This is a genomic window from Micromonospora sp. CPCC 205554, assembly GCF_036902745.1.
In the GTDB taxonomy this organism is placed as follows: Bacteria; Actinomycetota; Actinomycetes; order Mycobacteriales; family Micromonosporaceae; genus Micromonospora; species Micromonospora tulbaghiae.
In genome coordinates this window covers 57,672-114,528 of the sequence record NZ_JBAKHP010000005.1, presented here as the reverse complement: position 1 = coordinate 114,528, position 56,857 = coordinate 57,672, and the positions used below count along the sequence as shown (strand labels likewise).

49 protein-coding genes and 2 riboswitches (2 of these 51 only partly in view) are annotated in these 56,857 nt (G+C 73.3%); of the genes, 32 read left to right on the top strand and 17 right to left on the bottom strand.

The window, feature by feature from the left end; translation table 11 throughout:
• Positions 1-593: the 3' end of an MFS transporter gene (locus V6U82_RS09690; protein WP_121684151.1), read on the top strand. It extends 643 nt beyond the left edge of the window; 593 of the gene's 1,236 nt are visible here — the last part of the coding sequence; its start codon lies off the left edge, out of view; its stop codon occupies positions 591-593.
• 24 nt (positions 594-617) lie between these two features.
• On the opposite strand, the gene V6U82_RS09685 is transcribed toward V6U82_RS09690, so the two are convergent.
• Both V6U82_RS09685 and V6U82_RS09680 read right to left on the bottom strand, forming a co-directional pair.
• The gene (locus V6U82_RS09685; RefSeq protein WP_334460579.1) at positions 618-1,646 is read right to left on the bottom strand and encodes a ribonucleotide-diphosphate reductase subunit beta; all 1,029 of its coding nucleotides are present in this window, start codon (positions 1,644-1,646) and stop codon (positions 618-620) included.
• The gene (locus V6U82_RS09680; protein WP_442933432.1) at positions 1,637-4,033 is read right to left on the bottom strand and encodes a ribonucleoside-diphosphate reductase subunit alpha; all 2,397 of its coding nucleotides are present in this window, start codon (positions 4,031-4,033) and stop codon (positions 1,637-1,639) included. Before V6U82_RS09680 ends, V6U82_RS09685 begins: the two co-directional genes overlap by 10 nt.
• Positions 4,034-4,147: 114 nt before the next feature.
• Positions 4,148-4,363: riboswitch (cobalamin riboswitch) on the bottom strand.
• Between the two features lie 121 nt (positions 4,364-4,484).
• Between V6U82_RS09680 and V6U82_RS09675 the strand changes: the two genes are divergently transcribed.
• A complete protein-coding gene (locus V6U82_RS09675) occupies positions 4,485-5,300 on the top strand; it encodes a PrsW family intramembrane metalloprotease (protein WP_334460578.1) in 816 nt (271 codons plus the stop codon).
• Between the two features lie 85 nt (positions 5,301-5,385).
• Here the strand turns inward: V6U82_RS09675 and V6U82_RS09670 are convergent, their stop codons facing one another.
• The 3 genes from V6U82_RS09670 to V6U82_RS09660 all read right to left on the bottom strand — a co-directional run bounded on the left by V6U82_RS09670 (position 5,386) and on the right by V6U82_RS09660 (position 7,462).
• Entirely contained in the window at positions 5,386-6,009 is a 624-nt protein-coding gene (locus V6U82_RS09670; RefSeq protein WP_334460577.1) for a LysE family translocator, read from the bottom strand.
• A gap of 3 nt (positions 6,010-6,012) precedes the next feature.
• Complete coding sequence (locus V6U82_RS09665) at positions 6,013-6,525, bottom strand: acyl-CoA thioesterase (protein WP_216933319.1); 513 nt, start codon at positions 6,523-6,525, stop codon at positions 6,013-6,015.
• A gap of 130 nt (positions 6,526-6,655) precedes the next feature.
• Positions 6,656-6,862, bottom strand: a riboswitch (cobalamin riboswitch).
• Positions 6,863-6,892: 30 nt separating this feature from the next.
• Positions 6,893-7,462 (bottom strand): DM13 domain-containing protein, encoded by a 570-nt coding sequence (locus V6U82_RS09660; protein WP_334460576.1) that lies wholly within the window; start codon positions 7,460-7,462, stop codon positions 6,893-6,895.
• A 101-nt stretch (positions 7,463-7,563) separates the two neighbouring features.
• On the opposite strand from V6U82_RS09660, the gene V6U82_RS09655 reads away from it, so the two are divergent.
• Entirely contained in the window at positions 7,564-8,262 is a 699-nt protein-coding gene (locus V6U82_RS09655; RefSeq protein ID WP_334460574.1) for a response regulator transcription factor, read from the top strand.
• 8 nt (positions 8,263-8,270) lie between these two features.
• Entirely contained in the window at positions 8,271-9,287 is a 1,017-nt protein-coding gene (locus V6U82_RS09650; protein ID WP_334460718.1) for a sensor histidine kinase, read from the top strand.
• 60 nt (positions 9,288-9,347) lie between these two features.
• On the opposite strand, the gene abc-f is transcribed toward V6U82_RS09650, so the two are convergent.
• Positions 9,348-10,985, bottom strand: coding sequence for a ribosomal protection-like ABC-F family protein (abc-f, locus tag V6U82_RS09645; protein WP_334460573.1), 1,638 nt, complete (start codon positions 10,983-10,985; stop codon positions 9,348-9,350).
• A gap of 412 nt (positions 10,986-11,397) precedes the next feature.
• On the opposite strand from abc-f, the gene V6U82_RS09640 reads away from it, so the two are divergent.
• The 3 genes from V6U82_RS09640 to V6U82_RS09630 all read left to right on the top strand — a co-directional run bounded on the left by V6U82_RS09640 (position 11,398) and on the right by V6U82_RS09630 (position 13,679).
• Positions 11,398-12,441, top strand: a complete 1,044-nt coding sequence (locus V6U82_RS09640; protein ID WP_334460572.1) for a class I SAM-dependent methyltransferase — start codon at positions 11,398-11,400, stop codon at positions 12,439-12,441.
• A 99-nt stretch (positions 12,442-12,540) separates the two neighbouring features.
• Positions 12,541-13,110 carry a hypothetical protein gene (locus tag V6U82_RS09635; protein WP_128139331.1) on the top strand — a complete coding sequence of 190 codons (570 nt, stop codon included), beginning with the start codon at positions 12,541-12,543 and terminating at the stop codon, positions 13,108-13,110.
• Entirely contained in the window at positions 13,107-13,679 is a 573-nt protein-coding gene (locus V6U82_RS09630; RefSeq protein WP_334460570.1) for a copper resistance CopC family protein, read from the top strand. The genes V6U82_RS09635 and V6U82_RS09630 overlap by 4 nt, the downstream gene beginning before the upstream one ends.
• Here the strand turns inward: V6U82_RS09630 and V6U82_RS09625 are convergent.
• Together V6U82_RS09625 and V6U82_RS09620 are read right to left on the bottom strand one after the other, a co-directional pair.
• Positions 13,652-14,851, bottom strand: coding sequence for a KR domain-containing protein (locus V6U82_RS09625; RefSeq protein ID WP_334460569.1), 1,200 nt, complete (start codon positions 14,849-14,851; stop codon positions 13,652-13,654). The genes V6U82_RS09630 and V6U82_RS09625 overlap by 28 nt on opposite strands.
• The gene (locus V6U82_RS09620; protein WP_334460567.1) at positions 14,848-16,065 is read right to left on the bottom strand and encodes an ABC1 kinase family protein; all 1,218 of its coding nucleotides are present in this window, start codon (positions 16,063-16,065) and stop codon (positions 14,848-14,850) included. The genes V6U82_RS09625 and V6U82_RS09620 overlap by 4 nt, the downstream gene beginning before the upstream one ends.
• A 177-nt stretch (positions 16,066-16,242) precedes the next feature.
• Between V6U82_RS09620 and V6U82_RS09615 the strand changes: the two genes are divergently transcribed.
• The 11 genes from V6U82_RS09615 to V6U82_RS09565 all read left to right on the top strand — a co-directional run bounded on the left by V6U82_RS09615 (position 16,243) and on the right by V6U82_RS09565 (position 27,218).
• Positions 16,243-17,547, top strand: coding sequence for a HEAT repeat domain-containing protein (locus V6U82_RS09615; RefSeq protein WP_128137188.1), 1,305 nt, complete (start codon positions 16,243-16,245; stop codon positions 17,545-17,547).
• A gap of 88 nt (positions 17,548-17,635) precedes the next feature.
• Positions 17,636-18,280, top strand: a complete 645-nt coding sequence (locus V6U82_RS09610) for a DUF6073 family protein (RefSeq protein WP_128137189.1) — start codon at positions 17,636-17,638, stop codon at positions 18,278-18,280.
• 67 nt (positions 18,281-18,347) lie between these two features.
• Positions 18,348-19,208 carry an SRPBCC family protein gene (locus V6U82_RS09605; RefSeq protein ID WP_181726576.1) on the top strand — a complete coding sequence of 287 codons (861 nt, stop codon included), beginning with the start codon at positions 18,348-18,350 and terminating at the stop codon, positions 19,206-19,208.
• Positions 19,209-19,276: 68 nt separating this feature from the next.
• A complete protein-coding gene (locus V6U82_RS09600) occupies positions 19,277-19,990 on the top strand; it encodes a winged helix-turn-helix transcriptional regulator (RefSeq protein ID WP_334460565.1) in 714 nt (237 codons plus the stop codon).
• Between the two features lie 37 nt (positions 19,991-20,027).
• On the top strand, positions 20,028-20,495 hold the full coding sequence (locus tag V6U82_RS09595; RefSeq protein ID WP_128137191.1) for a YdeI/OmpD-associated family protein: 468 nt from the start codon (positions 20,028-20,030) through the stop codon (positions 20,493-20,495).
• 242 nt (positions 20,496-20,737) lie between these two features.
• Complete coding sequence (locus V6U82_RS09590; RefSeq protein WP_334460562.1) at positions 20,738-21,781, top strand: SRPBCC family protein; 1,044 nt, start codon at positions 20,738-20,740, stop codon at positions 21,779-21,781.
• A gap of 34 nt (positions 21,782-21,815) precedes the next feature.
• Positions 21,816-23,069, top strand: a complete 1,254-nt coding sequence (locus V6U82_RS09585) for a cytochrome P450 (protein WP_128137193.1) — start codon at positions 21,816-21,818, stop codon at positions 23,067-23,069.
• Between the two features lie 61 nt (positions 23,070-23,130).
• Positions 23,131-24,117, top strand: coding sequence for an ATP-binding cassette domain-containing protein (locus V6U82_RS09580; protein ID WP_128137194.1), 987 nt, complete (start codon positions 23,131-23,133; stop codon positions 24,115-24,117).
• Positions 24,114-24,962 carry an ABC transporter permease gene (locus V6U82_RS09575; RefSeq protein ID WP_128137195.1) on the top strand — a complete coding sequence of 283 codons (849 nt, stop codon included), beginning with the start codon at positions 24,114-24,116 and terminating at the stop codon, positions 24,960-24,962. The genes V6U82_RS09580 and V6U82_RS09575 overlap by 4 nt, the downstream gene beginning before the upstream one ends.
• 42 nt (positions 24,963-25,004) lie before the next feature.
• Positions 25,005-25,766 (top strand): sulfotransferase family protein, encoded by a 762-nt coding sequence (locus tag V6U82_RS09570; protein WP_128137196.1) that lies wholly within the window; start codon positions 25,005-25,007, stop codon positions 25,764-25,766.
• Positions 25,767-25,901: 135 nt separating this feature from the next.
• Complete coding sequence (locus tag V6U82_RS09565; protein ID WP_334460559.1) at positions 25,902-27,218, top strand: alkyl sulfatase dimerization domain-containing protein; 1,317 nt, start codon at positions 25,902-25,904, stop codon at positions 27,216-27,218.
• A 73-nt stretch (positions 27,219-27,291) separates the two neighbouring features.
• On the opposite strand, the gene V6U82_RS09560 is transcribed toward V6U82_RS09565, so the two are convergent.
• Positions 27,292-27,681, bottom strand: a complete 390-nt coding sequence (locus V6U82_RS09560) for a VOC family protein (RefSeq protein ID WP_167796872.1) — start codon at positions 27,679-27,681, stop codon at positions 27,292-27,294.
• 133 nt (positions 27,682-27,814) lie between these two features.
• On the bottom strand, positions 27,815-28,525 hold the full coding sequence (locus V6U82_RS09555) for a hypothetical protein (protein WP_147252751.1): 711 nt from the start codon (positions 28,523-28,525) through the stop codon (positions 27,815-27,817).
• 186 nt (positions 28,526-28,711) lie between these two features.
• Between V6U82_RS09555 and V6U82_RS09550 the strand changes: the two genes are divergently transcribed.
• Positions 28,712-29,554: a class I SAM-dependent methyltransferase gene (locus V6U82_RS09550; RefSeq protein ID WP_128137254.1), complete on the top strand. Its 843-nt coding sequence runs from the start codon at positions 28,712-28,714 to the stop codon at positions 29,552-29,554.
• 30 nt (positions 29,555-29,584) lie between these two features.
• Entirely contained in the window at positions 29,585-30,898 is a 1,314-nt protein-coding gene (locus tag V6U82_RS09545) for a cytochrome P450 (RefSeq protein ID WP_334460551.1), read from the top strand.
• 63 nt (positions 30,899-30,961) lie between these two features.
• On the opposite strand, the gene V6U82_RS09540 is transcribed toward V6U82_RS09545, so the two are convergent.
• Together V6U82_RS09540 and V6U82_RS09535 are read right to left on the bottom strand one after the other, a co-directional pair.
• On the bottom strand, positions 30,962-31,798 hold the full coding sequence (locus V6U82_RS09540) for a helix-turn-helix transcriptional regulator (RefSeq protein ID WP_128137252.1): 837 nt from the start codon (positions 31,796-31,798) through the stop codon (positions 30,962-30,964).
• Between the two features lie 213 nt (positions 31,799-32,011).
• Positions 32,012-33,880 (bottom strand): BTAD domain-containing putative transcriptional regulator, encoded by a 1,869-nt coding sequence (locus V6U82_RS09535; protein WP_334460549.1) that lies wholly within the window; start codon positions 33,878-33,880, stop codon positions 32,012-32,014.
• A 2-nt stretch (positions 33,881-33,882) separates the two neighbouring features.
• Between V6U82_RS09535 and V6U82_RS09530 the strand changes: the two genes are divergently transcribed.
• The 10 genes from V6U82_RS09530 (at position 33,883) to V6U82_RS09485 (ending at position 48,891) form a co-directional block, all read left to right on the top strand.
• The gene (locus V6U82_RS09530) at positions 33,883-35,076 is read left to right on the top strand and encodes an IS630 family transposase (protein WP_258544797.1); all 1,194 of its coding nucleotides are present in this window, start codon (positions 33,883-33,885) and stop codon (positions 35,074-35,076) included.
• A 115-nt stretch (positions 35,077-35,191) separates the two neighbouring features.
• Complete coding sequence (locus tag V6U82_RS09525; RefSeq protein ID WP_128137064.1) at positions 35,192-36,157, top strand: DUF1702 family protein; 966 nt, start codon at positions 35,192-35,194, stop codon at positions 36,155-36,157.
• A gap of 31 nt (positions 36,158-36,188) precedes the next feature.
• Complete coding sequence (locus V6U82_RS09520) at positions 36,189-38,069, top strand: FG-GAP repeat domain-containing protein (protein WP_334460546.1); 1,881 nt, start codon at positions 36,189-36,191, stop codon at positions 38,067-38,069.
• Positions 38,070-38,083: 14 nt separating this feature from the next.
• Complete coding sequence (locus tag V6U82_RS09515; protein WP_334460545.1) at positions 38,084-39,025, top strand: enediyne biosynthesis protein UnbU; 942 nt, start codon at positions 38,084-38,086, stop codon at positions 39,023-39,025.
• Positions 39,022-44,715: a type I polyketide synthase gene (locus V6U82_RS09510; protein WP_334460544.1), complete on the top strand. Its 5,694-nt coding sequence runs from the start codon at positions 39,022-39,024 to the stop codon at positions 44,713-44,715. The genes V6U82_RS09515 and V6U82_RS09510 overlap by 4 nt, the downstream gene beginning before the upstream one ends.
• Positions 44,712-45,170: an acyl-CoA thioesterase gene (locus V6U82_RS09505; RefSeq protein ID WP_334460543.1), complete on the top strand. Its 459-nt coding sequence runs from the start codon at positions 44,712-44,714 to the stop codon at positions 45,168-45,170. The genes V6U82_RS09510 and V6U82_RS09505 overlap by 4 nt, the downstream gene beginning before the upstream one ends.
• On the top strand, positions 45,167-45,841 hold the full coding sequence (locus tag V6U82_RS09500) for an NADPH-dependent F420 reductase (protein ID WP_334460542.1): 675 nt from the start codon (positions 45,167-45,169) through the stop codon (positions 45,839-45,841). The genes V6U82_RS09505 and V6U82_RS09500 overlap by 4 nt, the downstream gene beginning before the upstream one ends.
• Positions 45,842-45,865: 24 nt before the next feature.
• Positions 45,866-46,792, top strand: a complete 927-nt coding sequence (locus V6U82_RS09495) for a hypothetical protein (protein ID WP_334460541.1) — start codon at positions 45,866-45,868, stop codon at positions 46,790-46,792.
• Positions 46,793-47,042: 250 nt separating this feature from the next.
• Entirely contained in the window at positions 47,043-48,266 is a 1,224-nt protein-coding gene (locus V6U82_RS09490) for a multidrug effflux MFS transporter (protein WP_334460717.1), read from the top strand.
• Between the two features lie 49 nt (positions 48,267-48,315).
• A complete protein-coding gene (locus V6U82_RS09485; RefSeq protein WP_334460540.1) occupies positions 48,316-48,891 on the top strand; it encodes an adenylate kinase in 576 nt (191 codons plus the stop codon).
• Here the strand turns inward: V6U82_RS09485 and V6U82_RS09480 are convergent, their stop codons facing one another.
• Genes V6U82_RS09480 through V6U82_RS09470 form a run of 3 tightly spaced genes read right to left on the bottom strand, consistent with a single transcriptional unit; the run spans position 48,892 to position 51,042 of the window.
• Positions 48,892-49,839, bottom strand: coding sequence for an acyltransferase domain-containing protein (locus tag V6U82_RS09480; RefSeq protein ID WP_334460539.1), 948 nt, complete (start codon positions 49,837-49,839; stop codon positions 48,892-48,894).
• A 49-nt stretch (positions 49,840-49,888) separates the two neighbouring features.
• Positions 49,889-50,200, bottom strand: a complete 312-nt coding sequence (locus tag V6U82_RS09475; protein WP_334460538.1) for a TraR/DksA family transcriptional regulator — start codon at positions 50,198-50,200, stop codon at positions 49,889-49,891.
• Positions 50,201-50,202: 2 nt separating this feature from the next.
• Positions 50,203-51,042 (bottom strand): rod shape-determining protein, encoded by an 840-nt coding sequence (locus tag V6U82_RS09470; RefSeq protein ID WP_334460537.1) that lies wholly within the window; start codon positions 51,040-51,042, stop codon positions 50,203-50,205.
• A gap of 450 nt (positions 51,043-51,492) precedes the next feature.
• Between V6U82_RS09470 and V6U82_RS09465 the strand changes: the two genes are divergently transcribed.
• Positions 51,493-51,723, top strand: coding sequence for a hypothetical protein (locus V6U82_RS09465; protein WP_013285820.1), 231 nt, complete (start codon positions 51,493-51,495; stop codon positions 51,721-51,723).
• A 26-nt stretch (positions 51,724-51,749) separates the two neighbouring features.
• Here V6U82_RS09465 and V6U82_RS09460 read toward each other — a convergent pair whose 3' ends face one another.
• Positions 51,750-52,976 (bottom strand): PucR family transcriptional regulator, encoded by a 1,227-nt coding sequence (locus tag V6U82_RS09460; protein WP_334460534.1) that lies wholly within the window; start codon positions 52,974-52,976, stop codon positions 51,750-51,752.
• Positions 52,977-53,070: 94 nt separating this feature from the next.
• Positions 53,071-54,015 carry a hypothetical protein gene (locus V6U82_RS09455; protein WP_334460715.1) on the bottom strand — a complete coding sequence of 315 codons (945 nt, stop codon included), beginning with the start codon at positions 54,013-54,015 and terminating at the stop codon, positions 53,071-53,073.
• A gap of 191 nt (positions 54,016-54,206) precedes the next feature.
• On the opposite strand from V6U82_RS09455, the gene V6U82_RS09450 reads away from it, so the two are divergent.
• Positions 54,207-56,857: the 5' portion of a Na+/H+ antiporter subunit A gene (locus tag V6U82_RS09450; RefSeq protein WP_128136433.1), read on the top strand. It continues 184 nt past the right edge of the window; the window shows 2,651 of its 2,835 coding nt (coding positions 1-2,651); the start codon lies at positions 54,207-54,209; the stop codon falls past the right edge of the window.

Below are 56,857 nucleotides of genomic sequence, written 5' to 3'. Positions count from 1 at the left end.
GGCTGCGCGACCGGTTCACCCCGCAGCTGCTGCTGCTCGCGGTGATCGCCTTCCTCGCCTCGTTCATCGAGATGGCCGGCGCACAGTGGAGCGCGCTGTACGCGACCGAGGTGGCCGGTGCCGCCGCGGTGCTCGCCGCGGCCACGTACACCTGCCTGTCGCTGGCCGCGACCGTCGCCCGGCTGTTCGGCGACCGGCTGGCCGGCCGGTTCGGACGGATCCGCTTCGTCCGGCTGTCCGCGCTCGTCGCCACCGCCGGCGTGGCGCTGCCGGTGGCGTACCCCCATCCGGCCGCGGTGATGGCCGGCTTCGGACTGCTCGGCTTCGGCCTGGCGTGCGTGACCCCGACGGTGCTCGGCTTCGCCGGCGAGCAGCCCGGCCTCACCTCGGGTGAGGGCGTCTCGGTGGTGGCGATGGGCCAGTGGCCGGGCGCGTTGCTCGCGGCGCCGGTGATCGGCCTGCTCGCCGGCGCGCTGGACCTGCGCAGCGCGTTCGTGGTGGTGGCCGTGATGGCGGTCGCCGTGGTGGCGCTGATCGGGCGGGTCCGGGCGACGGCGCTGCCCGGCGAGAGCCCGGTCCCGCCCCGGCCGTGACGGCCGGGGCGGGGACGGCGGCGGTCAGAAGTCGTCGTCGAAGGTGACCGAGCCGGTCACCCCGACCTGGTACGCCGACACCCGGCGCTCGAAGAAGTTGGACAGCTCCTGCACGTCCTGCAACTCCATGAACGCGAACGGGTTGCCGCTGCCGTACATCGGGGCGATGCCGAGCACGGCGAGGCGCCGGTCGGCCACGTGCTGGAGGTACTCGCGCATGTCGGCCAGGGACATCCCGGGTACGCCCTGCCCGAGCAGGTCCTCGGCGAAGCTCACCTCGCACTCCACCGCCTCGGCCAGCATCTCCCGGACCTGCTGCTCCATCTCGTCGTCGAACAGGTCCGGCTCCTCGGCGCGTACGGTCTCCACCACGTCGAAGGCGAACGCCATGTGCATCGACTCGTCCCGGAACACCCAGTTGGTGCCGGAGGCCAGCCCGTTGAGCAGGCCCCGGGACCGCAGGAAGTAGACGTAGGCGAACGCGCCGTAGAAGAACAGCCCTTCGATGCACGCGGCGAAGCAGATCAGGTTGAGCAGGAACGCCCGCCGGTCCGCGCGGGTCCGCAGTTCCCGCAGCTCGAAGATCGAGTCGATCCACCGGAAGCAGAACTCGGCCTTGCGGGCGATCGACGGGATGTTCTCCACCGCGGCGAACGCGGCGAAGCGTTCCTTCTCGTCCGGCACGTACGTGTCCAGCAGGTTCAGGTAGAACTGGACGTGCACCGCCTCCTCGAACAGCTGCCGGGACAGGTAGAGCCGGCCCTCGGGGGAGTTGACGTGCTGGTAGAGGTTGAGCACCAGGTTGTTGGCGACGATGGTGTCGCCGGTGGCGAAGAACGCCACCAGCCGCGACACCAGGTGCCGTTCGGCCGGGGACAGCTTCGCCAGGTCGGCGAGGTCTCCGTGCAGGTCGACCTCCTCGACCGTCCAGGTGTTCTTGATGGCGTCCTTGAACCGGTCGAAGAAGCGCGGGTAGCGCATCGGCCGCAGGGTCAGGTCCATGCCGGGGTCGAGCAGCATGTGCCGGGTCGGTGCGGTGGTGGTCACTGGCATGCCTCGCAGCTCTCGGGGTTCTCCAGGGAACAGGCCAGCGCCTCGTCGTCGCTCACGGCGGAGACCACGCCGGAGACCGGGGCGAGCACCGGCGCGACGGTGGCCTGCTGGATGCGGGTGGCGGGACGGGAACGCAGGTAGTAGGTGGTCTTCAGCCCGGCCTTCCAGGCGTACAGGTACATCGAGGAGAGCTTGCCGATGGTCGGCGCGCTCAGGAACAGGTTCAGCGACTGGGACTGGTCGACGAAGGGCGCCCGCGCGGCGGCCAGGTCGATCAGCGCCCGCTGCGGCAGCTCCCAGGCGGTGCGGAACAGCTCCCGCACCGGCGCGGGCAGCTCGGTGATGTCCTGCACCGAGCCCTCGGCCCGCTTGATCCGGTCGCGGACCTGCGGCGTCCACAGCCCGCGCGCCTTCAGCTCCCGCACCAGGTACGTGTTGACCTGGAGGAACTCCCCGGACATGGTTTCGCGCTTGAACAGGTTGGACACCTGCGGCTCGACGCACTCGTAGCAGCCGGCGATGGACGCGATGGTGGCGGTCGGCGCGATCGCCACCAGCAGCGAGTTGCGCAGCCCGTGCGCGGCGATCCGCTCGCGCAGCGCCGCCCACCGCTGCGTCTGTGCCGGCTCCGCGCCCCACAGGTCCGGGTGCAGGTCACCCTTGGCGGCCCGGGTCTGCGGGTACGCCGGATGCGGGCCGAACTGCTCGGCCAGCCCGGCGGAGGTCTCCAGCGCGGTCAGCAGGATCTCCTCCTGCACGCGGGTGGACAGCTCCCGGGCCTGGGCCGAGTCGAACGGCAGGCGCAGCGTGAAGAACGCGTCCTGCAGGCCCATCAGCCCGAGCCCGACCGGCCGCCAGCGCGGGTTCGACGCCGCCGCCTGCTCGGCCGGGTAGTAGTTGATGTCGATCACCCGGTCGAGGAAGACCACCGCCGTACGCACGGTGGCGCGCAGCCGCTCCCAGTCCACCCCGTCGGCGGTGACGTGGGCGCCGAGGTTCACCGAGCCGAGGTTGCACACGGCGGTCTCGGTGTCGTCGTTCACCTCCAGGATCTCCGTGCACAGGTTGGACAGGTGGATCACGTTGCCCGGCTCACCGGTCTGGTTGGACAGCCGGTTCGCGGCGTCCTTGAACGTCATCCAGCCGTTTCCGGTCTGCGCGAGCGTGCGCATCATCCGCCCGTACAGGTCCCGGGCCTTCACCGTGCGGACCGCGTTCTTCTCGGCCGCCCGGTAGGCGGCGTCGAACGCCTCGCCGTACAGGTCGGGCAGCTCCGGGGCGTCCGACGGGTCGACCAGCGACCACTCGCCGTCGGCCTCGACCCGGCGCATGAACTCGTCCGGGATCCAGTTGGCCAGGTTGAGGTTGTGCGTACGCCGCGACTCCTCGCCGGTGTTGTCCCGCAGCTCCAGGAACTCCTCCACGTCCGGGTGCCACGGCTCCAGGTAGACGCAGGCCGCGCCCTTGCGCCGGCCGCCCTGGTTGACCGCGGCCACCCCGGCGTCGAGCGTCTTGAGGAACGGCACGATGCCGTTGGACCGGCCGTTGGTGCCCCGGATCAGCGCGCCCCGGCCGCGCACCCGCGACCAGGCGATGCCGATGCCGCCGGAGAACTTAGACAGCTTCGCCACCTGGTGGTACCGCTCGTAGATCGAGTCCAGCTCGTCGCGCGGCGAGTCGACCAGGAAGCACGACGACATCTGGGTGTGCCGGGTGCCGGAGTTGAACAGCGTGGGGGAGCTGGGCAGGTAGGCCAGACTGGACATCAGCCGGTAGAACCCGACCGCCTCGCCGGGGGTGCGGGACAGCCCGCACGCCACCCGCAGCAGCCAGTACTGCGGCGTCTCCACCACCAGCCGCGACTGCGGGTGCCGCAGCAGGTAGCGGTCGGCCACCGTGCGCAGTCCGAAGTACTCGAACCGCAGGTCGCCGTCCGGGTCCACGGCGTCGTCGAGCTTGCGGGCGTGCCGGGCCACGAACGCGGCCGTCTCGTCGCCGATCAGGCCCAGCCCGTGCGCGTACGCGATCGACTGGCTGAAGCTCGCCACGCCCTGGCCGCGGACCTCCTTGTCCACGTACGCGGCGAGCAGCCGCGCCGCCAGCTTCGAGTACTGCGGCTCCTCGCCGATCAGCTCCGCCGCGGTCTGGATCGACAACCGGTCCAGCTCGGCGGTGGTCGCCCCGTCGTAGAGCCCGCTTATCGTCTTGGTGGCCACCCGCAGCGGGTCCACCTCGTCCAGGTCGGCGACCCAGCGCTCGACCGCCCGGACGATCTTGTTGACGTCCACCGGCTCGGTGTCGCCGTCCCGCTTGCGTACCCGCATCGCCGGGCGGCGGGCCTCGGACCCGGCGGTCCCGGACGGGGGACTCTCCTGTACGACAGTCATGACCTCTCCTCGCTGTCACCGTCTGGAGACGGCGGGAGACGCCAACGGACGCGGCACGGCCGGCCCGGCTGCTGGCGTCGGTCGTCCCGCGCGACCTCCGACCGCCGTACGCCGGAGGCGCACGGCGCGCTGGCAGGTCTTCGGACTCGCGGGCCCGACCGGGGTCGCCGGTCGCCTACCGGCCGTCGCTTCCCAGGCCGGTGGCCCAGTGCTGTTGACGGCTGTCGTTCCCACTCACCGCTGCGGGGCAGTCCCGGACTTCCACCGGGTTCCCTCTTGCCTCGGACGGACCAGTGAAGGCCCGGCCGAACCAGCTGCGAGGAACACCATATATGGCGGTGAGGTCTTCATGGCAACACCAGATGTCGTGTCGGCGTGTCGGAATGATCTCACCGTCCACAGTGCCCACCCCCGATTCGGGCGCGGCCCGGCGGGCGCGATACTCGGCGGTATGGGGAATACCGGGCGCCGCTGGGCGTGGGTGGCGGTCCTGCTCGTCGGCGTCGGGCTCCACCTGCTGGTGCTGGAGACACTCGCCGGCACCGGGACCGTCACGTTCGTACCGGCGCTGATCGTGCTCGGCGCGTCCGTCGCACCCGCCACGTTCCTGGCCTTCGCCCAGGGGCGGCCGGCCCGCCGCCCGGTCCCCGGCTCCGTCGTCGGCGTCGCCGCGCTCCTCGGCGGTGTGATCGGCGTGGTCGCCGCCGGCTGGCTGGAGTACGGCACCCTGCACCGCCTCGGCGTCCTGCCGATGGCGCTCGTCGGCCTGGCCGAGGAGACCGCCAAGCTGATCGTGCCGGCCGGCATCCTGCTGCTGTGGCGGCGGCACCCGTCCCCGGCGCAGGGGCTGGTGATCGGCGTGGCCTCCGGCGCCGGGTTCGCCGCGTTGGAGACCATGGGCTACGCGTTCGCCGCGTTCGTCGGGTCGGAGGGCAACCTCGGCGCGGTCGAGCGGACGCTGCTGGTTCGCGGTCTCACTGCGCCCGCCGCGCACCTGGCGTGGACCGGGCTGACCGCCGCCGCGCTGTTCACGTTCGCCGCCGCGCCCGGCGGCCGCAGACTCGCGGCGTTCCTGCTCACCTTCGCCGCCGCCGTCACGCTGCACACCTGCTGGGACACGTTCGGCACCCAGCCCGCGTACGTGTTCATCGGCGGCGTCTCACTGGGCTGGGTGCTGCTGCGCCTGCACCTGGACCGCGAGCGGCCGGCCGCGTCCGGGACGCCGGCCGCGCCGGCGCCCCGGGAGACGGCGGCGCACCCCGGCTGACCCGCACCCCCGGCTACGGCGGCGGACCGTGCCGCCCGCCGCCGGAACCGGTGCGGCCCGCGCCGTGCCGCCGGTCAGCCGCTCGTCAACCGGCGGCCAGCCGGACACCGAGCGCGACGAAGGCGACCGCGCAGACCCGGTCGACGCGCCGCGACCAGCGGCTGTCGCCCCACCGGCCGGCGAACCGCCCGGCGCCCACGCCGAGCGCCAGGTCCACGGTGAGCTGCACCGCGACGAACAGCGCGCCGAGCAGCACCAGCTGCGCCGCCACCGGACCCGCCTCGGGCCGGACGAACTGCGGCAGGAACGCCACGCTGAACAGGATCATCTTCGGGTTGAGCAGGTTCGTCAGCAGCCCGCGCCGGAACGCCCGCCCGGCGCCGCCGTCCGGCCGGTCCGCCCGCGCGCCGGGCCGGCCCGTGCCGCGCAGCGCCCGCAGTCCCAGCACGATCAGGTACGCCGCACCGGCCCACCGGATCGCGGTGAACAGCACCGGCGACGCGGCGATGACGGTGGCGAGCCCGGCCACCACGGCGGCGACGTGCACCGCCTCCCCGGCGGCGACCCCGAGCGCGGCCACCGCGCCCGCCCGTGGGCCGTACCGGGTGGCGTTCGCGAGCACGAACATCATGTCCGGCCCCGGGGTGAGCATGAGCACCACGATCGCGGCCAGGTAACCGGCGAGCGTGGCCGCCGACAGTCCGAGCACCGCTCAGCCCTCCCCGGCGCCGTCGAGCAGCGCCCGGCGCAGCGCCAGCCGGTGCTCGCGCCGGATCTGCGCCTCCCGGTAGCGCCGCCGGTCGCCCTCGGTCTCGGTGTGCAGCGGCGGCACCGGCCGGGGCTGCCCCTCGTCGTCGACCGCCACCATCACCAGATGCGCGGTGGCCACGTCCACCGGCGGCACCGCGCGGTCCCACCGGTCCGCGCTGACCTTCACCGCCACCTCCATCGAGCTGCGGCCGGCCCAGGTGATCCGGGCGTCCACGTGGACCACGTCCCCGACGCGTACCGCGCGCAGGAACGCGGTCTCGTCGATCGCGGCGGTGACGGCCGGTCCGTCGGAGTGGCGGGCGGCGACGACCCCGGCGACCGAGTCGATCAGGTTGAGGATCCGCCCGCCGTGGACCGTGCCCATCAGGTTGGTGTGGTGCTGGTCCATGATCTGCGACAGGGTCAGGTGCGAGGCCGACGGTGGTCGGCCGGTGAGCGTGATGGTGTCGGGCACTGTGCGGTTCCGTCCTCGCAGAAGCGGACCGCCGACCGGCCGGGGGTGCACGTCGAGGGCACGCCGGCGGCGCACCGCACGGCGTGTCACCCGCCCGACCCACCCGCGAGGTCGACGGCGGCGCGCACCGGTGGTACGCGCGACGCGGGCAGGTCTTCGGACTCGCGGGCACGACACGAGGTCGCCTACTGGCCGTCGCTTCCCAGGCCGTGGCCCAGTGCTGTTGACGGCGGTCGTTCCCACTCACCGCTGCGGGGCAGTCCCGGACTCTCACCGGGTTCCCTCTTACGACACCCGGCCGTCGCCGACCGGGTGAACCAGCGCTTCCCGCAGCGTAGCCCAGCGCCCGGACCCGGCGGCACGGGCGTCAGGCCGGTGCCGATCCCGTCCCGGCCGCGGCCAGCGGGGCGGCGCCGAACGACACCGCGAACCGCTTGCACCAGATCGACACGCTGCGCAGACCGTCCAGGTCCACCGAGGCCGGGATGTCGTACGCCTGGTCGCCGATGTTGCCCTTGAGCCGGCCCAGCTCGACCCAGCGGCGGTCGTCGAACACCTGCCAGCCGGCACGGCCAGGCAGCACCTTCCGGTCGGTGAGCCACACCCGCAGGTCGGGCCCGTCCGAGGTGTCCAGTCCGCGCAGGAGCAGCTGCCGGCGGCCGTCGGCGAGGCGGACCAGCTGCGCCCGGCCGGACGTGTCGTGCTCGTGGGTGACGAAGTCACCGGCGGCGAGGACCACGTCGGCGGGCGCGGCGCCGGTCGCCGGCGGTCCAGTCGTGCCGGCCGGCTGCGGCAGCGGCTCCGCCACAGTGGGCAGCGCCTCGCGTACCTCGCGGTCGGTCACCAGCCGCCACGGCTGGAACAGGTACAGGCTCACCCCGAGACCGGTGACGGCCACGACGGCGACCACCGACAACACCACACGTCTTCTGCCCATGCTCCGACGGTAGGCGCGGAGCCGGCGGAAAGATCTTTCCGTCCGCTTACGGCTCGACCTCGGGCCGCCGCGCCGGGACGTCGATGGGTAGCGTCTGGCCCATGGGGCGCTACGTGCTCGTCGTCGACGACGACCGGACGGTGAGCGACGTCGTCCGGCGTTACCTGGAACAGGACGGCTGCCGGGTCCGGCTGTCCTTCGACGGGCCGGACGCGCTCGCCGCGGCCGAGGAGGAGCCGCCCGACCTGGTGGTCCTCGACCTGATGATGCCGGGTCTCGACGGCATCGAGGTGTGCCGGCGGCTGCGCCGCCGCCTGCCCGGTCTGCCGGTGGTCATGCTCACCGCGCTCGGGGACGAGGCCGACCGGGTCGCCGGGCTGGAGGTCGGCGCGGACGACTACGTGACCAAGCCGTTCTCGCCGCGCGAACTCGTGCTGCGCATCCGGTCGGTGCTCCGGCGCGCCGCCCCGCAGGACCGGGGACCGACCGGGGTGCTGCGCGACGGCGACCTCACCGCGGACACCGGCAGGCGCGTCGCCGAGCGCGGCGGGCAACCGCTGTCGCTGACCGTACGGGAGTTCGACCTGCTCGTGTTCCTGCTGACGAACCCCGGGCACGCCTGGTCACGGGCCGAGCTGCTGGACCGGGTGTGGGGCTGGCGGTTCGGCGACCAGTCCACTGTCACTGTCCACGTCCGGCGGCTGCGGGAGAAGATCGAGGACCACCCGGCGCAGCCCCGCCGCATCGTCACCGTGTGGGGCGTCGGTTACCGGTACGAGCCACAGGACGCGTCCCGGTGAACGAACTGATGGTCATCGGGCTCTACGCCCTCCTCGCCGGCGCAGCCGTCGGCGCGCTCGGCGTCGGCGCGCTGCGGCTGGTGCGCCACCGGTCGATCCTCGCGCACATCGCGGTGCTGCTCGCGGTCACGATCGCCTCGGTGACAGCGGGTGTCACGGCCGTCGCCCAGGCCATGTTCCTGTCCGCGCACGACCTCCAGGTCGTCCTCGTCACGGTCGCGGCGTCCGCGGCGCTCAGCCTGGCCGTCGGGGTGGCGTTCGCCCGCCGGCTGGCGCAGGCGGCGGTCTGGGCGGACCAGGCCCGGCAGCGGGAACGGCAACTGGAGGCCGGCCGCCGCGAACTCGTCGCGTGGGTCTCGCACGACCTGCGTACGCCGCTGGCCGGGCTGCGGGCGATGGCGGAGGCGCTGGAGGACCGGGTGGTCGCCGAGCCGGCGGCGGTCGCCGAGTACCACCGCCGGATCCGGGTCGAGACGGACCGGATGACGCGCCTGGTCGACGACCTGTTCGAGCTGTCCCGGATCACCGCCGGAGCGCTGCGGCCCGCGCTGTCCCCGGTCCCGCTCGGCGACGTGGTCTCCGACGCGATCGCCGCCACCGCGCCGCTGGCCGCCGACCGGCGGGTCCGGGTGCTCGCCCCGGAGACCGGCTGGCCGACCGTCCGTGCCGCCGAGGCCGAACTCGCCCGCGTCGTGACGAACCTGCTGGTCAACTCGGTGCGGTACACGCCACCGGACGGCACGGTGCGCATCGACGCCGGCCGGGACGACGACGACGCGTGGCTCGCCGTCTCCGACACCTGCGGCGGCATTCCCGACGCGGACCTGCCCCGGGTGTTCGACGTGGCGTTCCGGGGCACCCGGGCCCGTACCCCCGCACCGGCCGGCGGCGACGAGGCGGCGCCGGCCGGCGGCGGTCTGGGCCTGGCGATCGTGCGCGGTCTGGTCGAGGCGCACGGCGGGCGGGTGCACGCGCACAACGTGACCGGCGGGTGCCGATTCGTCGTCCGCCTGCCGGCGGTCTGACCGGCCCGCCCGGCTCACCGGGCGGGCCGGTCGCCGCCGCCGGCTGGTGCGGCGGGCCGGTCAGCCTGCTTCCGGGGGAGCGGTCTCCACCAGGCGTCCCTCGGCCAGGCGGAGCCAGCGGCCGACGTTGATCGCGGCGAGGAACCGCTCGTCGTGGCTGACCACCAGCAACGCGCCCCGGTAGGCGTTGAGCGCGCTCTCCAACTGGCCGACGCTGACCAGGTCGAGGTTGTTCGTCGGCTCGTCGAGCAGCAGGAGCTGCGGTGCCGGTTCGGCGCCCAGGACGCAGGCGAGCGTGGCGCGCAGCCGCTCACCGCCGGAGAGCACACCCACCGGCAGGTGCGCTCGCGGGCCGCGGAACAGGAACCGGGCGAGCAGGTTCATCCGCTGCGCGTCAGGGGCCTGCGGCGCGAACACGGCCAGGTTCTCCGCCACGGTACGGTCCAGGTCCAGCAGGTCCAGCCGCTGCGACAGGTACGCGATCCGGCCCTCGGCGCGGGTGATCCGGCCGCTCTCGGGCTCCAGGTCGCCGTCGATCAGGCGCAGCAGTGTGGACTTGCCCACGCCGTTGGCGCCGAGCAGGGCGATCCGCTCCGGGCCCCGGATCGTCAGGTCGACGCCGTCGGCGGCGAACAGGGACCGCTCGCCGTGCCGGACCCGGACCCGTTCGGCGGTCAGCAGCGTACGCCCGGCCGGCACGTTCGTGGCGGGCAGTTCCACCGTGATCCGCTGCTCGTCGCGCAGCGCCCGCTCGGCCTCGTCCAGCCGCGCCCGGGCGTCGTCGACGCGCCCCGAGTGCATCTCGTTCGCCCGGCCGGCGGACTCCTGGGCGTTGCGCTTCATGGTCCCGGCGAAGATCTTCGGCAGGCCGGCGCTCTTCAGGTTGCGGGAGGCGTTGCCGGCCCGCCGGGCGGCCCGCTCGCGGGCCTCCTGCAACTCCCGCTTCTCCCGCTTGAGCTCCTGTTCGGCGCTGCGGACGTTCTTCTCCGCCACCTCCTGCGCGGCCCGCACCGTCGCCTCGTACGAGGTGAAGTTGCCACCGTGGAAGCGCATCTCACCGCGGTCGAGCTCGGCGATGCGCTCCATCCGGTCCAGCAGCGCCCGGTCGTGACTGACCAGCAGCAGGCAGCCGTTCCACTGCTCCAGCACGTCGTAGAGCCGGTGCCGGGCGTCGAGGTCGAGGTTGTTCGTCGGCTCGTCCAGCAGCAGCACGTCGGGTTGCTTGAGCAGTTGCGCCGCCAGGCCGAGGGAGACCACCTGCCCGCCGCTGAGCGTGTCCAGGCGGCGATCGAAGGCGAGGTCGCCGAGTCCGAGCCGGTCGAGCTGGGCGCGGGTGCGTTCCTCGATGTCCCAGGAGTTGCCGATGGTGGTGAAGTGCTTCTCGTCGGCGTCGCCGGCCTCGATGGCGTGCAGAGCCGCGATCAGCGGGGCGATCTCCAGCACCTCGGCCACTGTCAGGTCGGCGGCCAGCGGCAGGCTCTGCGGGAGGTAGCCCAGCACGCCGTCGACGGTGATCGACCCGGCGGTGGGCCGGTGCTCACCGGCGATCAGCTTGAGCAGCGTGCTCTTGCCGGCGCCGTTCGGCGCGACCAGTCCGGTCCGGCCGCCGCCGAGGGTGAAGGAGAGGTCCTGGAAGACCGGGGTGTCGTCCGGCCAGGAGAAGGTCAGGTTCGAGCAGACGATGAAGGAGCGAGACATCGGGAAGACGACCTCGAAGATGAGGGCGGGCGGACCTCAGCCGCCCGGCGGGGGACACGGTCTCGGGGTACGACGGAACGACCACGGCGCCTGCCTGCGGTCGGTCACATGTCCGGTCTCACCCGGAGATGTCGTCGTCACCCGCCATGTCTGGTCTCCCTTGTGCGATCCTCGCGCCCGGGCCACGTCCGGCCCGGGGTCCACCGTAGCACCGGCCGGTGCCCGGCGCGGACGTGCCGGACCGGCGTCCGCGCGGAGGTCCGGCGCGCCGTGCGCCCGATGCTCCTGGCCGCCGCCCGGCCGCTGTGCGGCTGCGACGCGGTCCGGGCCTGCCGGGGACCTCAGGCCGGGAGAACCTTGCGACTGCGGTGCCCCTGGCCGAGGGCCGACCGAACCTGCATCATAGACATCCATGAGTGCGCAGCAGTCCGCGGCCGCGTGGCGCACGACGGCGTCCGGCCCGCCGCGCGACCGGTGGGCCACAGTGCTCAGCCACGTGACGGCCGCGATTCCGGCCGGCACCGCCTACGTCCTCGTCGACGGCCACGCGCACGAAGCGGCCCTGCTGGCCGACCGCCTGGCCGCCACCCTGCTCGACGCGGGCCGTCCTCGCATCCGGCTCACCGGAGCGATCTGCGCCGTCCCCGCCGACCTCCGTGGCGGCCTCACCCCGGGCACGGTCGTCATCGCCGCCGGCCACGCCTGGCGGGCCCATCTGCCCACCGGCCACTGGCACCTGACGATCCGGGTGCGGGGCGCCTCCCCGGTGCGCGGGCACCACCACCGGCGCGGTTCCGCCGACATCGTGGTCGACCTGCACGACCCCGCGTGGCCGGTCATCCGTCACATCGGCGCCTGGTTCGCCCACACCGACGCCTGGTACGGCACGGAGACGCAGGCGTTCTTCGCCGCCCGCGCCGCCACCTGGGACACCGGGTCCGGCGGGGACCTGGCCGCGTACGCGGCCGCCGTCACCGAGGCCGCCATTCCCACCGGAGCCAGCGCCATCGACGTCGGCTGCGGCACCGGCCGCGCACTACCGGCCCTGCGCGCGGCCGTCGGACCCGCCGGCACCGTCCTCGGCGTCGACCTGACCCCCGCCATGATCGACGTCGCGCGGTCCCGGGCCCGCGCCGCCGACGCCGCGCTCGCCCTGGCCGACGTCCGCCGCCTGCCCCTGCCCGGCCGCGCCGTCGACGCCGTCTTCGCCGCCGGCCTGCTCGCGCACCTGCCCGACGTCGACGCCGGACTGCGCGAGCTCGCCCGCGTCACCCGCCCCGGCGGCCGCCTCGTCCTCTTCCACCCCTCCGGCCGCGACGACCTCGCCGGTTTCGACGGCACCGGCGACCCCCTCGCCGAGACGCCCTTACGGCTCGCCGCCCACCGCACCGGATGGCACCTCACCGGCTACGACGACCCGCCGCACCGATTCCTCGCCGTCGCCACCCGGCGGTGACCCCCGGCCCGGATGAGCAATCTGGGAGAAGAGGGCTCACCGCATGACGTCTAGCGTCGATCCGTGTACCTACCGTGATCGCCGGCAGGGGGATACCGCATGTCGAACCGGTTCATCGGCGCGCTCAACGGTCGTCATCACCGCACGGCACTGTCGGCCTTCATGGTCGTCGTGCTCGCGCACTGGGCGGAACATCTGGTCCAGGCGTACCAGATCTGGGTGCTCGGCCGGCCCCGTCCGCAGGCGCGGGGCGTCCTCGGCGAGTTCTATCCGTGGCTGGTGACGTCCGAGGTCATGCACTACGGGTACGCGCTGCTCATGCTCGTCGGTCTCTTCCTCCTGCGCCCGGGGTTCGCCGGGCGGTCGCGCACCTGGTGGACGGTCGCCCTGGCCCTCCAGTTCTGGCATCACATCGAGCACCTGCTGCTGCTGATCCAGGCGCAGACCGGACACTTCCTGTTCGGCAACGCGGTGCCCACGAGCCTGCTCCAGGTGGTCTACCCGCGCGTCGAGCTGCACCTGTTCTACAACTCCGTCGTCTTCATCCCGATGGTCGTCGCCATGTACCGGCATCTGCGGCCCTCCGCCGCCGAGGAGCAGGCCATGGTGTGCACCTGCGCCGGCCGCCGGGTGGCGCCGGCGCTGGCTGTGACGCGGGGTGGTGTGTGACCCGCGCCCGGTGGGCGTCCGCCGTCGTCGTGGGCCTCGCGGTGCTGTTCGGATGGACCGGAGCCGCGTGGGCCGGCTCCGGCGCGGCGGGCAGCGTCCCCGCCGACGGCGCCGTCCTGACGTCGGCGCCGTCGGCGGTCGAACTGGTCTTCACCGGGCGGCCGGTGGCTGCCGCCTCGCACGTGGCGGTGCGGGACGCCGCCGGACGGTCGCTGGCCGTCGGCGAGCCGCGGCCGAGCGGGGACCGGTCCCTGGTGCAGACGGTACGCGGCGCCGAACGCGGCGATGTCGTCGTCGCCTACCACGTGGTGCTCGCCGACGGTGGTGAGAAGACCGGCACGCTGTGGTTCAGCGTCGGCACCGGGATGCCCCCGGCACATTCGTCGGATCAGGGCGGCGAGGCGGTCGCACCGCTGCACGAGCACGGGATCGACCCGCTGAGTGCCGTGCTGCTCCTGATCAACGCCGTCGTGGTGTTCGTGGCCGTCGCCATGCTCGTCCTGCGGCCACGTCGGAGCGTCGAGCCGCCGCCCGCCGCGGCTCAGCACCCGGAGATGAGCAGCCGCTGAGCCCGGCCGGGCGTGGCAGGCAGACGCCACAACGCGTCCACGGCGGCCATTCCCGGTCCGAGCGGCACCGGCGGAAGGTTGAGCCGCCGGGCCGCCGCCACCGCGCCGGGCGTTCCGTGCGCCATGCCGGCGCCGCTCCAGATCGACCACTCCGCCACCAGCGTCACCGCCGCCGGCAGGTCGGCCGCGAGGCGTACGGCGCAGCGCCGCAGCAGCTCGTTTGCGAGCGCGTACGCGCCGAGGCTGCGGTGGGGCCGCTCGGCCGTGACGGAGCCGAAGACGAGCACCCGGCGTAGGGCATGGCGGTCCACCGCGTCCAGCGCGTGCCGCAGGCCGTCCACCTTCGCCGCCTGGACGGCGGTCAGCCCGGCCGCCGTGCCGGCCGTGACCGGGCCGCCACGCAGCAGCCCGGCGCAGTGCACGACGCCGGCCAGCGGCCCGCGTCGGATGCCCGCGAGTGCCCGGCGCAGTGCGGCGCCGTCGGTGACGTCGGCCCGGAGCACCGTCACCCCCGTGGTCCCCGCCATACGGTCGAGATGCCGGCGGCCCGCGGTGCCGAGCCGCTCGGGTGTGGCCGTGTCGGCCAGGATCGGGTGCAGGCCGTGACGGCAGGCCAGGACGGCGGCGACCCGCAGGCCGAGCCCGCCCAGCCCGCCGGTGACCAGCACGGCTCCGCCGGAACCGGTCGTGCCGGCCGCCTGGGGCAGGTGAACCGGCCGCCAGTCGGTGGTGCGGAGCCGTCCGTCCCGGTCCACCCGCACCTCGCCGGCGACCGGGGCGGCGGCAGCGACCAGGCCGGTGGCGGCGCGCACCGCGGCCGGGGTGGGGCCCTCGGTCAGCTCCGCCACCACGCAGGACAGGCCGGGATGTTCGACGGCCGCGGCGCGAGCCAGGCTGCCGCCGCCCGCGCCCAGGTGCACGACCGCGAGCCGGCTGCCCCGTGCCACGGCCGTCCTGATCGCCCGCAGCAGTCGACGGTTGTCGACCCGGTGGAAGGCGCGGCCGAGCAGCACGGCGACCGCCTCCGGCGCGTCGTCGCGGCTCGCCGCCCGCAGCGCCGGGGCGAGCGGGTGCCGCTGCGGGCCGAGGATCGTCCACCGGTACGCCCGCGGTTCGCCGGGCGGCGCGGCCTCGCGTTCCCGGTCTGTGCGGATGTCGAGCGTGGTCCTCATCGCAGGACCGCGAGCAGGGTGGGGATGGCCTCGGCCTGGAAGTCCACATCCACGTCGAAGTCGTTGATCATCCCCTCCAGGACGAGCAGCGACATCAGCGGGAAGACGAACTCCGGCGCCGCCGTGATGCCGTACCGCCGCTGCAGGTTGAACAGCTCCGCGGCGAACGGCGCGAGCCGGAACTGCCCGGCGGTGCGGCGGTGGTTGCGCACCACGAGATCCCGGACGCCGGCCTGGAACGCCTGCACGTCGCACCCCGGCGGTACGTGTTCGGCGCTGCGCAGGATGACCTCGGCGGCCTGCTGCCCGCGACCCATGGACATGGACAGGAAGAACTCGGCGAACAGTCGCCGTACGTGCGGCTCGAGCCGGACCACGAACCCCGCGTCGAGCAGCACCACCTCCTCCACCCGCAGGTAGAGGTTGCCGGGGTGCATGTCGCAGTGCACCAGCCCGTCGACGAACAGCATCCGGTACACGCCGTGCAGCACACGCCGGACGATCTGGCGGCGCTGCTCGCGGTTGAGGTCACCGGGCTTGAACTGCCGGAGGTCCGGGATCCATTCCATGACCAGGACGCCGTCGCGGCAGAGCGCCGGCAGTGGCGCCGGGATCCGGAACGCCGCGACGTCGGCGAGGTTCTGCCGCAGTTGCAGCAGCGCCGTGGCCTCCTGCGCGAAGTCGAGCTGCCGCAGCACGGCGGTGGAGACGTGGCCCAGCATGCGGCGCATCGGCACCTTGCGCAGGCCGGGCAGGCGTTCGAGCAGCCCGGCGCCGGCACTGAGCAGGTCGAGGTCGCGGCGCATCTGCGGGCCGATGCCGCCGCGCCGCACCTTGACGGCCACCGGCGTGCCGTCGTGCAGCCAGGCCCGGTAGACCGAGGCGATGCTGCCGCTGGCCACCGGCTCGGTGCCGATGCGCGCGAACGGCGTTCCGTCCGGATAGGCCTCGGCCAGCACCGCACGGGCCTCCCGGGCGGACATCGCGGGAACCCGGTCGTTGAGCCGGGCGAGCTGGTCGCACCACCGCCCGGGTAGCAGATCGCGGCGTGTGCCCAGGATCTGGCCGCCCTTGACGAAGGTCGGGCCCAGCCGGGTGAGCAGTGTCGTCACCACGGCGGACGTGGGCGAGGCCCGCCGGGCGAGCCGCCGGCCGGCCGCGACGGTGAGGTGCCGGACCGTGATCGCCGCCCAGGCGGCGGCGCGGCCGGACATCTGCGGTAGGGACGAGCGCGGTACGGACGTGGGCGTGTAAGCCACCATCGAAGCCCCCGATCGCTACATGTACTGACAGCTTAGGGAGGGATGGAAAGGCGTGAGAAGTGTCCAGGTTCATTTTTCTATAGCGTCGTCGATGTTGAGCCTGACGGAACCGACCGAAGGGAATGCGAGATGGCGATCGACCTATGCAACAAGTCTCCAGTGTCCGCCGACGGTGAGGTCCGGACGTGGCCGCAGGAAACCGCACTGCTCGAGGACCTCGGCACCGAACAGCGCGACGCGCTCAACTTCGCGTACCGCACGACGCTGAGCAACGTGGATCCCCGGCTGGTGGCCGGCGACCCGGCGGCGTGGGCGAGCGACTTCGGGTACGCCCTCAACCGGGTGGCGATCCGGCTCGACAACCGCACCAACGACGAGCTGCGTCACGACGCCCTGCACCACGCCGACCCGGCCATGCGCGAGCAGGCGATGTACGAGTACGCCGACCGCGACCAGGCCGACGCCTTCGAGCTCCTGGAGGAGGTCGTCCGGCACGACGCCAACCGGGAGGTGCGGTGGGACGCGCTGTGGGCGATCGAGAAGCTGGGCGGCGCCCAGGCGATCTCGACCCTGCAGAAGTTCCTCGGTGACGCCGACCCGGAGATCGCCGAATGGTCCAAGCTGTTCATCAGCGAGCTGCAGAGCGGTGACCCGTCTTTCGACGGCCGGGACGCCCTCTACACGCCGGGCCGCACCTTCGACGAGACCATCTACCTGCTGATCCACTGCGACCTGTACGTGCGTCTCGACGAGTCGAACACGCACTGGGGCAAGATCTCGCTGGCCCCGCAGGGCCTGGCGCGGATCTACGGCCAGGCCCACGCCTGCCCGAACGTGCAGACCCGCGAGCGCCAGCTGGTGATCGCCAAGACGATCTCCGGCCTGCACGCCGACGGATCGCCGCACTGCGACAACTACCTGTTCCGTGGCTTCACCGACCGGACGCGCCGCGACCGGGGCAACTTCTTCTTCGAGTCCCTGGTGCCGCGGACCTTCTTCAAGTCCGGGCGTGCCGACGACCCGAGCGAGGGCGTGCGCAAGGCGAACATCGGCTTCGCCCGGTACGGCACCTGGCACCTGGAGCCGAAGTTCCAGATCCGCGAGGAGGCCGCGATCCGCTACGTCCGCGGCCGCTTCCAGGGCTGGGGCTACGTGAACCTGGCCCGTATCGCGGGCCGCTCGATCGAGCAGGTCCTCACCCCGGGCAACGGCGTGCTGTCCACGCTGCACGACCCCGAGGTCGGGCCGATGACCAACGCCTTCATCCTCGGCACGTTCAAGGGCAAGCTGAACGACTGGGACGGCGACGGCCGCATCGACATGAACTCGCGTGACGTGTACTCCACCGTCGACGGTGAGATCGACTCCGACCAGGACGGTGTCGCGGACGAGCCCGGCCTGACCTGCTGCGACCACACCACGCTGATGCCCTGACGGGCGAGGCACCCCGCATCCGTTCCCACGATCCATGCGATGCGTCCGGGCGGCCGAGGCCGCGCCGAACTCTCAGGAGGAGAAGACCATGACAGCCCCCGCCAGCAAGCCCTCCGTGATCTACGGCCGGCCGGTTCCCACCGACGGCGTTCCCAACCGGTACGTCGGCACGGAGGTCAAGCCGTGGACGCCGCCGGTCCCCGGCATCGACAACCTCGGCATCACCTCGGTCGACACGTTCGCCGTGCCCGGCGTCGGCGAGTACACCGTGCCGTTCGAGGGCTACGTCCGCGTCGTGCGCTCGGAGCCGACCTCCGAGGACTGGGCGACCGCCGAGGTCTACACGAACCTGATCGAGATGAAGATGACCGGCAGCTGCGAGGAACTCGGCGAGATCACCGTCACGCTGAACCCCGACTGCCTGTCGACCGGCCAGATCCGCACCCCCTTCGACCCGTACGCCGGTGAGGGGCCGTCGGCGAAGGCCTGCCGCATGGCGGTCGGTGCCATCTTCGACATGCCGAAGCTCGGCCTGAAGCTGATGAACAAGGAACCGATCATCCTGACCATCGACGACGTCCGGCAGATCCCGCCGGCGGGATCGCCCGGCAAGGGCCAGATCTACCGGATGCTGCCGCTGCACGACACCCGGTACCCGGAGAAGGATCCGGTGGCGTACGTGACCAGCCTGCGGTTCACCATGGGCGGTTACCTCGCCAAGGACGCGATGTAGCAGTGAGATGGACGCGGGCCGGACGCGCAGCGGTCCGGCCCGCGTTCGCCGGCCGGGAGGAGAGACGATGGACGACCACGGTGGTGACCGGAGTCGACGGCTTCCCGGAGCGCCTCCGGTCCGGACGGCGATCACCGTTCCGGTCGGCGTGGACGAGCTCTGGGCGGCCCTGACCGATCCGGTCCGCCTCGCCGCCTGGTTCGGCACCACGCGCGGCGACTGGCACGTCCGGACGCCGTGGCGGATCGACTTCGGCGACGGTGACTTCTTCGTGGTCACGCCGGTGCGCGTCACCGACGACCGGCTCATCGAGTTCACCTGGTCGTTCCTCGGCGTCGGACCCGAGCAGCACATCACCTGGCGGGCCGCGCCCACCGCCGGCGGCGCGCGGCTCACCGTCGAGGACGCCGACCCGGTGCGGCCGCCGGCCGAGATCGAGCAGATGCGAGCGGGCTGGACCGACTTCCTGCGACGACTCGACGGGTACCTGCGCACCGGCCGCTCGACGCGCTACGACTGGCGGTCCGACATCGACGGCTCGGTCGACCTGCCGCTGGGCTGGGACGCGTTCGAGCCGTCGCTGCTCTACCGGTGGCTCCCGGTGGCCAGCGACGGCTTCCGGCCCGCCTGGTTCTTCGTGGTCGACGCCGACGGGCCACGCCGCTTCCCGCTCGACGACTGGTCGGTGCGGGAGGGGACCGTGACGTTCACGGTGCAGGTCACCGAGCGCGGCGCCGGCACCACCGCCGAGCTGGCCGTGCACCGGCTGGCCGACCGCCAGCGGCTGGAGTTCAGCCACCAGGGCTGGCGCCACCTCGGGCTGCCGGACAACCGCGCGCACGCGCTGCGCCGCCGCTTCGCCGCCGCCTGGACGGCCGCGGCCGACTGCGCGCGCGAGCTCGCCCGCCTGTCGGTCCCGCCCGGGTAGGCGGTCACTCGCCGCCACCACATTGTCATGCAATACTCAAGTAGCATGACAGCCGGAGGGTGGACGAAGTGAACGGGGCCCGCGGGAAACGCTCCTACGACCAGCAGTGTGCCCTCGCTTACGCCTTGGATGTGGTGGGCGAGCGGTGGACCTTGCTCGTCATTCGCGAACTACTGCACGGCCCGCGCCGCTACAATCAGTTACTGGAAGCGCTACCCGGCATCGGCACGAACCTGCTTGCCGCCCGGCTCGCCGCGCTGGTCGACGCCGGCCTGCTGACACCGACCGAGCCCCGCAAACGCACCGGTGGCTACCAGCTGACCGACCTGGGCCGCTCGCTGCACGAGCCGATCCTCGGGCTGTCCCGCTTCGGGCTGGCCTACGCCGCCGGGCACGAGCTTCCCTCCGGGGCCACGGTACGCGCGTCCTGGGCCGTCCTCGCCATCGAGGCCATGGTGGACGACGTACGCACCGGCGAGATCGACGAGAGCTACGAGTTCCGGGTCGACGACGAGATCTTCCACGTCGACGTGCGGGCCGGCCACGCCGAGGTCGTGGCCGGGCCGGCCGACGCGCCGTCGCTGACCGTCCGGACCGACGCGCGCAGCTTCTTCAGCCTCGGCATGCGCCAGCTCGACCCGATCGAGGCGCTGGTCAGCGGGCAGGTCGCGGCGGTCGGTGTGCCGGCGGCGGTCACCCGCTGCCTGCGGCTGCTCGGCATCACCCCCGACGTGGCGGTCTCCACGGACCGGCTGGCCGACGTGGGGCCCGCCCCGGTGTGACGCCGTTGGTCCGCGGACGAGATGTGAGGGAGCGCAGATGAGCGAGACGTTCGGCGGCACGCTGGTGTGCGAGCAGGTCGGGGCGTGGACCTATGTCACCGTCCCGCCCGAGATCGCCGGCCGGCTGGGCACCGCGGCGCGGATCCCGGTGACCGGCCGGATCAACGACACGCCGTACGCCGGCTCGGTGATGACCGGGCCGAACGGCAACCGGTACATCGTGGTCAACAAGACCGTACGCTCCGCCGCCGGCGTGGAGGCGGGGGACGACGTGCGCGTCGTCCTGGAACCGGACACCGAGGCGCGCACCGTGGAGGTGCCCGACGACCTGACCGCCGCGCTCGGCGATCATCCCGACGCCCAGGCGTTCTTCGCCACGCTGTCCTACTCGCGGACCAAGGAGTACGTCACCTGGATCACCGGCGCCAAGCGGCCGGAGACCCGGGCCCGGCGGATCAGCCAGGCCGTCGAGCTGCTCGGCGCCGGCCGGGTGCTCAAGGGCTGACCCCGGCGCCGGGTCGGGGCGGCGCTGCGCAAGTTGCGAGAAGCGGCGAGACCCCCGGCCTTCCTACGATCGGCGTACGCGTTCCGGCCCCGGACGGCGGCATGCGACGCACCTGATCCTGACTCCCGCGCACCGATCGACGCCGTGCCGGCGGCGACCGGTGATCCGTGGTGCCCGTCAGCGGCCGGGTGGCCGTCCGCCGTCCTCGTGCCGGCCCAGGTCGCACCCCAGGGAGGCAGACCGTGTCCGTCGAATCGGCAGAGCTGAACGGAGCACACACCACGGAGACGTCCTGGCCGGACTTCGCCGAACTCGAACCGTCGCGGGCACTGGACGCCTTTCCACCGCTCAACGCGATCCAGGCCCGCTCCATCGTGCAGGACCGCTGGGAACGCCTCGTCGCGGTCGTCGAGATCCCGAACCCGATCGAGCGGGTCTGGCAGGCGCTCACCACGCCGGAGGAGATCCGTTCCTGGCTGGCGCGGTGCCGGGGCTCACTGACCGCCGTCGGCAGCGACGTCCTGCTCGACTTCGAGGACGGCGAGTTCTTCCACTGCCGGCCGCTCGTGGCTGAGCCGCCGCGTGACGGTCACGCCGAGCTGAAGTATTTCTGGCGCTGGGTCGGCGTCGGACCGGCCACCCGGGTCGTCTGGGAACTGGACGGCACCGCCGACGGCGGCACCCGGATCACCGCGACCGAGGAGGCCCTGAACTCACCGTCGGACTGGCGCGGCTGGAACGGCAACGGCTGGCCGGGGATCCTCGACCAGCTCGCCGGCTATCTGCGCACCGGCACGACGTGGCGCTGGCCGTGGCGGCGGATGGGTCCGTACGTGCAGATCGAGCTGGAGTCCACGCCGTACGACGCCTGGGAGCTGCTGACCAGGCCGGAGTCGCTGCGCTACTGGCTGCAGCGCCGCTTCGGCACGTTCACCGACGGCGACAAGCTCACCCTGATCATGGGAGACGCCAGCGGCGTGGTGGAGATGTCGGTGCACCGTCACGTCGAACCCAACCAGCAGTTCCCCTCCTACCTGCCGTGGCTGGAGTTCGGCCTGCGCCGGGCCTCCTGGCCGGTCGAGCTCAACGGCAAGCTCTACATCGAGCCGGCCGGCGTGGGCCGCAGCCTCTTCCAGATCTTCGTGGACAACTGGGAGAACCTCCCGGCCGAGCTGCAGCGCGAGGAGCGCGAGATCATCTGTGGCTTCTTCCGCGACTCGATGGTCCGGGCCCAGAACCTGACCTCGCCGCGGCCCTCGCCGTCGCACCAGCACGGCTGGACCTGATCCGCGTCGTCACCCTCCGAGGAAGGCAGCTGCGATGACCCTGTCCGACCAGGTCGAGACCGGGGCGCCGGACGCCCTGATCCAGCTCATGTCGCCGGCCGCCGCGGCCGACCCGTACCCGATCTACTCCTGGCTGCGCGAGACCGCGCCCGTCTACCGCAGCCGGTTCGGCGCGTACCTGGTGAGCCGGTACGCCGACGTGCAGTACGTGCTCAAGCACGCCGAGGTCTTCCCCGGCGCGCACCCGGACGCGATGGCGCAGATGTTCCCGCAGGCCGTCGAGCACGAGGCGTACGACGTACTGGTCAGCTCGCTGGTGGGCAGCAACCCGCCCAAGCACACCCGGCTGCGCAAGCTGATCGGGCACGGGTTCACCAGCCGCCGGGTGGCCGACATGCAGGCATCCATGGAACGGTGGTCGGACCGGCTCGTCTCGGGTGTGCTGGAGCGGCTGGTCGACGGGGCCACAGTCGATCTGCACACCGACGTCTCGGTGCCGATGCCGATGCACATGATGTCCGACCTGATCGGCATCCCCGAGCCGGACCGCGAGTCGCTCGCCCGCAACGTGCCCGAGATGATGAACGTCGTCGACCCGGCCGCGACACCCGACGCGGTCCGGCGGGCCGACGAGGCGTTCCGCGAGCTGGGCACCTACTTCGACGCCATGATCGCGCAGCGCCGCCGGGACCCGCGCGACGACCTCGTCTCGGCGCTGGTGCAGGTGCGCGACGCCGAGGACGGCAGCCTCGACGACGCCGAGCTGCGTACCCTGCTGTTCACCCTCTGGTCGGCCGGCTTCGAGACGACGGCGACCGCCATCGACAACGCGATGTTGCTCCTGCTGGAGGACCCCGGGCGCGGACGCTGGCTGGACACCGAGGACGGCACCCGCAGGTTCGTCGAGGAGACGCTGCGCTTCGAGTCGTCCGTGCAGGTCGCACCCGGCCTGCGCTTCACCGGCGCGGACGTGGAACTGGGTGGGGTCGTCATTCCACAGGGGTCGCAGGTGCGGCTGCTGATCGGGTCCGCGAACCGGGATCCGGAGGCGTTCCCGGACGCGGACGTGTTCGACCCGGGCCGCGCCGGCCCCATGCCGCTGAGCTTCGGCGCGGGAATCCACTACTGCCTCGGCGCGGGTCTGGCCAGGTTGGAGATCGCCGTGTTGCTCCGCCGGCTGCGCGCCGCCGCTCCCGGCCTGGTGCCGGCCGCCCCGCCGGTGCGGCGGCGCACGATACCGCTCCGCGACTTCGCGTCGCTGCCGGTACGGCTCCGTCAGGTCGACTGACACTACGCGAAACACAAGTTCGGTAACTGCGCGAAGATATAGTGGATGATAGGGTGTCGGCATGGCGGACGCGATCAGAGCGCGAGACATCAACAAGCAGCTAGGCAAAAATAAGGTTGTCAGCGCCTTGTCGCTGGACGCCGCGCCCGGCACGGTGGTGGGTCTGCTCGGCCCCAACGGCGCCGGCAAGACGACGACCGTGCGGATCCTGTCCACTCTGCTCCGGGCCGACTCCGGCACCGTCGAGATCTACGGCGTCGACGCGGCGAAGCAGCCGGGGCGGGTCCGTTCGATGATCGGACTCACCGGCCAGTTCGCCGCCGTCGACCCGGTCCTCACCGGCCGGGAGAACGTCGAACTGGTGGCCCGGCTCTACCGCATCGGCCGGGCCGAGGCCCGGCGGCGCACCGGTGAGGTGCTCACCCGCTTCGGTCTGGACGAGGTCGCCGACAAGCAGGTCAAGACCTACTCGGGCGGCACCCGCCGACGACTCGACCTCGCCACGAGCATCCTCATCCGCCCGCGCGTGCTCTTCCTCGACGAGCCCACCACCGGCCTCGACCTGGAGTCACGGCTCGGGTTGTGGACCGAGATCGAGATGCTGGTCCGTGAGGGCACCACCGTCCTGCTGACGACGCAATATCTGGACGAGGCGGACCGGCTGGCGAAGACGATCACCGTGCTCGACAAGGGGCGGGCGGTGGCCCAGGGCACCCCGTCGGAGCTGAAGTCGCGCGTCGGCGGCGACCGGGTGGAGTTCGTCCTGGAGGATCCCGCCCGGCTCGACGACGCGGTCGCCCTGCTTCGTGCGCCGGGCGCAGAGGAGCCCGTCGTCGACCGGCCGCTGGCGCAGATCACCGCGCGGATGGGCGACGATCTCATCCGGGTGGCCGACGCGCTGAACCGGCTGGCCGACCACGACATCCGGGTGGCGACCCATGTGGTCCGGCGCCCCACCCTCGACGACGTCTTCCTGGCCCTGACCGGCAGTCGCGCCGCCGCGGCCGGCGCCGGGACGTCGTCCGCTCGGAAGGGAGAGGGCAAGTGACCGTCGACGAATCGACGACCCGGCAGCGGGACACCCCCACGCAGGCGTGGGAGGCGCCGCCCGAGCGGCGGGGGCCCGGCTGGTTCGTGGGCGACGTGCTGCTGCTGGCCGGGCGCAACATCCGGCACATGCAGCGCCGCCCCGACCAGCTGATGGCCGCGATCCTGCAGCCGATGATGTTCTTCATCCTCTTCACCTACGTGTTCGGCGGCGCCATCTCGGTTCCGGGCGGCGACTACAAGCAGTTCGTGCTGCCCGGGGTCTTCGGCCAGATCGTCGTCTTCGGTGGCATCGCCGGCATGTGTGTGGGCATCGCGGAGGATCTCCGCAACGGCATGATGGACCGGTTCCGCTCGCTGCCGATGAGCGACAGCGCGGTGCTGATCGGCCGCACCCTGGCCGAGACCTTCCGCAACCTGATCGCGCTCGTGGTCACCGGTGCGGTCGGGTACGCCTTCGGGTTCCGGCTGCACGGCACGTTCATGCAGGTGCTGGCGGGGATCGGCGTGCTGCTGCTGTTCGGGTTCGCGCTCTGCTGGGTGCTCTCGGTCGTGGGTGTCACCGCGTCCAGCGCCGAGGGTGCGCAGAGCACCGCGATGCCGTGGATGTTCCTGCTCGGCTTCGTCAGCTCGGCGTTCGTGCCGTCCGAGTCGATGCCCGGGTGGCTGCGGCCGTTCAGCGACAACAGCCCCGTCACGCTGACCATCAACGCGGCGCGCGACTACTTCAACGGCGTCTCACCGGGCAGCGACGCCGTGGCGTCGGTCCTGTGGTCGCTCGGCCTGCTGGTGGTCTTCGTGCCACTGGCCACGGCACTGTTCCGCAAGGCCACGGCGCGCACCTGACGGGTGGGGTCGACCCGGCGATCGGCAGGAGGAACCCACGACATGGAGGTCATCGGCGTCGGCTTCGGCCGTACCGGCACCGCCTCGCTGCGGGAAGCTCTCAACATTCTCGGAATGGGCCCCACCTACCACACGAAGGAGATCCTCAAGGATCCCGCCCGGCTTGCCGACTGGCAGGCGGCTGTGGCCGGGGCCGACGTGGACTGGGACCAGGTGTTCGCCGGCTACCGGTCCACCGTCGACTGGCCCGCCGCGGCGTTCTGGCGCGAGCTCGTGGAGCGGTACCCGGAGGCGAAGGTCATCCTGACCGTGCGCGACCCGGTGCAGTGGCACCGCTCGTGCATGCGCACCATTTTCATGGCCTACCGGCAGGATCTGTTCAGCCGGCTCCTCGTCCCCGCCATGCAATTGCCGCTGCGGGCGCTCGATCGGCGTTTCGGCGCGTTCAACGAGATCTTCGACGGCGTTTTCCGCCGCCATTTCGGGGACGGGCCGATTCAGGACGAGCAATATGCCGTCGAGATCTTCGAAAAGCACGTCCGCGACGTCCAGGAACGCGTTCCGGCTGAGCGCCTCCTGGTTTATCGAGTATCGGAAGGATGGCCCACCTTGTGCAAGTTCCTCGGTGTGGGAGTGCCCATCGTCGCCTTCCCGCACGACAATGACCAGGATGCCTTCCAGCGGGACAGCCGGCTGTTCGTCACCCGCGGCCTGGCCCGCATGGTGACCGGTCCGGTGCGCCGCGCGGTCAGCCGGTTCCGGGGTGCGCAGGACGCCCCGGAGGCGGCCGGCCAGAACCGCTGAGGCCGCCGCCTCGGTCGTCCCCCGCCGGCCGCTCCGGCAGTCCGGCCGTGTCCGGCGCTGCCGCGGCCGGCCTTCAGCCTGCGTTCGTCCGGCCGACCCGTTTGCACGATCCCTGCGACCGGACCGGGAGTGTCGATGGACAAGGAACTCGAGGACTACGCGGACCGCGCCTGGCGTGGTGACGAGCCGCTGTTCGCCTACTACAAGGGTGAGCTTCGCAAGGACGGGCTCCGCCGGATCGACGACGGTGTGTGGATGTGGGCGGCGACCGGCAACGTCTACGTCTTCGAGACGGCCGACGGTCTGGTGCTCTTCGACACCGGCGACCGCAACACCGCGACCGCGCTGCACGCGGCGGTGCGGGCACGCAGCACCGCGCCGGTCGTCACCGCCGTCTACTCCCACGGCCACATCGACCACGTCCTCGGGCTGTCGCCGTTCGAGGCGGAAGCGGCCGAGCGCCACGACCCCGCGATCTCGGTCGTGGCGCACGCCGCCGTGCCGGAGCGCTTCGCCCGGTACCGGCTGACCGCCGGGTACAACGCGACCGTCAACCGCCGGCAGTTCCGCGCTCCGGGCATCACGTGGCCGACGGACTATCGCGAACCCGACCGTACCTACCTCGACACGCTCACTCTGCGGCACGGCGATCTGACGATGGAGCTGCGGCACGGCCGCGGCGAGACCGACGACGCGACGATGGCCTGGCTGCCCGACCGGCGCATCCTGTGCTGCGGCGACTTCTACGCCTGGGTGGCGCCCAACGCCGGCAACCCGCAGAAGGTGCGCCGCCACGTGGCCGAGTGGGTGCGGGCGCTGCGCTGGATGGCCGGCCTCGGCGCCGAGATACTGCTGCCCGGCCACGGTGTGCCGGTGGTCGGCGCCGATCGCGTCCGCGAGACGCTGCTCGGGTCGGCGACGTTGCTGTCGACACTGCACGACGGTGTGGTGGCGATGATGAACGAGGGCTGCACGCTCGACGAGATCCTGCACGCCCCGCTGGTCACGCCGGAGGTGTCAGCCCTGCTGGCCCAGCCGTGGCTGCGTCCTACCTACGACGATCCGCAGTTCATCGTCCGCACCGTCTGGCGTACCTACGGCGGCTGGTACGACGGCGACCCGTCCACCGTGGGACCGGCGCCGCGCGCCGACCTGGCCGCCGAGGTGGCGCAGCTCGCGGGCGGGGCGTGCCGCCTGGCCGAGCGCGCCCTCGACGCGGCGGACCGCGGCCGGCTCGACCTCGCCGGTCACCTCGCCGAGTGGGCGGCGCTGAGCGCTCCCGAGGACCGTGACGTGCAGCGGATCCGCGCCGACGTGTTCGGGCGGCTCGCCGCCGGCACGCCGGCGTTGATGGCGCAGGGCATCTACACCTGGGCCCAGGCCGAGGCCCAGGCCAAGGCCGACGACGTCGACCCGTGGTCGACCATGCGCGGAGGCCGCTGGGCACCCTGACACCGGCAAGCGCGGCCGGACACGACAGCGGGGGCGGTACCCGGAACCGGGTGCCGCCCCCGATCGTCTGCCGTCAGTCGCCGGACTCCTCGACGATCATCACACCGTTGCCGTCCGGGTCCTCCACGGAGAAGAACGCGCCGAACGGGGCGTCGAAGACCGGCGACGCCTCCACGCCCGCCGACGCCAGCTCGTTGTGCAGGCCCTTGACGTCCTTGCACGCCACGGAGATGTGCTGCGCTCCGGGGCGGAGGCCGCCCACGCCCCAGGTGGCGAGCACCACTGTGGTCTCGCCTCCCGGAGTGCCCAGCTGCAGCCAGCGCAGGCCCGGCTCCGGCGGCATCTCGTCCGGGGTCATCTCGTGGTCATTGATCACCTCGAATCCGAGGCGGGCGTAGAAGTCCTTAGCCTTGTCCTGGTCGGTGACCGGGATGGTGATCAATGTGATGTGGCTGATTCCCATGGAATTTCCCATCTCACGGCATATGGGCGAACAGTGCGATCATCCTACCGAACCGGCCCTCGTTGTCCATGCCTGAGACGCGCATGTCCGGCGCGGATTGTCATGGTCGCGCCGGACGAGTGCGATGGCGAGATCAGTTCGATTTCACCATTTCCCGGCGCAGGGTGTCGGCCGCGTTTCCGGTGCGCATTTCACACACCCGGACGAGCGTGTCGTAGGCGACGAGCGCCCCGCGTACCGTCTCGTTGTAGAGATCCTGCGCGGCCACGCCGAGATCGCGCATGGGCTGCATGAACAGCAGGAAGAACGCGTTGAAGTCGTACCCGTTCAGGATCTCCTCGCCGATCGGCTCCATGCGCTGGAGCAGCTGCACCCGCACCCGCAGCTTGCGCAGGTAGGCGATGCGCGCCTGGGCCATGCCGGCGAAGCCGCCCTCACCGGCCTGACGCAGCCGGTTCTCGAAACACTCGTCCCGGCCCTTCGCCAGCGCGAGCGCGCTGTACCGCTGCAGCTCCCCGTACTCGCGGACGGCGGTGTCGATCTGGTCCACGGTCCCGTCCAGGGCACGGAAGGTCTGCGAGTAGGTCTTCAGGACGCCCGCCATCTGCTCGGCCACGTTGGCGGCGTCGAACGAGCCGTCCGGTGACACGGCTCCGGCGGAGGCTTCGACGACGTACCGCACCGTGTCGTCGAGGCAGGCCAGCGAATCGAGGCAGTCGCGAACGGCGCGCAGCGTCGCGCCGGTCGCCACCGCGTCGGACACCAGGCCGGTGACGATCTCGCCGGCGTCCCCGGCGGCGTAGTTGGTCGGGGGGCACTCATTGTGTAGACCCAGTACACCCACAGCTTCCTCCCTCACTGGTGATCGAGCTCTCCCTCGACCCTAGGGGCGCTGCGGGGGCCGGGACTTCTCCTGTGTTGCCCGCCGACACGACCGGCCGGGATAGGCAAGCGGCGAGAAGCCGGGCCGCGGGCGGGCGCGAAGAATGATCGCGGAGAGCGCGGCGAACCTGCGGAAGGGTGGTGCCCGATGCCCGGCGACGCGACGACCGATGCGGTGTCGACCCCGGAACTGGCGGAGGTGTTCGACCGGGCGGCGCCACGGTACGACCGCACCGGCGTCCGCTTCTTCGGCCCGATCGGTGCCCGCCTGGTGGCGGGGCTCGATCTGCGCCCGGGTGAGGACGTGCTCGACGTCGGCTGCGGGCAGGGCGCCTGCACCGTTCCGGCCGCCCGCGCCGTGGGGCCGGGCGGCTCGGTGATCGGCATCGACGTGGCTCCGGCCATGGTGGAGGGTGCCCGGGCGGAGATCGCCGACGAGGGGCTGACGAACGTGGAGGTGCGGGCCGGTGACGCGGCCGCACCCGGTTTCGCCCCGGCCGGCTTCGACGCGATCGTCGCGGGCCTGGTGATGTTCATGCTGCCCGATCCGGCGGACGCCGCGGCCCGCTACCGCCGGCTGCTGCGGCCGGGCGGCCGCTTCGCGATGACCACCTTCGGCGCCGACGACCCCGCGTTCTTCCACGTCACCGACGCCGTCGTGCCGTACGTGGACGGTGGTATGCCCCCGGTGCCCGGCCGCACCGACAACCCGTTGCGCTCGAAGGAGGGGATACACCGCCTGCTGCGCGACGCCGGCTTCACCGACACGCGGATCGACGACGAGACGCTCGACCTGGAGTTCACCGACCCGGGGCAGTGGTGGGCCTGGCTGTGGCAGACGGCCGGCCGGATGGTGCTCGAGCGGGTGCCCGAGGAACGGCTGGGTGAGGCGCGAGCGGCCGCCGAGGCTCGGATGGGGCAGGTCGCCGCCGACCGCGGACGCCTGGTCGTGCACTGGAACGTCTGGTACTCGTACGCCACCGCCGGCTGACTTCGAGCCCGGCCCGAAGGGGGATCCGTCATGGCCGCAACCAGCCCGCCGACGTTGCAGGGCCTCCCGCTGTTCGGCAACGCCTTCGCCTTCATGCGTGACCCGGTCGCGCTGGCCCGCGCCGGCTACGCCGAGCACGGTCCCGTGTTCGCGCTGCGGATGGGGCCGCGGCGCTCGGTCGTCGTGGCCGGCGTCGCGGAGAGCCGGCACGCCATCGCGCTGCCCGAGACGATCCTCGCCGTCCAGCCGGTCTACCAGTGGCTGAAGCCCATGTTCGGCGCGGTCATGCAGGCCGCCGACCATCCGGACTACCTGCGTCAGCGGGCCGCGCTGCTGCCTGCCTTCCACAGCCGCAACCACGCGGACTACCTGGCCGCCATCATCGGCGAGACGAGCGACTGGATGGGCCGGCTCGGCCCGCGCGGCGAGTTCGACGCGCGCGCCGACCTGGAACGGCTGAGCATGGACATCGCCGTACGCCTGTTCCTGGGCTCCGGCTTCCGCGCCCGGCACGGCGACCGGTTCCGGTCGCTCTTCCTCGACATCGCGGCCGGGATGGAGTTCTTCCTGCCGGCCAACCTGCCGACGCCGCGCCTGCGCCGGCGCGACCGGGCGCGCCGGGAGATGTTCGAGCTGATGGGGCCGCACCTGCGGGCCGTCCGGGAGGATCCGGACACCGGCCGGTACGGCTTCCTGCCGCACCTGATCTCCGGCGGCGCGGCCTTCGGCGACGAGACCGTCATCGGGCTCACCCTGATCCTGGTGTACGCGGCGTACGAGACGACCGCGGCCCAGCTGGCCTGGTCGCTCATCCTGCTGCTGCAGCATCCGAAGGAGCTGGCGGCCATGGAGGAGGAGATCGCCGACCTGCCGCGGCACGCCGGCGACTGGACCGTCACGGACCTGCACCGGCAGCGACGGCTGTTCGAGGCGCTGCTGGAGTCCCAGCGGCTCCGGCCGGTCACGACGCTGCTGACCCGGCAGACCGTCACCGCGTACGAGGTCGGCGGTTTCACCGTGCGGGCGGGCTGGCAGACCCTGTTCTGCCCGCCCGTGACGCACCGCGTGCCGGAGGTGTTCCCGGATCCGGACCGGTTCGACCCCGACCGGTTCAGCAAGGACCGCGACACGGACGGCCGGGCGGCGGCCGGCCTGCTCAACCTCGGCGGCGGCCTGCACGCCTGCCTGGGCGCCCGCTTCGCCGACCTGGAGATGAAGGCGGTGCTGGCGATGCTGACCCGCTCGTACGACATGGAACTGGGGATCGCCGAGCCGCGGCAGGCGCCGGGGCTGGGTGTGGCCCGGCCCGCGTCGTGCCCGGTGCGGTACACGGCCCGGTTCTGACCTCGAGGCCGTCGGCGGACCGGGGTCCACCGACGGCCACGGGCACCGGCGTGTCCCGGGTACTCAGCGGACCTGCGCCCGGCGCGGCCCGGCCTGGGACTCGATCATCAGCAGGGGGAACGCGAGCAGCAACGGCGGGTCCAGCAGGGCCGGCCGGCGCAGCGGGATGCCGGCCGCGACGGTGGCCTGCGCCGCGACCGGCTCGTCGGGGATCTCGGCGGAGCCGACGCAGATGCCGGCCGAGGGCTCCTCGGTGAGGACCTCGCCGATGGTCACGTCGGTGCGGGCGCTGACCGCGAGCACGCCCGCCTTTCCCGCTACGTCGAGCGGCAGCGGGAACACCCCCGGCGAGAGGATCGCGGCGCAGGACGAGGGCCGTTGCTGCGGTATTCCGGACCGGAAGGTGGCGACCACGGTGAGGCCCGGGTGGCCGTCCGGGCGGGCCCCGACGTGGAGGAGCGCGAACGGCTGGCGCGCGGGCCGGGCCGGTCGGGTGGAGACCAGCTCGCGCAGGGGCACGTCCGCGACTGCCCGGCCGTAGGTGCGGAAGCGGCCGGGTGACACGCCGACGAGGCGGGTGAACTGGGTGGTGAAGGTGCCGAAGCTGGAATAGCCGACCGCCATGCTGATGTCGGTCGCGCTGGCGTCACTGCGCAGGAGCCGGCGTTTCGCCTCGGCCATCCGCACGGCGGTGAGGAACCGGCCCGGCGTGACGGCGGTCAGCATCCGGAACACGCGGTGGAAGTGGAACGGGCTCATCAGCGAGGCCCGGGCGATGTCGTGCAGCCGGTGAGGCTCGTCGAGGTGGCGCCGCATCGACGTCACCGCCTGGGTGATCGCTCCGATGTGCACGGAGGCCGCGGGTGCGGTGGTGGTCCCGGTGTCGTGGACGGCAGGCATGGGGCGTCGGACCTCCTGAGGGGATTGCGGAGATCGATCAACGACGGCAGCAGCAGGGCCGGGATGGACGTCGGCGGAGCACTGCCCGAGTAGATGCTATAAATTCATATAGCAATCGGCAAGCCCTTGAGAGCTATGCGTAGACAGTCCGCGACGGTACGTGCTGCACCGGTTGGCGGGCAGCTGCGTGATATCCGACACCCGCAATCGATTTCATCGGATTGTTTCCTGGCAGAGCGCATTCGCCACCGAAGGCGCCGCGCCGAATCGGTCGAGCAGTTGCAGGCCGATCCGGCGGATTGTCCGCAACATTCGATAGGACGTGCCGTGCTCGTCGTGCCGGGCCATCAGGAGCGACTTGTCGACCAGGCGGTTGAGCAGCGGACGCAGATCGATCCGGACGTCGCGGTCGCAATAAGATCGGGCGGTCGTCTCGACCATGTCCGGGCTCACCGGTTCCTCCATCCCGCTGATCAGCGCGAGGCACTGCTGCTCGGCCAGCGTGAGCCGGTCCACCGTGCGTACCACGGCCGCGTGCAGCGAGCGGTGGTGCGCGGGCGTGCCCCGGCGGCTGGCGTCCAGCAGCCGGAGCGGATCCCGGCACTGCTCGGCGAGTTCCGGCAGGCCGGTGGTGCGCAGCACGCGGGCGGCCAGTTCCAGCGCGAGCGGCAGGCCGTCGAGCCGGCGGCAGATGGTGGCGACCAGGGCGCAGTTGTCCTCGTCCACCGAGAAGGCCGGGCACGCCTGGGTGGCGCGCCGCGCGAACAGCGCCACGGCGGGCACCCTCAGCATGGCCGCCGGGTCGGCCGGCGTCTCCGGCCCGGGCGGCCGGAGCGGGCCGATCGTCAGGATCGTCTCGTACGGCAGGCCGAGAAGCTCCCGTGAGGTGACCAGGACGCGTGCCTGTGGACAGGACCGCAACAGGTCGTCGACGAGCCCGGCGCAGGGCTCCAGGACGTTCTCGGCGTTGTCGAGGAGGAGCAGGATCTGCCGGCCGGCCAGATCCTCGAACGGCCGGGCCGGAGCGGCGTGACGGTGCGGGAGCAACGGGTGCAGGGTTCGCCGTACGGCGTCGGCCGCGTCCGCCGTGCCGCACGCCGTGGCCAGGTCCACCACCGCGACGCCGTCGCGGAAGTCCGGCCGGGCGGCGGCCGCCGCCGCGCGCGCGACGGCGCTCTTGCCCACCCCGGCCGGCCCGCTCAGCGTGATCAGCCGCTGCTGGGCGAGCAGGTCACGTAGCTGTCGCAGCTCGTCCTCGCGGTCGATCAGCGGGTCGACCGCCGGTCCCGGCCCGAGCCAGCCGCCGGATGAGGGGGCCGGGACCCGGTTCCCGCCGGCCGCGACCAGTTGCCGGTGCACCCGGCGCAGCTCGTGGCCGGGTTCGACGCCGAGTTCGGCCTGCAGCCTGGTGCGGATCCGGTCGTAGTGGGACAGGGCCGAGGCGCCGTGACCGGCGCGTCGCTGGGTCTCCAGGTAGAGCGCCTGCGCGGCCTCGTTGAGGGGGTCCACCTGGGCGAGGCGTTCGGCGGTGGGCAGAACCGCGACGGCGCCCTTGCTGGTCAGGCCGGCCCGGACGTACGCCATCGCCACCGTGGTCCACTTTCCCCGGAGCAGGGTGACGTCCTCGCACCCGGGCAGCAGGGACTCGAGGTCGGTGGTCAGCGAGGCAGGCCACTCGCCGAGCGCCCGGCGCAGCAATCCGTACGCCTCGCCGGCGGCGCCGGAGGCCAGCAGTTGCAGGCCGTGGTCGGCGTGGCTGTGGAAACGACTGACATCCACCGCGTCGGGTGGCAGCCGCAGCTGGTAACCCGCCCCGCTGTGCCCGATCACGTTGGTGCGGTGCCGCGCCGGGGTGTCCGGTTCCATCAGCTGGCGCAGCCGGGCGATGTACGTGTGCACCAGCGACTGCGGCGCTCCGGGCGGCTGGTTCTCCCAGAGCGCCTCGATGATCTCGTCGATCGGCACCGGGGTGCCGTGGCGCAGGGCCAGCAGGGCGATGAGTGCCCGTTGTTTGCGGGATCCGAGGTCGACCTTGCGGGAATCGATTACTGCGTGGATGGCACCGAGGACTTCAATCTCCACAATTGCCGCACGCAACACGTTGCCCCCAGGTCGCCCGTATCGACGTCAACCAACGTCAGAGTAGTAATTACTTCGGGAAAGCTGAAGTGCACAAATATTGCGCCGTAAATTGGTTCGCTATATGTAGCCTGGGCCATGTGCCGAGGACCGGACGGCCGAAGGCCGAGTTGGTGCTGACCGACGAGGAGCGCGCGACGCTGCTGCGTTGGTCCCGGCGAGCGAAGTCCTCCCAGGCTCTGGCGCTGCGGTGCCGGATCGTCCTGGCCTGTGCGGAACCCGGAGCGACGAACGCCGCCGTGGCGGCCGAACTGGGGGTGTCGCGACCGACGGTGGGGAAGTGGCGCAGCCGTTTTCTGCAACAGCGTCTGGATGGTCTGGCCGACCGGGACCGGCCGGGCCGGCCGCCGTCGGTCGGTGCCGACCGGGTGGAGGAGGTGCTGGTGTCCACGCTGGAGGAGACACCCCCCGGTGCCACCCACTGGTCCCGCAGGTCCATGGCCGAGAGAACCGGGCTCTCGCGCTCGACCGTCGGGCGGATCTGGCGCAGATTCAACCTCAAGCCGCACCGGGACGCACCGTTCAACCTCTCGGCCGACCCGGTGTTCACGTCGAAGGTGGTCGACGTGGCCGGGCTGTATCTGAACCCGCCCTCCGGCGCAATCGCGCTCGTGGTGCACGAGACTGCACGGATCCAGCCGGGGCCGTCGGCGGAGCCCGGACGGCATGCCCGGGACCGCCTGCGTGCCGGCGCCGCCGGTCTGTTCGCCGCGCGCACCGCCGCCGACGGCGCCGCCGCGAGCCGCCGGCACGGGGCGGCGGATCTCAAGAGGTTCCTCGCCCGTGTCGACGCCTCGGTGCCCGCCGAGCTGGACGTCCACCTCATCTGTGACCACCACGGCGCTCCCGACATCCCCGCCGTCACGTCCTGGCTGGACCGGCACCCTCGCTTCCGCGCGCACCTCACCCCGACGGGTTCGGCCTGGGTCGCCCAGCTCGACCGCTGGTTCGGCTTCCTCGCCGACCAGATGGCCCTCCGCGGTGCCCCGCAGTCCGTACAGGCCCTGGAAGCCGGCATCGGCTCGTGGATCGTGGAGCGGGACGAGGACCCCGTCCCCTTCAGCTGGACGAAGACGACCGACGAGATCATCGAGTCCTTCGGCCGATTTATACAACGGACTTCTGGCGCGGGCCGGTAGAGATATCAGCCACCGAAACGCGATTTCGTTACTATATGTAATTCAAGTTTTCTTCAAGAGCGGATGTGCAGACTGGCGCCGCACGGACACTGTGGATCGATCCCGCGGGAGCGTCATGAGAACCGACAACGCAACGCTCGACGAAACCCGCCCTCGTAGCTGGCGCCGCCTGCTGCATCAGCCGGACCGCCTCGCCGACTTCACGGTCCGGGGCTTCGCGTCCGACCCTCCCGAACTTCGCGCCAGGCTGGAGACCGCCGCGGGAACCTTCCTCGCCGGCTTCAACGAGGGACTCGCCGCCCCCGCCGGCACGCCCCCGCGATTCGACGACCGGCCGGACTCCCTGCGCGGCTTCGCCGTCGAAGGGCTCGCCATGCAGGCCGCCCTGCTCGACCTTCTCGTCCCGGGCAGCCGCCGGCTGCCGGCCGTGCTGCACCTGCACGGCCCGGCCCACGTCCACCTGATCCACGTCGGCGTGGGCTGGGCGATGGCCAAGCTGCGCTGGCCGTTCTGGGCCCGGCTGTCCGGACTGGACCCGCTGCTGCGCTGGCTCGCGCTCGACGGCTGGGGCTTCTCCGCCGGGTTCTTCGCCGACGCCGGGCGGCTGCGCCGCATCACCGCCCACCCGCGCCGGTGCTCCGAGCGCTGCGCCATCCGCTACCAGGGTGTCGGCCGCAGCCTGTGGTTCCGCGGCACCGCGGAGCCCACCCGGGTGGCGGACCTCGTCGCCACGCTGCCGCAGTGGCACCACGGCGACGCCTGGAGCGGCGTGGGCCTCGCCGCCGCGTACGCCGGCGGGGTCTCGCCGGAGGGTCTCGCCACGCTGCGCGACCGTGCCGGAGCGCACGCCGGTGACCTCGGTCAGGGTGTGGCCTTCGCCGCCGCCGCCTGGCAGCGCGGCGGCTGGACTCCACCCGAACTCGCCACCACCGTTCACGCGCTCACCGGCGCCGACCCGAGCACCGCCGCGGACTGGACCCGCGAGGCCGAGGCCGGACTCCGCACGCCCGCCACCGGCCCGGTCGAGTACCAGACGTGGCGGCAGCGCATCCGGGCCCGCGTGCTGCTCGCGTCGCTCTGATCCGCCCGCGACCACATCCGAGGGGGAACCTGTGCCGTCCGCTGTTCGTAGAACGCTCGTACCCGCCCTGGCCGTGCTGCTGTGTGTCGTGGCCGGTCTGTTCACCCGGCTGCCGTCGGTCTCCGCGTCCGAGGCCGACGCCCTGAGCGTCCGCTTCGCCTTCACGTCGGCCCCGCTGAACGCCGCCGGGGACACTCGGCGGCTCCGCGAGGTCCAGCCCGCACTGAACCACCTCGCCGCGTGGATCTCCGCCGTCGGCGCGAGCGTCGGACTCGGCGACTTCGACGGCGACGGTCTGCCGAACGACCGCTGCCTGGTCGACCCCCGCGACGACTCGGTCACCGTGGCGCCGGTGCCCGGTACCGGCGAGCGGTACACCGCCGTCACCCTCCAGCCGACCGGCGTCGAGTACGACGCCCGCACCACCGCGCCCATGGGATGCCTCCCCGCCGACTTCAACGACGACGGCGCACTCGACGTCCTCGTGTACTTCTGGGGCCGCGTACCGCTGCTCTATCTGCGCCAGCCCGGCGACGGCGCGCCCGGCGCCGGCGGCTTCCGGGCGAGCGACGTGGTCGCTCCCGGCGAGATCTGGAACTCGACCACGGCGAACGTCCTCGACGTCGACGGCGACGGCGGCCTGGACATCCTGATCGGCAACTACTTCCCGGACGGCGCCCGGGTGCTCGACCGCACCGCCGCCGACGATCCGGTGATGCGGATGCAGGACTCCATGTCCCTGGGCCGCAACGGCGGCCGCAACCGCCTTCTGATGTTCGACGGGAACACCCTCGCGGCCGGCGGTGCGCCCGTCCCCGCGTACGCCGACCGGTCCGACGCCTTCACCACCGACCAGGCGCGGGCCTGGACCCTCGCCACCGGAGCGCAGGACCTGACCGGCGACGGCCTGCCGGAACTCTATGTCGCCAACGACTTCGGGCCCGACAACCTGCTCGTGAACGAGTCCCGTCCCGGCCGGCCCGCGTTCCGCGAGGTGAGCGGCACGCGCGACCCGCTGGCCCCCAAGTCCAAGGTGATCGGGCACGACTCGTTCAAGGGCATGGGCGTCGCCTTCGACGACCTGAACGCCGACGGCCGGCCGGACCTGCTGGTCAGCAACATCACCTCGCCGTTCGCACTGCAGGAGAGCAACTTCGCCTTCGTCAGCACGGGCGGCCGGTTCACCGCCGGGCGCGCGCCGTACCGAGACCGCAGCGAGGAACTCGGGCTGTCCCGCAGCGGCTGGGCCTGGGACATCAAGGCCGCCGACTTCGACGCCGACGGCCGCCGCGAGATCACCCAGGCGGTCGGCTTCCTGCACGGCGGGACCGACCGCTGGGCGGAACTCCAGGAACTCGCGATGGCCAACGACACCTTCCTGAAATACCCGTGGGCCTGGCCGAACTTCCGGCCCGGCGACAGCCTGTCCGGGCACGAGCGCAACCCCTTCTTCGTACGCGGCCCGGACGGCCGGTTCGTCGACGTGTCGAAGCGGCTGGGGATGACCGGCACCCAGGCATCCCGGGCCGTCGCCGTCGGGGACGTCGACCACGACGGGCGGCTCGACATGGCGGTCGCCAACCAGTGGGCCGCCTCGGAGTTGTTCCGCAACACCGGTCCGGCGACGACCCATCTCGGGTTGCGGCTGGTGGTGCCCACCGCCAACGGCGCGACCCGGGCGGCGATCGGCGCTCGCGTCGATGTGCGCCGCGCCGACGGTACGACGCAGACCGATCAGCTGTACCCCGCCAACGGGCACACCGGCGTGAACGCCGACGAACTGTACTTCGGCCTCGGCGGCAGCCCGTCCGCCCAGGTCCGGATCACCTGGCGCGACGCCGCCGGACAGCACGAGACGAGCACCACGCTCGCCTCGGGCTGGCACACGGTCACGCTGCGACCCGAGTCCTGATCAAGGAGAGAACCATGGCCAACAAGGACCCCCGGATCGTCGCGCTGCGCCGGTTCGCCCTGTCCATCACCGTGTTCACCCTGCTGGGGCACACCGTCCTCGGATTCGAGCAGTCGTGGCTCACCCCGATCGCCGCGCTGCTCACCGCGTACGCCCTCGAGCTTCTCCTGGAGACGCTCGAGGCCCGCGCCGAGCGCCGCCCGGTCCGCTACCGCGGCTCCGCCGTCGATCTCGCCAACTTCCTGCTGCCCGCGCACATCGGGGGACTGGCCTGCGCGATGCTGCTCTACGGCAACGAGCGGCTGTGGCCCACCCTGTTCGCCGTCACCGTCGCGATCGCGAGCAAGTACGTGGTGCGGGTGCGCCTCACCGCCGGGGGACCGGCGAAGCACGTCCTCAACCCGAGCAACTTCGGCATCGTCGTGACGCTGCTGTGCTTCACCTGGGTGGGGATCGCACCGCCGTACCAGTTCACCGCGAACATCAACGGGATCTGGGACTGGGTGGTGCCCGGCGCCATCCTGGCCGCCGGCACGATGCTCAACGCGAAGCTGACCCGGCGCGGGCCGCTGGTCGCCGCCTGGGTCGCGGGCTTCGCCGCGCAGGCGGTGCTGCGGTCGGTGATCTTCGACCACGCTCTGGTGGCGGCGCTCCTGCCGATGACCGGCGTGGCGTTCGTCCTGTTCACCAACTACATGATCACCGACCCCGGAACCACCCCGCACGCGCCGCGCCGGCAGGTCGTGTTCGGTCTGGCCACCGCGGCGGTGTACGGCACGCTCGTGCTCCTGCACATCGAGTTCGGACTGTTCTTCGCGCTCACCACGGTGTGCGTCGGCCGCTGGGTGGCGATCGTGACGGCCCGCCGGATCCGCGAGCGGCGGCAGCCGGTCACCGGAACCGGTGCGCCGGAACCCGCCTCCCAGCCCGCCGTTCCGGTCGGAGCCCGGGCATGACCGGCACGGGAGCCCCCGTCGTCGTGGTGGGCATGGCCTGCCGTTACCCGGACGCCGCGGACCCGGGGCAGCTCTGGCAGACGGTGCTCGGACGCCGGCGTGCCTTCCGGCCCATGCCACCGGAACGGCTGCCGGTCGCCGACTACCACCGGCCCGGGCCCGACGAGGTCGACCACACCTACGTCGACCGCGCCGCCGTCCTCAGCGACTGGGTGTTCGACCGGTCCCGCTTCCACGTGCCCGGTGAGGTCTTCCGGGCGGTCGACCTGACCCACTGGCTGGCCCTGGAGGTGGCCGCGGACGCGCTCGCCGACGCCGGCTGCCCGGCGGGTGCGGGCCTGCCCAACGACCGGGTCGGCGTGATGCTCGGCAACTCGATGACCGGCGAGTTCAGCCGCGCCAACGGGCTCCGCCTGCGCTGGCCGTACGTGCACCGGCTGCTCGCCGAGACGCTGGCCGGGCTGGACCTGTCGGACGCCGAGCGGGAGAAACTGCTCGCCGCAGCGGAGGACCGGTACAAGGAGCCGTTCCCGCCGCCGGGTGAGGAGACGCTCGCCGGGGCGTTGTCCAACACCATCGCCGGCCGGATCTGCAACCACTTCGACTTCCACGGCACCGGCTACACGGTCGACGCAGCCTGCGCCTCGTCGCTGATGGCGGTCGCGACGGCCGCCCGGATGCTCGCCGACGGCGATCTCGACGTCGCGCTGGCGGGCGGCGTGGACCTGAGCCTGGATCCGCTGGAACTGGTCGGCTTCGCCCGCGTGGGCGCGTTGGCCGCCGGCGACATGCGGATCTACGACTCGCGGCCGACCGGGTTCCTGCCGGGGGAGGGCTGCGGGATCCTGGTCCTGTGCCGTGAGGACTTCGCCGCGGAGCACGGCCTGCGGCCGTACGCGCGGCTGCACGGCTGGGGTACGTCGTCGGACGGCAACGGCGGGCTGACCCGGCCCGAGGCCGCCGGTCAGCTGCTCGCGCTGCGGCGCGCGTACGACCGGTCGGGTCTCACTCCCGAGCAGGTGTCGTTCGTGGAGGGGCACGGCACCGGCACCGCGGTCGGTGACGAGACCGAGTTGTCCGCGCTGCGCGACCTGCACGCCGGCCGCCGCCTCCCGGCGGTGCTGGGCAGCGTGAAGGCGAACATCGGACATACCAAGGCGGCGGCCGGGGTCGCCGGGATGATCAAGGCCGTACTCGCGATCCACCACCAGGTGATTCCGCCGACCACCGGCTGCGAGTCACCCCATCCCGCACTGGCCGCCCCCGGGTCGCCCCTGGTGGTGACCGACGAGCCGGCGCCGTGGCCCGGCCCGGACCGGTACGCGTCGGTCAGCGCCATGGGCTTCGGCGGCATCAACGCCCATGTGGTGCTGGGCGGGATCTCGCCCACCACCCGACGGGCCGTCACCGACGCGGAGCGCCGGGCCGCCCGGCCCCTGCCGTCGCACGAGGTCGTGGTGTGCGCGGCGGCCGACCGTGCGGCCCTGACCACGCGGTTGACCGATCTGGCCGACCTGGCCGGCCGGTTGTCCCGCGCGGAACTGGGTGATCTCGCGGCCACGCTGGCCGCGGAACCGCTCGCCGCGGGCGCCGTCCGGTTCGCCGCCGTCGTGCGCGACCCGGACGGCCTGGTCCGCGCCGCCCGGCGCGCCGTGACCGCGCTGGCCGAGGCGGGCACCGAGCTGTTCGACCCGGAGGCCGGTGTCTTCCTCGGCGCGGGTGCGGCGCCCCGGATCGGATATCTGTTCTCCGGGCAGGGGGCCCCGGTCCATCCGGGCGCGGGTGCGCTGGGGGAGCTGCTCGACGGGCCGCTCGCCGGGTACGACTCGGAGGTCGAGGTCGTGGCGGGCGCCGTCCCGGACACCGCCGTCGCCCAGCCCGCCATCCTGCGGGCCTCGCTCGCCGGCCTGACATGGCTGCGCCGGCTGGGCGTGGAGGCCGACGCGGCCGTCGGGCACAGCCTCGGCGAGATCGGGGCGCTGTGCTGGGCGGGGGCACTGGACGACAAGGAGGCTCTCGACCTCGTACGCGTTCGCGGCCGGCTGATGAGCGACGCCCCGGGTCGCGGCGCGATGGCCGCCGTCGCCGGGCCCACCGACCGGGTTCGCGAGCTGCTCCGCCCGGGCGGCCCGGTCGTGGTCGCCGGGGAGAACTCCGCGGGGCAGTGCACCGTGTCCGGCCCGGCCGCCGAGGTGGCCGAGTTCGTCGCCCGCGCCTCGTCGGCCGGCCTGCGGGCCACCGCACTGCCGGTCTCGCACGCCTTCCACTCGCCGATGATGGCCCCCGCGAGCCTCGCCCTGCGCGATCACCTCGTCGGACTCGCCGGGCGGGCCCCGCGACGGCCGGTCTGCTCCACGGTGACCGGCGACTGGCTCGGCACCGGCACCGACCTCGCCGACCTGCTCACCCGTCAGCTCGTCGAGCCGGTCCGCTTCCGCGACGCGCTGGCGCGCCTGGCCGAGCGAACCGACCTGCTGATCGAGGTGGGCCCGGGCACCGTGCTGGCCGGGCTGGCCGCGCATCTGCCGGATGCCCGCGTGGTGGCTCTCGACTCGGGCGCGTCCGGCCCGCAGGGCGTCGCCACGGTGACCGCCGCGCTGTTCGCGACGGGAGCCGGGCCGGACGTGGGCGCGTACTACGCGCGCCGGGCGTGCCGCCGGCTCACACCGGACTGGCGGCCGGTCTTCCTGCGCAACCCCTGCGAGACCACCAGCGGGCCGGCGCGGGCGCCGCAGCCTCGTCCCCGTCCGGCGCCCGCGCCCGCGTCCGCCCCGCCGGCGGTCACTGTGGACGACACCGACCTGCTGAGCTCCGTCACCCGGCGGGTGGCGGCCATGGTCGAACTCGACGCGGCCACGCTGAGCCCGGACACCCGGCTCGTCGCCGACCTGCACCTCAGCTCGCTGCGAGTCAGCCAGCTGGCGGTGGACGCCGCCGCGGCGGTCGGCCGGTCGGCGCCCGCGGTCCCGGCGGCCCTGGCCGACGCCACCATCGACCAGCTCGCCGCGATGCTCGCCACGCTGCCCGCGGCCGGGGAGGTCGACGCCCCGCCGGCCGGCATCGCCGGCTGGGTGCGCGCCTTCACCGACCATCTCGTCGAGTCGGCCGCCCCGGCGGCCCGGCCGGGAGCCCGGCGCGGCTGGACCGTGCTCGGCACCGAGGACCATCCGCTGAGCAGGGGGGTGGCCGAGCACTTCCCGCTCGCCGACACCCCCGACGCGCGGTTGCTGCTGCTGCCGCCGGGCCTCACGGTGCCGGCGGAGCTGGTCGTGACCGCGCTGCGCGCCACCGCGGCCGACGGGCTGCCGCTGGTGGTGCTGCACCACGGCGGCGTGGGCGCCGCGGTCGGCCGCAGTATCGCCATGGAGCGGCCGGGCGCCGCGGTGATGGTCGCCGAGACCCCGGTGGACGACCGTTGCCTCAAGCTCGTCGCCGAGGCGTCCGTCGACTGGACCGGCTACGTCGAGGCCGTCTACGACGAGGACGGTGTCCGCACCACCCGGGTCGCTGCTCCGCTCGCGCTGTCCCGCCGGGACGAGCGCATTCCGCTGGCCCCCGGTGACGTGCTGCTGGTGACCGGCGGGGCGAAGGGCATCGGGCTGGAGTGCGCCGCCGCGCTGTGCCAGGCCACCGGCGCCACGGTGATGCTCTTCGGCCGCAGCCCTGTCACGGACCCGGAGGTCCGGGCCGGCCTGGACCGGCTCGCCGCGCTCGGGATCACCGCCGCTTACCACGCGGTCGACGTCACCGACCGGGCCGCCGTGACGGCCGCCGTCGCCGCTGTCCAGGACCGGCACGGACCGGTACGCGGGCTGCTGCACGCCGCCGGCCACAACACGCCGCGGCGGATCGAGGACGTGACCGTCGAGGGTCTCCGTGCGACGCTGGCGCCCAAGGCCGACGGGTTCGACCACCTGGTCGCGGCCCTCGGCGACGATCTGCGCTTCGCCGTCGCCTTCGGATCCGTCATCGGCCGCACCGGCCTGACGGGCCAGGCGGAGTACGCCGTCGCCAACGAGTGGCTCGCCCGGCGCTGCGCGGAACTGACGCGGGAGCGGCCCGGCACCCGTTGGCTGACGGTGCAGTGGTCGGCCTGGTCGGGTGTCGGCATGGGGGTCCGCCTCGGGGTTCTCGACGCGCTGGTGCGCGACGGGCTCGAGCCGATCAGCGTCCCCGCCGGCACCGACCTGCTGCTGCGCCTGCTGGCGGCGCCGGACACCGGGCCGTGCGTGCTGGCCGCCGGCCGGCTGCCCGCCGGGCCGACCCTGCGCTACCTCGACGACGACCGCACCGGCGGGCGTTTCGCCGAGCGGGTGCTGGCGTCGACCCCGGGGGTGGAGAGCGTCCTGGGCGCCAGCCTGACCGCCGGCACCGACCCCTATCTGTCCGACCACGTCGTCGACGGCGTCCCGTTGCTGCCCGCCGTGCTGGGCCTGGAGGCGATGACGCAGGCCGCCACCGCGCTCACGGGGGCGCCGGGTACGCCGGTGCGCCTCACCGGCGTACGGCTCGAACGGCCGGTCACGGTGACCGACCGGCGTGACATCCGGGTCGCGGCTCTGGTCCACGACGACGGCCGGGTGGAGACCGCGCTGCGCAGCGACGACACCGGCTTCGCGGTGGACCACTTCGCGGCGGTGGTGACCACGGGCGCCGTGCCGGCACCCGATCCGGCGCCGGCCGTCGGGCTCGGGGAGCCGGGCCTGCCGGCGGCGGGCCTCTACGGCGGCCTCTACTTCCACGGGCCGGCGTTCCGGCGGGTGCGCGGGTATCACGCGCTGAGCGCGTACCGGTGCGTGTTCTCGGTCCGCGCCGAACCCGGCACCGCGTGGTTCGGCATGTACCTCGACGCGTCGCTGCGGCTCGGCGACCCGGGCGCCCGTGACGCCGTGCTGCACGGGCTGCAGGGCTGCGTCCCGGACCACCGCGTGCTCCCGGTCTCCGTCGAGCGGATCACCGTGTGGCACCGGCCCTCCGACGTGCTCACCGTCACCGCCCGGCAGCGCGCGGAGGACGGAGCCGAGTTCGTCTACGACGTGCTGGTGACCGACGAGTCGGGGCGCGCCGTCGAGGAGTGGACAGGGCTGGTCCTGCGCTCGGTGGCCGAGATCGGCTGGTCCGAGATGCCGGCGTTCCTCGCCGGTCCGGCAGTGGCCAGGCGGCTGCGGCACCGGCATCCGGGCATCGACGCCGCCGTGCTCCCCGCGACGCGCGGCGACGGTGGACCCACCATCCGGTTGACCGACTGGCTCACCGGCGCCGCGCTGGGCGAGCCCGGAGGCGCACGGCACGCCGGCGACGGGCGGGTCACCGTGCCGGGCGGCGGTGGTGTCTCGGCCAGTCACCTCGACGACCTCGTTCTCGTGGCAGTGGCCCCGGGCCCGGTCGGCGTCGACTGGGAACGTGTGGACGACCGCCCGCCGCCGCTGGAGGAACGGCACCGGGCCCTCGCCGTGCGGCTCGCGGCCGAGTCCGGGGAGGACGAGGCCACCGCGGCCGTCCGCGTGTGGACGGCGATCGAGGTGACCCGCAAGCTCGGGCTCGGGCCGTCGGCGCCGCTGGTGTTCACCGGCCGGGAGCCGTCCGGCACGCTCGGCCTGCGCAGCGGCGACCACGTGCTGAGCAGCGTGCTGCTGCGGACGACCGGGGACGCGCGGCAGGTCGCGGTGTGCGTGGGGACGCCGGCATGAGCGCCCCGGTCTACCGCTACCGGCACCGGGTGACGTTCGACGAGACGAACCTGGTGGGAAACGTCTATTTCGCCCACTACGCCCACTGGCAGGGGCACTGCCGGGAGCACTTCCTCGCCGACCAGGCGCCCTCGGTGCTCGCCGCCCTGTCGGACGGGCTGGCTCTGGTCACCGTGTCGATGTCGGTCGAGTTCTATGCCGAGAGCCACGCCTTCGACACGGTCGAGATCGAGATGTCGCTCGTCGAGCTCAACGGCAATCGCATCACGATGGGCTTCGACTATCGCCGGGTCCGCACGGACGGCGCTCCCGGCGAGCTGATCGCGCGGGGCCGGCAGACAGTGGCCGTGATGGAGCGGGTCGACGGCCGGTTGCAGCCCGCACCGGTGCCGGCCGACCTGGCGGCCGCGCTCGCCGTCTACCGCCGTCCCGCGGCGGGGGTGTGGGTCCGATGACGGTCGGTGTCATCGGCTGCGGGCGGATGGGCGTCGCCGTCACCCGCGCGGTCGCCGCCGCACGCTGCAGCGTGCTGCTCGCCGGACGGACGCCCGGCGCCGCGGCCGTCGCCACCGCAGGCGTACCGGGCGCCTTCGCCGCCGACATCCGCGTCGTCCTCGAACGGGCCTCGCTCGTCGTGCTCGCCGTTCCGCTCGGTCCGGCCTGCCGCGTGCTGACCGAGACCCCGGTGCCGGGCCGGGGCCGTCCGCTCCTGGACGTCACCAATCCGGCCCTCGGCGGTGAGGAGGTGCCGCCGCCCGGCTCGTCGGGTGCCCACCTGATCGCGGCGGCGGCGCCCGGCTGGCACGTGGTCAAGGCGCTGAACACCGTGCCCGCGGCGATGGTCGGCGAGCCGCTCTGCGGAGGGCTGCCGGTCTCCCTGCCGATGGCCGGCGACGACGCCGGGGCCAAGGGGCTCGCCGGTGCGCTGCTGTCCCGGCTCGGCTTCGCGCCGCTCGACGTCGGCGGGCTCGAACACGCCCGGGAACTGGAGTCCCTGGCCATGCTCCTGCAGGCCGTCAACCAGCGCCACGGCGTACACGGGCGGATCGGGCTGCACATCTGCGGCCCGGACGGCCCGGTGCGATCGCTCCACGCACCCGCGGCGCCGGGTGTGCGTCTCCCGTAACCGATCACACATCGAGGAGGAACCATGTCCGTAGCTGACCGGGAAGCAGTCCCGGTAGTCACCGTCGACGCGACACCGCGTGCCCGCACCTCCGCGGCCCTCGGATTCGCCGTGGCGGGCGCGGTGGCCGGGGTGCTGCTCGCCGTCGCCTGGTCGTTCACCTTCGTCGACTCGGTGATCGGCGACAACATCGCCAACTCGCTCCTGGGCCACGACGCGAAGGCGACGGCGATCGGCGGCTCCGCCGCCGGGCTCGCCTTCGCCTTCGTGTCCGGCCTCGCCGGTACGTTCACCGCCTGCAACGTCGCCGCGTTCGGGATGGTCCCGCAGGTCACCAGGGAGACGACGGCGTCCGGACTGCGCGGACTGCTCGCCCCGCTGGGCTGGCTCACGGCCGGCAGCATGGCGGTCGCGCTGACCTACGGCGCCGTGGGCGTGCTGCTCGGGGACCGACTGCCGCAGCTCTCCACCGCGACCACGGCCGGGGGCGTGCCGGTGCGGCTCGTGCAGGCGTCGGTCGTCTTCGGGCTGGCCGGCCTGGCCCTGCTCTACCTCGGTCTGGCGGCGTTGAAGCTGGTTCCCGACCCGTTCGCCGGCCGGCCGCGAGCCCGTCTGGTCGCGCTGGGCGTCATCATCGGCGCCTTCCTGATCGGCCGCCCGTTCCCGCTCTTCCACAAGCTCTTCCTCTACGCGGTGGCCGACCACAACCCGGCGTACGGCGCGGCCGTCTTCGGCCTGCAGACGCTCGGCAACATGCTGGTGATGGTCCTCGTCGTGGTGCTCGCATCGAGGTTGACCGGCGGGCGCCTGCTCAACGCTCCGAGCCGGCGTGGCACCGTGCTGTCGGGCGTCGCGCTGGTGCTCGTCGGCGTGTTCCTCGTCGTCTACTGGGACGTGCGAGTGCCGGCACTCTTCGGCGTCGGCTGGTTCCCGACCGCTCCCTGGAACTGAGCCGCCCACCGCTGCCGGTGCCGGCTCAGCCGGCACCGGCAGCGGTCGCCGGCTGGTGTCCGGCGGCGCAACCGCACCGGTGGTGTGCGCGTGACCTGCGTTACCTCTCGCCGAGACGGGAATGTGATCACCGAAGGCGTATTTGACTCAGGGTGTGAGTGCCGCACCCTCTCGCGCCCGGCCGCACGCCGACCGGACCGAGACGCCCCAGAAGACCGATGCCGCCCCGACGCCCACCCCGGGCGACCTGATGAGCCGGAGTCAGCGGCTCAAGCTCGTGCTGGTCCTCGGCTCGCTGATCGCGGTGGGTCCGCTGACCATCGACATGTACCTGCCCGCGCTGCCCGCGATCGTCACGGACTTCGCGACCACGTCGGCGGCGGTCCAGCTGACGCTCACCGGCACGCTGGCCGGGCTCGCCGTCGGGCAGTTGCTGATCGGGCCGCTGTCGGACGCGGTCGGGCGACGCCGCCCGCTGATCGCCGGTCTCCTGCTGCACATCCTGGCGTCGGCGCTGTGCGTGGTCGCCCCGAACGTCGCCGTCCTCGGCGTCCTGCGCGTCGTGCAGGGCCTCGGTGTCGCCGCGACCGCCGTGGTCGCGATGGCGGTGGTGCGTGACCTGTTCACCGGGTCGGCGTTCGCCACGATGCTGTCCCGGCTGCTGCTGGTGATGGGCGCGGCACCGGTCCTCGCCCCGACGCTGGGTGGCGGCGTGCTGCGGTGGACCGACTGGCGCGGCGTCTTCGTGGTCCTGGCCGCCTTCGGGGTGCTGCTCGTCGCGCTGGCCACGCTCGCGCTGCCCGAGACGCTCCCACCCGCGCGCCGCCAGCGCGGCGGAGTCGTCGCGACCGTGCTGACGTACGGCGGGCTGCTGCGGGACCGGGTCTTCGTCGGCCTGGTCCTGGTCGCCGGGCTGGCCATGGCCGCGCTTTTCGCGTACGTCGCGGGGTCGTCGTTCGTCCTTCAGGACACCTACGGGCTCGACGAGCAGGAGTTCGGCCTGGCGTTCGGCGCGGGCGCGGTGGGCCTGATCGGTGCCACCCAGTACAACGTGCGGCTGCTGCGCCGCTACCCGTCGCAGTGGATCCTGGTGACCTCGCTGGCGGCGGGCACGGTCGCCGGGCTGGCCCTGGTGGTGTTCGCCGCGACCGGCTTCGGTGGACTGCCCGCCCTGCTCGTGTCGCTGTGGCTGGTGCTGGCGGCGGCGGGCCTGGCCATGCCGAACGCCCCGGCGCTGGCGCTGTCCCGCCACGGCGAGGCGGCCGGCACCGCGTCCGCACTGCTCGGCGCGGTGCAGTTCGGCGTGGGCGCGGTGGCCGCGCCGCTGGTGGGCGTGCTCGGCACCGGCGCGGTGGCGATGGCCCTGGTGGTGGCCGGCGGGATGGTGGCGGCACTGCTGGTGCTGCTGGTCGTCGTCCGGCCGTCCCAGCTCGCCGGCCTGGAGGCGGCACCGGCGGTCGCTGTCGCGCACTGACCCGGCCGCCCGGGTCGCGCCGGGTGCGCGCGGTGCCTACGCTGCTGCCATGACCGCCCCGGCCCGCATCCTGGTCGAGGGCATCCACGGCTCCGGCAAGTCGACCCTCGCCGCGCATCTGGCGCAGCGGTTCGGCCTGCCCTGGCAACCGGTCGACGACCTGCTGTGGGAGCCCGGCTGGGTCGAGGTGCCGGTGGCCGAGCAGCGACGCCGGATCGAGGCGATCTGCCGGCGCGACAGGTGGATCGTCGACGGCGCGTACCACGGCTGGCGGGACGTGGTCCTGGGCCGCGCCGACCTGGTGATCGGCCTGGACTACCCGCCCGGGGTCTCGTTCCGGCGGCTGCTGCGGCGCACGCTGCGGCGCCTGGCCGACGGCGAGCTGATCTGCAACGGCAACCGGGAGACGCTGCGCAGCGTGCTGTCCCGCGACTCGATCCTGGTGTGGCACCTGACCGGGTTCGGCCGGGCGCGGCGGCGGATGCGGGCCTGGGCGGCCGACAGGGCCGGGCCACCGGTGCTGCTGTTCGACCACCCGTCCGCTCTCGACGGCTGGCTGGCGCGCGGAGCGCCGGTGCCACCGCACGCCGGGCCGGACCGGGGCGGCCTGCGGCCGCTGACGTGACTACATCGGGAAGCGGCCCTGGCGCCACTGCCAGTGCCGGCCCGCCCGCATGTGGTCGATCACCGCGCGCTGGAGCGCGGTGCGGCGCGGCAGCCGGTCCAGCGGCGTGTCCAGGGTGCGGAACACGAACCGCAGCACCTCCGTGTCGCCGTCCAGGCCGGGCTGCTCCTGGTAGGGCTCCAGCATGAACCGCCGCTGGAACCGGATGATGTTGGAGTCCTCCGGAAGGTATTCGCGCAACTGCGGATCGAGCAGCCAGGAGCCGCAGGAGAACGCGGTGTAGTGCTCGCCGGGAAAGTGGCGCGGGAAGAACGCGCGGGCACGTTCCAGCGACGAGTCGACCGCCTCCGGGGTCAACGGTCCCGAGTCCGGGATGTGCAGGCCGATCGCGCCGCCGTCGCCGCGCTGGTGCTGGAGCCGGCCCAGCTCGTAGAGGCCACCGCGCACGTGCAGCGTCAGCCAGCTCTGCATGACCGGCCAGCCCTCGCCGTTCATCCGCCGGTCGACGGCGAGGTTGTTGCCCAGGTCGGCGAGCGTCGCCCAGGACACGTCGTCGGGGACGCCGTGGTCGCGGTGGTAGGCGCGCACGGCGTCGACCAGTGCGAGGTACGCGTAGACGTAGAGGTGCCGCCAGGCCGGACCCCGGCCGCGCGGCAGCGCCGGGCCCGGGGTCAGCCAGGCGTAACCGCCGAGGTCGGCGCGGACCAGGGCGGTCGAGCGGTCGAGCAGCCAGCGCAGCTCGGGAGTCCACAGTGGTGAGCCGGGCTCCGGCCAGGCCGCCAGGATCTCGGCGGCGTCGTCGGGGCGTACCCCGAGCCGGTCGAGCAGGGCGGGCGCGTCCGCCCGGGCGGGCAGCGGCGCGGAGGGCCGGTCACCGGCGAGCCGGTGCACCCGGTCGACCTCCTCGGCGGGCACGCCGAGCCGGCCGGCGACGTCATCGACATCCATGGCGGTGACGCTACCGGCCGGCGCCCGCCCCGACAGCCCCGTGCGGTGCTCAGCGCCGTTGCTGGCACGGCACGCAGAAGCGGGCCGAGGGCAGGATCTCCAGGCGCGCGGTCGGGATGTCCTGCCCGCAGCGCTCGCAGACCCCGTACGTGCCCTCGGACATCCGCTTCAGCGCCTGGGCGGTGTCCGCGACGCCCTGCCGGGCGGTCTCGATCAGCCCGCGCAACGTGTCCGGGTCGTGCCCGCCGTGGTCGGGCTGCCGAGTGTGCAGCGTCAGCTCGGTGAGCTGGTCGGTGTACTCGCCGAACTGCCGGTCCAGCAGTTCGCGCAGCGTGTCGGTGCGGTTGAGGGCGTGCGTCATGATCAGGCGCTCCTTTCCGGGCGGCGCTCGGTGTCGTGCGGGTGTCGCAGGGCCGAGATGGCGGCCATGCCGGCGCCGGTCAGCGCGGCGGTACGGGGTGACGCGGCGCGGTGCACCGTCGCGCCGAGCGTGGCGACCAGGCGGGCCGTCACGTCGGGCCGGGTGGCGCCGTCACCGATGACGATCGGGCCACGGGCCAGCGCGGCGCGGACCCGGGGCCGCAGCGCCGCGTCCTGACGCAGCTCGCGTACCAGCCGGGAGGTGGTGTCGGCGAGCATGGCGGCGGTCGTCGCGTGGTTGAGGTCCCGGGTGCCGACGTCGGCCCGACGGGCGGTGACCACCCGGCCGTCCTCCAGCAGCGCCACCTCGGTGAGCTGGGCGCCGATGTCGGCGACCAGCAGGGTGCCGGCGGCGGCGCCCGCGCCGATGGCGCCCGCCCGGACGCTGTCGAGGAACAGCAGCCGGGACGGCGCGAGCACGGCGGAGAGCACGCGGCGCGTCGCCTCCTGCTCGGCGGGCGCGGCCAGCACCGGACGGCAGGCCACGACCAGCGCACCGACCGGGACCGGGGTGCGGTGGTCGCGCAGGATCCGCCGCAGCTCGGAGACGCAGGCCGGACCGTCGACGATCCGGCCGCGCCGGACGACGGGGCTGCGCAGACCGTGGCCGAGCGGGACGCTCAGCGTCCGGCCCGGTCCCAGCCAGATCCGCAGCAGGCTGCTGCCGAGGTCCACGGCGATCGGCGCCGCGTCGGCGGTGACCGGCGGGCGGCTGCTGTGGGAGCGGCCGATCAGCATGCCGGTCCGGGCCGGAGGACGAACGGCGGTGACAGGGTGCGGCATACCGACCTCTTTCGGATCAGGGTGCCCAGCCGGGCGGTGGACGGTGCGGGGGAGGGGCGTGGCCGGGGCCGCGGGCGTCGGATTCACTCGACGACGCCGGCGGCCGGGGGCTCAGACGCGCTTCTGGTCGCCGCTCGCAGATCGGGACGCGACGAGTCCGGCGAACACCGGTGGTGGAGCCGTCGACGTGCGGGTCATGCTCACCACCTCCTCGCTGCTCGGGTACCGCCTCGGACCTCCAGCGTCGCCGGGAACACCGCGCGCGGCAGTGCACGCCACCGGCCAACAAAGGGCGCAATGATTGCCGGTGGCCGGAACCCGGATCCGCCCGTACCCCGTGGCTATGGTTGACACATGGAGAACGCGAGCTCAGCTCGAACGTCCATCGCGTCGCCCTGACGCCGGCCGGCACCGGCGGGCCCTCGGCGACCGCGTCCGAAGGAGGTCCCCGTGATCATCGAACGTACGACCCTCCCCGGCATCGGGGTCCGGCACACGCTGACCACGGAGGAGGGCCGCCGGATCGGCGTGATCGACTACCAGGTGGGCGGCCGGCGCGACGTCGTCCACGACGACCCGGACGACCCGGACCGCATGGTCACGCTCACCCTCACCCGGGACGAGGCGTCGGCCCTGGCCAACCTGCTCGGCTTCCCGGAGCTGGTGGCCGTACCGGCCTGAGCCGCCGGTCCCACCGGCCCCGGCACCTACGCCGGCAGCGGCCGGCGCGGCCAGTCCAGCGCCCGCGCGCCGAGCACGGCGGCGTGCAGCGTGAACCGGTCCCGCGCGTCGGCGGGGTCGTAGCCGCTCAACGCCCGGATCCGGGCCAGCCGGTAGGTGACGGTGCGCACCGACACGTGCAGCCGGCGGGCCGCCTCGGTGGCGACCTCGCCGCAGGCGAAGTACTCGTTCAGCGTGTCCAGCAGCGGCTCGGCGCCGCCGCGAGCCTGGGCCAGCGGGGTCAGCACCGCCCGTACCAGGTCGACCATGGCGGGCTGGTCGCGCAGCAGTACCCGGTAGATCAGCAGGTCGTGCGCGTCGATCACCGATGACTCGCTGTGCAGGCGCCGCGCCGTGGTCAGCGCCTCCCGGGCCTCCTCGTACGAGCGGGCGATGCCGTAGACGCCCGGGTGCGGCCGGCCCACCGCCACCTGCCACGGCCGGCCCCGCACCAGCCGGTCCAGCTCGCCGTGCATCAGCGTGCCCAGGTTGCCGGCCGGGCCGGCGCCGCGGCCCCGGTCGGCGGCCACGGGGTCCGCCGGCGCGATCACCACGAGCAGCCCTTCCTTCGTGGCCACCAGCACGTCCCGGTCTCCGAGCCGGTCGAAGATGACCCGCTCCAGCGCGCTGATCGCCGCCTCCGTGTCCGGCAGCCGGCGGCCCGGCGCGGCGAGCGCGACCTGGTGCACCCGGGCCAGGTCCAGGCCGAAGGGCTCCGCCCGCTCCACCAGCCCGCCCAGGTCGGAGTCGCCGCGCAGCAGGTCGTCGACGAGTTCCCGGCGCAGCGACTCCTCGCGCCGGACCAGTTCCCGGCGGGCGACCGCGTACCCCTCGGCGAGTGTGGCCACGGCGGTGTCGACGACGTGCAGGACGGCGTCGGCGGCGGCGCGGACCGCCTCGCTGTCGTCGGACCGGTCCAGGTGGGGAAGCTGCCGCCAGACGCGCCGCGCCGCGGACAGGTAGAGGCGTACGGCGCGGCCGGCGGAGATCCCCTGTTCGGCCGCGCGCCGGCCCAGCGCGCCGACCGCGTCGAGTTCGGCGCGGCGCGGCCGGCGGCCGGTCACCGCCGCGTCGGTCAGCAGCCGCAGGTAGTCGCCGAGCAGCTCCACCGGCACGTCCCCGGCGTCGGCGCCCGCCTCGCGGGCCACCTCGGCCAGCCACTGCTCGTCCTCGCCGCCCGCGACCGGTGCCGGCCGGCGGACGCTGTCGGTCATCGCGGTCTCCCCGGACGGGACCGGCACCGGACGCCGGCCCACCGCATCAGCCTAGGCGGGCCGTCCGGCGACCGGCCCTCGCGCGCCGCCTGTGTCATGCCCGCGGCGACGGGTCGACCACCAGCGCCGGGCCGGTGCGCCGTCCGCCCCCGGGCCCGCGGGTCAGCAGCTCCGCGGTCCGCGCCGGGTCGTCGCCGACGGCCACCTGATCGAGTACGCGTAGCCGGCGCTGCCCGTGCGCGTCGGTGAAGCCGGTGCCCACGACGGCGATCCGGCGGCCGGTGACCCGGCCGGGCGCGGCGCGTCCGCCCGGCCCCGTCGACCCGATCGCCGGTCCCTCCGGCACCCCGGCGGGTGCGGCGCGGCCCTCGGCGGCGACGACGAGATCCGGCGAACCGCAGCGCACCGCCCGTACCGACCCGGCCCGGTCCACGTCGACGATCGTGGCGCTCAGGTGGCCCGCGGGGGCGAGATCGCGTACCGCCTTCTCGAGCACGTCGACCAGGTGCGGCACCGTGCGGTGCGGTCCGGCGGCGGCCCGGTGGAACGCCTGCTCGATCGCCCGGCGTCCGGCGGGTGTGTCCAGCGCGGCGCCGGTGACCGTGCCGAGCAGCACGCGCAGCCCGCCGCCGCGGACCGGTACGGCGGCGCCGATCTCCCCGGCCGTGCCGCAGATCGCCAGCGCGGCGCTCCCGGGACCGGCCGGCACGGTGAACACCGCGACGTCCGGCGGCGCGGCGGCGCGCGCCACGGCGGCGGTCCGCGTCCGGCGGCGGGCCCAGGCCAGGACCGGCACCGCGGCCAGGCCGGCCGCCGAGGCGAGCAGCGCCTGTGGGTCGCTGCGGTGGCCGGGGATCACCGGTACGACGACGGACAGCGCGACCAGCACGCCCGCCCAGGCCGACACCAGCGCCGCCACCCGGGGCCGGGCCGAGACGCCGAGCAGCCCGGGCAGCACCACCCAGCCGAGCGGCGTGCTGACCTCGGCGATGCCCATCAGCATCGCGTTCCCGGTGGTGCCCGCCAGGGCGGCTCGCATCGGCAGCACGCCGTCCACCCTATCGGGGCGCCCGCCGGACCCCACCGCACGTACCGGGCGGAGTGAACCTCACTCCTTACCCGAAACAGAGCGGAGCCGACACGACACGTTCGCGTGATTCTCTCGACATACCGTCTCGCCACCTCGCCGGTTAGGGTTGACGTACCGCAGGTCGATCTTGAGGAGTGTGTGTGCTGGTTCTGGTGGCGGTCCATGCGTTCGCAGCCTTGACCGCCCCCGTGCTGGTACGCCTCCTCGGCAGGCGGGCTCTCTACCTCCTGGCGGCCGTCCCGGCGGCGGCGCTGATCTGGGCGGTGACCCGTACCGAGCCGGTCCGCGCGGGCCGGCCCGTCGTCGAGACCGTCACCTGGGTGCCGCAGCTGGGTCTGGAACTCGCGCTGCGCATGGGCACGCTGTCCTGGCTGCTGGTGCTGCTCGTCGGCGGGGTCGGCGCCCTCGTGCTGGCCTACAGCGCGCGCTACTTCCGCTCCGACGATCCCGGCCTCGGCCGGTTCGCCGCGGTGTTCGTCGCGTTCGCCGGCGCGATGCTCGGCCTGGTCGTCTCCGACGACCTGCTGCTGCTGTACGTGTTCTGGGAACTCACCACCGTCTTCTCCTACCTGCTGATCGGCAGCGACCCGACCAAGCGGGCCAGCCGCCGCGCGGCGATGCAGGCCCTGCTGGTGACCACACTGGGCGGCCTGGCGATGCTCGCCGGGTTCGTCATGCTCGGCCAGCACGCCGGCTCCTACCGGTGGTCGGAGATCGCCGGGAATCTGCCCGAGGGCGGCTACCTCACCGTCGCGCTGGTCCTCGTCCTGCTCGGCGTGACCAGCAAGTCCGCGATCTTCCCGTTCAGCTTCTGGCTCCCGCGCGCGATGGCCGCGCCCACGCCGGTCAGCGCGTACCTGCACGCCGCGGCCATGGTGAAAGCGGGCGTGTTCCTGGCCGCGCTGATGGGCCCCGCGGTGGGCCAGGCCACCGTGTGGCGCGGCGTCCTGCTGGCCGGCGGCCTGATCACCCTGTTCCTCGGCGGCTGGACGGCGCTGCGGCAGGTCGACCTGAAGCTGCTGCTGGCGTACGGCACGGTGAGCCAGCTCGGCCTGCTCATGGTGATCCTCGGCGCGGGCACCCGCGACACCGCGCTGGCCGGCGCCGCGATGCTGCTGGCGCACGCCCTGTTCAAAGCCACACTGTTCCTCGTCGTCGGCGTCGTCGACCATGTCACCGGCACCCGCGACCTGCGGGAGCTCAGCGGCCTGGGCCGCCGCGCGCCGGTGCTCGCGGCGGTCGCCGGACTCGCGGCCGCCTCCATGGCGGGCCTGCCGCCGCTGATCGGCTTCGTGGCCAAGGAGGCCGCGCTCGAGGCGTTCCTGCACGGCGGCACCACCGAACTGCTGGTGCTCGCCGGAGTGGTGACCGGCTCGGCGCTGACCGTCGCGTACACCGCGCGCTTCCTCTGGGGCGCGTTCGCCGCCAAGCCCGGCGTGGCCGAGACCCGGCCGCACCGGATCGAGCCGGCGTTCATCGGCCCGGCGGCGGTGCTCGCCCTCGCCGGCCTCGCGGTCGGCGTCCTCGCCCCGGCGGTGGACCGGGTGCTGGCCCCGTACGCCGATCAGTTCCCGACCGCCGACCCGGGCTACCACCTGGCCCTCTGGCACGGCCTGACCCCGGCGCTCGGCCTGTCGGCGCTCGCGGTGGCCGCCGGTCTCGGGCTGTTCCTGCTGCTGCACCGGCGCCGGCCGTACCTGCCGCGGCTGCCCTTCGACGGCGCCACCGGCTACGACCGGATCGCCGGCGCCGTCGACCGCGCGGCGGTGGAGTTGACCGGCGCCACCCAGCGCGGCTCGCTGCCGTTCTACCTCGGCGTCATCCTGCTGGTCCTGGTGGTGCTGCCCGGCGGCGCGGTGCTCGCCGGCGCGCCCTGGGCCCGGCGGTTCCAGCTCTGGGACACCCCGTTGCAGGCGGTGGCCGGCGCGGTCATCGTCGTCGCGGCGCTGGTGGCCGCGCGCGCCCGCCGCCGGCTGACCGCGATGATCCTGGTCGGCGTGACCGGCTACGGCACGGCGCTGATGTTCATCCTGCACGGCGCGCCCGACCTGGCGCTCACCCAGTTCCTGGTGGAGACCGTCACGATCGTGATGTTCGTGCTGGTGCTGCGCCGGCTGCCGCGCCGGTTCTCGGCCCGCCCGATCCGCGCCACCCGGCAGTTCCGCGTCGCGCTCGGCGTCGCCGTCGGCGTGGTCACCGCCGGAATGGCGTACGTGGCGGCGGGCAGCCGGACCGCGACGCCGGTCTCGGTCGGCTTTCCGGACGAGGCCGTCTCCTACGGCGGCGGCAAGAACGTCGTGAACGTGACGCTCGTCGACATCCGGGCCTGGGACACGATGGGCGAGATCGCCGTGCTGGTGGTGGCCGCCACCGGCGTGGCCAGCCTGATCTTCCGCCGCTCCCGCGCGCTGGACCTGCGCAGCGGCATCCCCGGCGTCGGCCGGCAGCAGTCGTCGCGCCCGCGCTGGCTGACCAGCGGCGCGACCTCCCGGCAGCAGTCGGTCATCCTCCAGGTGGTCACCCGGCTGCTCTTCCACGCCATCCTGCTGTTCTCGATCTACCTGCTCTTCTCCGGCCACAACGCCCCCGGTGGCGGGTTCGCCGCCGGTCTGGTCGCCGGGCTGGGGCTCGCCGTGCGGTACCTGGCGGGCGGGCGTACCGAACTCAACGGCGCCGCGCCCGTGGACGCGGGCCTGGTGCTCGGCGCCGGGCTGTTCGTCGCGGTCGGCACCGGTGTGGCCGCGATGCTGCTGGGCGGCGAGTTCCTCCAGAGCGCGACGCTCGACTTCCA

Excerpts from the sequence above, each read along its gene's own strand:
- V6U82_RS09610 (WP_128137189.1), top strand. The coding sequence starts at position 17,636 with ATGACAGCCCCCGCCAGCAAGCCCTCCGTGATCTACGGCCGGCCGGTT.
- V6U82_RS09660 (WP_334460576.1), bottom strand. The coding sequence starts at position 7,462 with ATGGGCAGAAGACGTGTGGTGTTGTCGGTGGTCGCCGTCGTGGCCGTC.
- V6U82_RS09505 (WP_334460543.1), top strand. The coding sequence starts at position 44,712 with ATGAGCGCCCCGGTCTACCGCTACCGGCACCGGGTGACGTTCGACGAG.
- V6U82_RS09495 (WP_334460541.1), top strand. The coding sequence starts at position 45,866 with ATGTCCGTAGCTGACCGGGAAGCAGTCCCGGTAGTCACCGTCGACGCG.
- V6U82_RS09680 (WP_442933432.1), bottom strand. The coding sequence starts at position 4,033 with ATGACTGTCGTACAGGAGAGTCCCCCGTCCGGGACCGCCGGGTCCGAG.
- V6U82_RS09625 (WP_334460569.1), bottom strand. The coding sequence starts at position 14,851 with ATGAGGACCACGCTCGACATCCGCACAGACCGGGAACGCGAGGCCGCG.
- V6U82_RS09635 (WP_128139331.1), top strand. The coding sequence starts at position 12,541 with ATGTCGAACCGGTTCATCGGCGCGCTCAACGGTCGTCATCACCGCACG.
- abc-f (WP_334460573.1), bottom strand. The coding sequence starts at position 10,985 with ATGTCTCGCTCCTTCATCGTCTGCTCGAACCTGACCTTCTCCTGGCCG.
- V6U82_RS09550 (WP_128137254.1), top strand. The coding sequence starts at position 28,712 with ATGCCCGGCGACGCGACGACCGATGCGGTGTCGACCCCGGAACTGGCG.
- V6U82_RS09525 (WP_128137064.1), top strand. The coding sequence starts at position 35,192 with ATGAGAACCGACAACGCAACGCTCGACGAAACCCGCCCTCGTAGCTGG.
- V6U82_RS09615 (WP_128137188.1), top strand. The coding sequence starts at position 16,243 with ATGGCGATCGACCTATGCAACAAGTCTCCAGTGTCCGCCGACGGTGAG.
- V6U82_RS09545 (WP_334460551.1), top strand. The coding sequence starts at position 29,585 with ATGGCCGCAACCAGCCCGCCGACGTTGCAGGGCCTCCCGCTGTTCGGC.
- V6U82_RS09470 (WP_334460537.1), bottom strand. The coding sequence starts at position 51,042 with ATGCCGCACCCTGTCACCGCCGTTCGTCCTCCGGCCCGGACCGGCATG.
- V6U82_RS09655 (WP_334460574.1), top strand. The coding sequence starts at position 7,564 with ATGGGGCGCTACGTGCTCGTCGTCGACGACGACCGGACGGTGAGCGAC.
- V6U82_RS09565 (WP_334460559.1), top strand. The coding sequence starts at position 25,902 with ATGGACAAGGAACTCGAGGACTACGCGGACCGCGCCTGGCGTGGTGAC.
- V6U82_RS09685 (WP_334460579.1), bottom strand. The coding sequence starts at position 1,646 with ATGCCAGTGACCACCACCGCACCGACCCGGCACATGCTGCTCGACCCC.
- V6U82_RS09485 (WP_334460540.1), top strand. The coding sequence starts at position 48,316 with ATGACCGCCCCGGCCCGCATCCTGGTCGAGGGCATCCACGGCTCCGGC.
- V6U82_RS09475 (WP_334460538.1), bottom strand. The coding sequence starts at position 50,200 with ATGACGCACGCCCTCAACCGCACCGACACGCTGCGCGAACTGCTGGAC.
- V6U82_RS09580 (WP_128137194.1), top strand. The coding sequence starts at position 23,131 with ATGGCGGACGCGATCAGAGCGCGAGACATCAACAAGCAGCTAGGCAAA.
- V6U82_RS09570 (WP_128137196.1), top strand. The coding sequence starts at position 25,005 with ATGGAGGTCATCGGCGTCGGCTTCGGCCGTACCGGCACCGCCTCGCTG.
- V6U82_RS09540 (WP_128137252.1), bottom strand. The coding sequence starts at position 31,798 with ATGCCTGCCGTCCACGACACCGGGACCACCACCGCACCCGCGGCCTCC.
- V6U82_RS09650 (WP_334460718.1), top strand. The coding sequence starts at position 8,271 with ATGGTCATCGGGCTCTACGCCCTCCTCGCCGGCGCAGCCGTCGGCGCG.
- V6U82_RS09640 (WP_334460572.1), top strand. The coding sequence starts at position 11,398 with ATGAGTGCGCAGCAGTCCGCGGCCGCGTGGCGCACGACGGCGTCCGGC.
- V6U82_RS09455 (WP_334460715.1), bottom strand. The coding sequence starts at position 54,015 with ATGCGAGCCGCCCTGGCGGGCACCACCGGGAACGCGATGCTGATGGGC.
- V6U82_RS09460 (WP_334460534.1), bottom strand. The coding sequence starts at position 52,976 with ATGACCGACAGCGTCCGCCGGCCGGCACCGGTCGCGGGCGGCGAGGAC.
- V6U82_RS09510 (WP_334460544.1), top strand. The coding sequence starts at position 39,022 with ATGACCGGCACGGGAGCCCCCGTCGTCGTGGTGGGCATGGCCTGCCGT.
- V6U82_RS09620 (WP_334460567.1), bottom strand. The coding sequence starts at position 16,065 with ATGTCCGGCCGCGCCGCCGCCTGGGCGGCGATCACGGTCCGGCACCTC.
- V6U82_RS09595 (WP_128137191.1), top strand. The coding sequence starts at position 20,028 with ATGAGCGAGACGTTCGGCGGCACGCTGGTGTGCGAGCAGGTCGGGGCG.
- V6U82_RS09560 (WP_167796872.1), bottom strand. The coding sequence starts at position 27,681 with ATGGGAATCAGCCACATCACATTGATCACCATCCCGGTCACCGACCAG.
- V6U82_RS09480 (WP_334460539.1), bottom strand. The coding sequence starts at position 49,839 with ATGGATGTCGATGACGTCGCCGGCCGGCTCGGCGTGCCCGCCGAGGAG.
- V6U82_RS09500 (WP_334460542.1), top strand. The coding sequence starts at position 45,167 with ATGACGGTCGGTGTCATCGGCTGCGGGCGGATGGGCGTCGCCGTCACC.
- V6U82_RS09515 (WP_334460545.1), top strand. The coding sequence starts at position 38,084 with ATGGCCAACAAGGACCCCCGGATCGTCGCGCTGCGCCGGTTCGCCCTG.
- V6U82_RS09490 (WP_334460717.1), top strand. The coding sequence starts at position 47,043 with ATGAGCCGGAGTCAGCGGCTCAAGCTCGTGCTGGTCCTCGGCTCGCTG.
- V6U82_RS09675 (WP_334460578.1), top strand. The coding sequence starts at position 4,485 with ATGGGGAATACCGGGCGCCGCTGGGCGTGGGTGGCGGTCCTGCTCGTC.
- V6U82_RS09585 (WP_128137193.1), top strand. The coding sequence starts at position 21,816 with ATGACCCTGTCCGACCAGGTCGAGACCGGGGCGCCGGACGCCCTGATC.
- V6U82_RS09605 (WP_181726576.1), top strand. The coding sequence starts at position 18,348 with ATGGACGACCACGGTGGTGACCGGAGTCGACGGCTTCCCGGAGCGCCT.